This window comes from Tabrizicola sp. YIM 78059, assembly GCF_004959785.1.
GTDB classification, from domain to species: Bacteria; Pseudomonadota; Alphaproteobacteria; order Rhodobacterales; family Rhodobacteraceae; genus Tabrizicola; species Tabrizicola caldifontis.
In genome coordinates, this window is record NZ_SJZH01000002.1 from 334,651 (window position 1) to 390,656 (window position 56,006).

The window sequence follows — 56,006 nt, forward strand, 5'->3', positions numbered from 1 at the left end:
GGTCATGCCGACCAGCGGCAGAAGGAAGTACAGGCACCCCAGAAGGAAGACGCCCCAGGCGATGATGCGGGTCATTTCAGCCACCTTTCGGACCGGACGCGCAGCCAGATGTACAGCGTGTTGGCGATCACGGTGATGACGATCATGCCGAAGGCCAGCGCAAAGCCGAGGTTCGGGTTGCCCAGCACGTCGCCCCTGATCTGCGCGAACAGCTTGATCGGCACGATGTTCAGTTGCGGGCCTGTCAGCGCAAAGGCGGTGGCGACCGCACCGAAGGCGTTGGCGAACAGAAGGGCAAAGGTGCCCAGAAGCGATGGGAACAGGATCGGCAGCGCAACCATGCGCCAGTATTGCGCCCGCGTCGCGCCCAGAACCTCGGCGGCCTCGCGCCATTCGCGCTTGAGCCCGTCCAGCGCCGGGGTGATGATCAGGATCATCAGCGGGATCTGGAAGAAGAGGTAGGTGACCACCAGCCCCCAGAAGGACAGAAGGTTGAACCCCATGGCGCGCAGGTTGATGCCGAACTCGGTGCGCAGCCAGACGGTGATCAGCCCGGCGGGGCCCAGCGTGGCGATGAAGGCAAAGGCCAGCGGCACGCCGGCGAAGTTCGAGGCGACGCCCGAGAAGGTGAGAAGCGGCGAACGCAAGCCGCGGGGAAGCCCGCCGAAGACCACCGCCGCCGACATCGCAAAGCCCACCGCACAGCCCAGCGCCGCGGTGATCAGGCTGAGCCTGATCGAGGTCCAGTAGGCGTTGCGGATCGACGGCGTGTTCAGGTCGATCAGGTTCTGTAGCGTGAAGGTGCCGGACGCATCCTGGAAGGCCCCGGTCACGATGCGCAGGGTGGGCAGGATCAGGAAGAGAACGGCAAAAACCGCAAAGGGCAGAATGCCCAGCCATTCTAGCGGCAGCCTGCGTGCGGCGCGCCGGATCGGTCCCTCAGCCATTGGTCCCCCTGCTGCGTGGCAGCTCTGCCGGCCGCCTGAGTGGCCCGCCCCGGAGTCGTGCCGGGGCGGGCCGGGTCATGTCAGATCACTCGACGTTCGCGCCAACCACGGCATCCCACCCGCCGGTCACCACCGCCTTGTTGGCATCCACTTCCTCCAGCGTCGGGAAGTAGGCGTCCTTGTAGGCGTCCGCCGGGGGCATCGCGTCCAGGACTTCCTGCGGAACCTTGCCGGCCGCGACCAGTTCGTTGAAGCGCGCGGTCTGGCAGCCGCCCTTGATGTAACCAAGCTGGCCTTCGTCCGAGAAGATGTGTTCCATCCACAGCTTCGCGGCATTGGGCTGCGGGGCATAGGCGCTGATCGCCTGGACATAGACGCCGGCCAGCGCGGCCGACTTCGGGATCACCACCTCAACCGGGGGGTTGCCGGCCAGGGTGTTGCCCCAGGAAAGGCCGTTGTAGTCCCAGGCGATGACGATCGGCGTGGTGCCCTGGGCCAGGGTGCCGGCCTTGCCGATGACGGGAACGAAGTTGCCCGCGTCATTCAGCTGCTTGAAAAATTCCAGACCGGCCTTGCCGGCCTCTTCACCCGGCGCGGCACCGGTGGACATGCCGGCCGCCAGAACCGCCAGGATCGCCTGGTTCGAGGCACGCGGGTCACCGGCCAGCGCCACCATCCCGGCATATTCCGGCTTCAGAAGGTCGGCCCAGTCCTGCGGCACGTTCTCGACCAGATCCTTGTTCACGGCAAAGCCCATCACGCCGTAATAGGCGCCATACCAGTAGCCGTCGGCATCCTTGATGCCGTCGGGGATCGAATCCCACACAGCCACCTTGTAGGGTTGGATCAGCCCTTCGGCCTTGGCCGAAGGACCAAAGGCCAGGCCGACGTCGATCACGTCGGGGGCCTGCGGGCCCTTGTTGTCCTTGTTGGCCTTGATCGCCTCGATCTCGTCGGCCGACCCCGCGTCGGGGTTCAGTTCGTTCACCTTGATGTCGGGATACTTGGCCTTGAAGTCGGCGATGATGCCGCCGTAGCCGCACCAGTCATGCGGCAGGGCGATGGTGGTCAGCATGCCCTCCTTCTTGGCGGCCTCTTCGATTTCGGCCAGCGATTGCGCCGTCGCGGCGCCGGCCGATACCATCACGGCAAGGCTGGTTGTCAGGCACAGAAACTTCTTGGTGGTCATTCGGATTTCTCCCAGGTTGGATGACATGCGGCCCGACGCTCGGCGGGCCACGGCGGCCCCTTCACTGGCGGCGGTTTGTAACAGACAGGTAAACGTCTTGTGAAAGTTCTGACAAGGGCAATCGGTGCGAACCCCACTGTTCAAGCCCTGCATGAAGCTCGCGTTCAGACCGGGACGAAGCCGTTGCGAACCGGGTCGTACTGTTCCAGCCCGCCCTCGCCCGTGTCGGTCCACAGGCCGTGCAGCGTCAGCCGGTCGTCCTCGACCGCCGCGCGCACGAAGGGGAAGGTCAGCAGGTTTTCCAGACTGGTCAGCACGGCCTGCTTTTCCAGCGCGCGCAGGATCTCGTCATCGGGCAGGCCGGCGACCTTCTGGAAGCCGGGGCGCAGGATATCCATCCAGCGGCCGACGAAGCTGGATTTCTCCTCCAGTTCGGGCGCGTGGCCCCGGCACATGTCATGACAGCCCTTGACCCCGCCGCAGTTGGAATGGCCCAGCACGACGATATGGGCGACGCCAAGGCCGGTGACGGCATATTCCACCGCCGCCGAGGTGCCGTGATATTCCCCATCCGGGTTGTAGGGCGGCACCAGGTTGGCGATGTTGCGATGGATGAAGAACTCTCCCTCGTCCGCGCCGAAGATCGAGGTGACATGCACCCGGCTGTCGCAACAGGAAATCACCATGGCCCGGGGGTGCTGCCCGTCTGATGCCAGCCGGCGATACCAGGCCCGGTTTTCCTGATAGGTGGTGGCACGCCAGCCATGGAAGCGCTGCACCAGATAGGCGGGCAGGGGGCGGAAATGGGTCATGGGCGTCGTCCTTCTTCGCCTCTCCCTATTCGGCATTTGTGGAAAATTCGAGAGGCAAAAAGCGCCTTCGCGTCATCGGGAGAAACCAATTGTTCAACCTGGCCCCGCAAGCTGACCTTCGGGTGGTGTGCTGGACGAACGGGCATGAACACGGGTGTGATTGCGATGCTCTCGCCGCGCGAGGTCGTGCGTCAGGATATCGCGGCGATCGCGGCGATCTACCGCAACCTTGGCGCGCCGACGGCGGAACAGATGGTGGCCCGGGCGCTGGGGGGGCTGGCGCTGACCATGGCAGGCATCGCCGAGAAGATCCGCGCGCAGGATCTGCATGACGTGGCGCGACAGTTGGGACGGTTGAAGCTGCAGGCCGATGATCTTGGCCTGGTCAGCCTTGGCCTGGTCGCCGGGGATGCCTGCATCTGCCTGGAACGCGGCGACGGAACCGCCTTTGCAGCCGTCTGGGCAAGGCTGCTGCGGATCGCCGACAGATCGCTTCCTGCCGGGCCCGGCATCGCCGGCCAGTCGGGCTAGGAAGCTTGATGTCGCACGCCCCTGTCAAACGAGCGTTGCCACACCTGGGCATCCGGTCATCCGGTCCGGATGGGCCAGGGCCGGGAATCCCGAAACGCCGGGCTTCGGGAAGGTTCTGCCCGAACCCCGAAAAAACCTGCGGTCTGGGCGCGGTCACGCTTGATTTTCCGGGCCTGCTTCATCCACTTGGGGCAATGTCCCCTTGATCTGGCTTGCAGATGCCCAGTGCCATGACCTTTTCCCTTGCCGATCCCGCGGCGCCCTGCCGGACCTTGCATGTGCTGCGGCCCGAAGAACTGCCCTCATTCCTGGACGGTGCCGGACGCCCTTGGGCGCCCTGGCTGACCTCGACCGCGTTCGAGGCAGGACTGGGCGATCTTCGGCTTCTGCCGGGCGAGGACGGGTCCGTCTGCGCCGCCGTGGCAGGGTTTGGCACCGCACAGGCGCGCCGACGTCAGAGGTTCGGCCTGGCGAAGGCGGTATCTGGCCTGCCCTCCGGCAACTGGCGGATCGAAGGCCGGCTCTCGCCGGACGAAAGGACCGAGGCCGCGCTGGCCTGGCTGCTTTCGTCCTACCGGTTCGACCGCTACCGCCCCGGTCGCAAGCCTGCGCCGCAGGCCCTGCTGGTCTGCCCGGAGGGCGTTGATGCCCCCCGCCTGATCGCCATGGCCGAGGGCGAGGCGCTGACCCGCGATCTGATCAACACCCCGGCGCAGGACATGGGCCCGGTCGAGCTCGAGGCCGTCGCCCGCGCGCTGGCCGCCCGTTTCGGCGCCGCTGTCGCCACCACGGTGGGCGAGGACCTGCTGGCCGCGAATTTCCCTATGATCCATGCCGTGGGCCGCGCCAGCCCGCGCGAACCCAGGCTGATCGACCTGCGCTGGGGCGAAGCCGGGCCTGCGCTGACGCTGGTGGGCAAGGGTGTCTGCTTCGACACGGGCGGGCTGAATCTGAAACCGTCCAACGGCATGAACCTGATGAAGAAGGACATGGGCGGCGCGGCCACGGTTCTGGGGCTGGCCCAGATGATCATGGCGCTGGGCCTGCCGCTGCGTCTGCGCGTCCTGATTCCAGCCGTCGAGAATGTGGTGGCAGGTAATGCCCTGAAACCAAAGGACATCCTGACCAGCCGCAAGGGCCTGACGGTCGAAGTGAACGACACCGACGCCGAAGGACGCCTGGTGCTGGCCGATGCGCTGGCCCTCGCCTGCGAGGAGGCGCCGGATGTGCTGGTCAGCATGGCCACGCTGACCGGCGCGGCACGGGTGGCGGTGGGGCCGGACATTGCCCCCTATTACACCGATGACGCATCGCTGGCCGCGGCACTGGAACAGGGCGCCGCACGGGGGTTCGACCCGGTCTGGCGGATGCCGTTCCACGACCCCTATGACGCGGTGATCGAACCCGCTATCGCCGATCTGGACAATGCGCCCGGCTTCGGCTTTGCAGGCTCGATCACGGCGGCCCTGTTCCTGCGCCGCTTCGTCGATGGCCCGCGCTACCTGCATTTCGACATCTACGGCCACACGCCGACCGATCAGCCCGCCCGTCCGAAGGGCGGTGTCGGGCAGGGCGCGCGGGCGATCCTGGGTGCCTTGCCGCAGATCCTGGGTCTGGACGCCACCTGATGGACCGCCGCGTTACGCCCTATTCGGGCCGCGTGGCCCATGTCAGCCTCAAGGGCAGGATCAGCGCCCCCCTGACCGAGGGGAGGTCGGGCCGGATCGTCGTGCCGCTGGCCGACCTGCGCGACAAGCCCGGCGGTGCGCGTGACCGGCAACTGCTGATGGGCGCTGCCGTCACCGTGATCGACCACGAGGAGGGGCATCTGTTCGTGCAGTCACGGCGCGACGGTTATTGCGGCTGGGTCGAAAGCGCGGCAGTCGGCGAAGGGCCGGAACCGACGCATTGGGTGGCTGCCCCGGCCACGCACCTTCATACTGAACCCTTGGTGCAGGCGCCCGAAACGGCCAGCCTGTCTCTGGGCTCGCAGCTGGCCGTTACCGCCTTTTCGGGTGCCTGGGCGCAGACACCACAAGGCTTTGTGCCGCTCTGCCATCTGCGCCCGATCGGGCAATGGGCGCCCGATGCGGTTTCGGTAGCCGAAAGCCTTTTGGGGACGCCCTACCTGTGGGGCGGAAATTCGCGCTTCGGGATCGACTGTTCCGGCCTGGTGCAGGTGGCGCTGCATGCGACCGGGTGCGACTGCCCCGGCGACAGCGACATGCAGATGGAAATGGGCCGGCCACTCGCCCCGCAAGAAGGACTGAGTCGTGGCGATCTCCTCTTCTGGAAGGGCCATGTGGCGTTGGTGGTCAACCCGGACGTGCTGATCCATGCCAATGGCGCCACGATGTCGGTGGCCTGCGAAGGGATCGTCGAGGCGATTCGGCGGATTGCAGAAGCGGGCGGCGGACCGGTTCTGGCCCGCAAGCGGCCGGGGTGACGGCCCCGGGCAGCCGGTCGCCATGACCCTGCCCCCCGGACCGATCAGCCGACCGGACCGATCAGGCGCTTTTCCAGCACCTTCAGCACCTGCTCCAGCTCATGGCCGCGGCGCAACACGCGGCCGTCCTGGGCGACCACGGCATACTGCCCCTGACGGGCGCGCAGGCGCGGGCGCTTCTCGATCCGGTAAAGCGGGGTTTCGGCTGTGCGGCGGAAAATGCTGAACACGGCCAGGTCGCGCAGCGCGGCGATGGCATAGTCGCGCCATTCGCCTGCGGCCACCATGCGGCCATAGACCCGCAGGATCAGGCCCAGCTCCTTCCGGTCGAAACTGACCTGATCGGGGGCCCGGTCGGCCTGCGGAAACGGGATCGGCGCTTCGGCGTTCATCGGAAAAGCTTACGCGGTTCGGCCTCCGAATCAAACGGTGATATCAATCCGGGAAGCCGGGCGCCGCCTGAATCCGGCCGGTCTCGATTCCGCGCCAGTTGGTCTGCCTGCCGCCCAGCCGTTTCAGCGCCGCCGGATGGGCAGGGTCCAAGACCCCCGCGCGGACCAGCAGCGCCGTGATCGCCGCTTCGGCCCCGCGGGTGCCGCCATCGGCGATCTTCAGTGCGATGCCGCGTTTCTGTTCGGGCAGGATCGCCACGAACACCGCCTCGGCCCCGGTCTTGATGGCCACCTTGTGGTCCATGGCGCGCATCAGTTCCGTGCAGGCACGCCCTTCGCCCGCGACAAGTTCCGGATAGGTTGCCATGGCCCTTGCCAGCCGGTGCATGGCGCGGTCGCGCACCCCGCCCGACCCGCTGGCCGCGGCGAAGGCCTGCATCGCACGGGCCAGCCCGGCGACCGACATCGCGAAATTGGGGGCCGAACAGCCATCGACCCCCCAGCCGGCGACCGCCTCTGCCGTAACCTCTTCGGTGGTCTGCCGGATCGCTTGCTGCAGCGGATGGTCGATCTCGACATATTCCGGCCCGGCGCCAAGATGGCGGGTGACGGTCAGAAAGCCGCAATGCTTGCCGGAACAGTTGTTGTGCAACTGGCAGGGGCTTTCATCGGCCTTGATCAGGCGGTTCCGTTCGGTCCGGTCATAGGGTTCATGCACGCCACAGCGCAAGGCAGGCTCGGCCAGGCCCAGCGTCGCAAGCCAGTCGCCCGCCATCTTCACATGCCGCGCCTCGCCCTGATGGCTGGCGCAGGCCAGCGCTAGATGCGCATCGGTCAGCCCGACGGCATCGGCGGCACCGGACTCGACCAGCGGCAGTGCCTGGATCATCTTGCAGGACGACCGCGGAAAGATCACCGTCGCCGGGTCGCCCCAGACATCCTCGATGCCCCCTGGCCCCCAGATCACCGCATGGCCAGCATGTGTGCTTTCCAGCAGGCCCCCGCGCCAGAGTTCAACCATCGGATGCGCGCCGGACATATCCGTTCCCCGTAACATGTGCGCGAATAGCCGCCCATGGGGCTTTCGCGGCGTGGCGGTTTTGATTATGGCTGCAATATCGGGTAGAAGAGCCGCGCGCCAGTCGAAAGGCCGCACCAGACGGTGGCGCGCAGGGGCACGAAGACAGCTTGGAGGCTGCTACACACATGACTTCCCTTCTCGGCCGGGCGCTTGCAGTCGCCGCGTTCTCTTTTTCGGCGCATGCCGCGGTTGCGCAGGAATCGACCAACCGTGTCGCCACGATGACCGACTGGAACGTCTTCACCGAGGACAGCCCGACGAAGGAATGCTGGGGTGTCTCCAAGCCCAAGGAATCGGTCAACACGCGCGATGGTCAGCCGGTCAGCGTGCGGCGGGGTGACATTCTGCTGTTCGTGACCTTCCGTCCGGGCCGCCCGGGCGAGATCAGCTTTACCGGGGGCTACCCCTTTGCCAAAGGCTCGACGGTCGAGGTTGCGATCGACGGCGAGTCCTACAAGATGTTCACTGATGGTGAATGGGCCTGGCCCGGCAGCGCCGAAGATGACGCAAGGTTGCTTGCCGCGATGAAGGCGGGCACGACGGCCGTGCTGACCGCACGCTCGGGCCGCGGCACCCAGACCAAGGACACCTTCAGCCTGCGCGGATTCACCGCCGCGATGACCGACGCCGAACAGCGCTGCAAGTAAGCCGCTATGCACGTCGGAAGGCGCCCCTTCGCGGGGCGCTTTTCTTTTTGTCGAACCTCGCCTATATGCGCCGGACCGCCCAGATCGCCTGTGACAAGGCCCGACCCAAGGATCTGCCACGATGACCGCCCCCATCACGCAAGATGTGCTCACCATTCCGCGCAAGCTGCCCCAGACCGGCAAGACGAACATCGTCGGCCTGACGCGCGAGGCGCTGCGCGCCGCGCTGATCGCCGCCGGCACGCCGGAAAAGCAGGCGAAGATGCGGGTCGGTCAGGTCTGGCAGTGGGTCTATCACTGGGGCGTGCGCGATTTCGCGCTGATGACCAACCTCGCCAAGGATTACCGCGCACTTCTGGCCGAGCATTTCACCATCGAGATTCCCGAGGTGGTGACGCGGAAGATCTCGGCCGACGGCACGCGCAAGTATCTGGTGCGCATTGCCGGCGGGCATGAGGTCGAGGTGGTCTATATCCCGGAAACCGACCGGGGGACGCTGTGCATCTCGTCCCAGGTCGGCTGCACACTGACCTGTTCCTTCTGTCATACCGGCACGCAGAAACTGGTGCGCAACCTGACCGCGGCGGAAATCGTCGGCCAGGTGATGATGGCGCGCGACGATCTGGACGAATGGCCGGTGCCGGGCGCGCCGAAGGAAGAGGTGCGGCTCATCTCGAACATCGTGCTGATGGGGATGGGCGAGCCGCTCTACAATTTCGAGAATGTCCGCGACGCGATGCAGATCGTTATGGACGGCGAAGGGATCGCGCTTGGCCGCCGGCGGATCACGCTGTCCACATCCGGCGTGGTCCCGGAGATCGCCCGCACCGCGACCGAGATCGGCTGCCAGCTGGCGGTCAGCCTGCATGCCACCACTGACGAGGTCCGCGACGTGCTGGTGCCGATCAACAGGCGCTGGAACATCGTGACGCTGCTTGAGGCCTTGAGGGCCTATCCGGGCCTGTCGAACAGCGAACGGATCACCTTCGAATATGTCATGCTGGACGGGGTGAACGATTCGAAGGAAGACGCCCACCGGCTTGTGAAGCTTCTGGAAGGGATCCCGGCCAAGGTGAACCTGATCCCGTTCAACGAATGGCCAGGCGCGCCCTACAGGCGGTCGTCGAACAACCGTATCCACGCCTTCGCCGACATCATCTACAAGGCGGGTTACGCCAGCCCGATCCGCACCCCCCGCGGCGAGGACATCATGGCCGCCTGCGGCCAGCTGAAATCGGCTACGGAACGTGCGCGCAAGTCGAAGGCGCAGATCGAGGCCGAGGCGGGCCTCTGACCGCTCAGTTCTGCGGGGCCGGATCGGGCACCGGCGCCTCGGGCACGACGACCGCCTCGGCCTTGGCCTTGCGCGCCCAGCGCCGGTCCAGCAGGTGGAACAGAAGCGGGTTCGCCAGGATCGACAGCATCGCACCGGCCACCACCAGGTCGCGCGCCTCGGGCGGCACGATGTCCAGCGTCACGCCCATCGTGATCAGGATGAAGGAAAACTCGCCGATCTGGGCCAGGCTTGCCGCGATGGTCAAGCCCTTGTCGTGGTCGTGCCCGAAGGCCCGGACGATGTAATAGGCCGCCAGCGCCTTGATGCCGATGATGATCGCCACTGTTGCCAGCAGGGCCAGCGGCTTGGCCAGAACGATCTCGGGGTTGAACAGCATCCCGACCGAGACGAAGAACAGCACCGCAAAGGCGTCGCGCAGCGGCAGCGTTTCGCGCATTGCCTGTGAAGACAGCGTCGAGGACGACATCACCATCCCGGCGAAGAAGGCGCCCAGCGCGAAGGACACGCCGAAGAAATGCGTCGCGCCATAGGCCACGCCCAGCGCGATGGCCAGGACCGCCAGGCGGAACAGCTCGCGCGATTTCGTGTGCGACACGAAATGCAGCGCCCATGGAATGGCCCGCCGACCGATCACCAGCATCAGCGCCACGAAGGCCGCTGCCTTCACCATGGTGATCAGCACCGTCGCGGCGATGGGGCCGATCCCGATGTTGCTGGTGACTTCGGCCACGATCTCGGCTTCTTCGCCCACGGGGACGGGCGTACCCCCGAGCAGCCCGGCAAGGGGCGGGATCAGCACCAGCGCCAGGACCATCACCAGATCCTCGACGATCAGCCAGCCCACGGCGACCCGGCCCTTCTCGGTCTGCACCAGCTCGCGGTCCTGAAGTGCCCGCAGCAGGACCACGGTCGAGGCGACCGAAAGCGCAAGGCCGAAGATCAGCCCGGCACCAAGGCTCCAGCCAAGGAACCAGCCGACAAGGGTGCCGAACCCCGTGGCCACCGCGATCTGCCCGACGGCCCCCGGCACCGCGATCGCCTTCACCGCCATCAGGTCACGCGGCGAAAAGTGAAGCCCCACCCCGAACATCAGCAGGATCACCCCAAGTTCAGCCAGCTCTGTCGCCAGATCCATGTCGGCGACATAGCCCGGCGTGAACGGCCCGATCAGGACGCCGGCCAGAAGATAGCCGGCGATCAGCGGCAGTTTCAGCCGCTGTGCCAGCAGGCCGAACAGGAAGGCAAGGCCGAAGCCGGCGACAAGGGTGGTGATCAGGGGCGTTTCGTGCGGCAAATCCTTGTGGTCCTTTCCGGCCCGTCCCCTTGGGGGAAGCGGCCATGCGGTGTCACGGGTATTGTCAGGAGACGACCAGATACTAGGCATTCGCCCCGGCATGTCCAACCGGACAGCGGCAAGTTCCAGCGCAAATCCGCCGTTTGCTGAAATCTGCTGCAATGTTACGCCTTCGGGATGCCTGTGCCGATCCCCAACACCCGCGCCCGCCGTCTGTTCCTGGAACGCCATGCCCTGGCCGAGCCGCCGACCGGCCCGGCCAGCGGCCAGGCTCTGCACGACCTGATTGCGCGAATCGGCTTCGTCCAGGTGGACAGCATCAATACGGTTGCCCGGGCGCATGACATGATCCTGTGGTCGCGGCGACAGTCCTATCGCACCCCGGCGCTGAAGCGTCTGCTGGAACAGGACCGCAGCCTGTGGGAACACTGGACGCATGACGCTTCGATCCTGCCGGTCGGGCTGCACGGGATCTGGCAACACCGCTTTGCAAGGGACGAGCAACGCCTGCACCGCAACTGGCGGCGCTGGTTCCGCGAAGGCTATGAGGCGCAATTGGACTGCATCCTCGACCGCATCGCCAGGGACGGGCCGGTGGGTACCGCCGATGTCGGTGAGGGCGAGCCGCGCAGTCGGGGCGGCTGGTGGGACTGGCACCCTTCCAAGACCGCGCTGGAATGGCTGTGGCGGACAGGGAAGATCGCCGTCACCCGGCGGGATGGTTTCGCCAAGATCTATGATCTAGCCGAAAGGGTGATCCCCGAGAGGCATCGGACCCCGGTCCCGGCCGAAATCGTGACCGACTGGGCGTGCCGATCCGCGCTGCGCCAACTGGGTTTCGGCACATCGGGCGAGATCGCGGCCTATTGGAATGCGATCGATCCAGAGCAGGCCAGGGGCTGGTGCCGGGCTGCGCTTGCCCGGGGCGAGATCGTCGAGGCCATGGTCGAGGGCGCCAGCGGCCAGCGCCGAACTGTTCTGGCCTTCCCCGAAATTCTTGACGCAGAGCCACCCGAACCCGGCCGCCGTATTCGTATCCTGTCGCCCTTCGACCCCTGCCTGCGCGACCGCGACCGGGCAGAATTCCTGTTCGGCTTCCGCTATCGGATCGAGGTTTTCATCCCGGAACCGAAGCGGATCTATGGCTATTACGTCTTTCCCGTGCTCGAGGGCGACCGGCTGATCGGGCGGATCGACGCAAAGGCATTCCGTGATGCTGGCGCCCTGAGGGCAAGGGCCTTCTGGCCCGAGGCCGGGGTCAGGCTGACAGGGGGCCGGCGCGAAAGGCTGGCAGCGGAACTCGACCGGCTTGCCCGCTTTGCTAGCTGTTCGCGGGTAGAATTCCTTGACGGCTGGGAACGGGAGCCCCGGGCTCCCCTGCCCGCCTGATGGCCGGATCTGCCCCGGCGTCAGGCCGTGACGGTCAGATGCGGCGACCCGGCCTGCACTTCGCCGATCAGGGCCGCGTCGTGGCCAGCCCTGCGCAGGTCGGCAAGGATCGCCTCGGCCCGGGCAGACGACATGGCAACCAGCAGCCCGCCCGCCGTCTGCGGATCGGTCAGCAGCAGGGTGCGCGGATCGTCGGGCGCGGTCATCCGCCAGCTGACCGCCGCCAGGTTGGCCGGTTGCAGCGACGAGCCGTAGCCTGCCTGCGCCAGATCCAGCGCGCCTGACATCAACGGGACAGCCGAAAGCCGGATGGTGGCACAGGTACCGGAGGTTTCCAGCATCTCCAGCAGGTGGCCAGCCAGTCCGAAGCCGGTGACATCGGTCATCGCATGGGCCTCGGGGGCAAGGATCGCGGCGGCGCTGCCCTGGGCGCGAGACATCTGGTCGATGCAGGCGGCCCAGATCTCGCCCAGCATCCGGCCGTGCAGGCGGGCCAGCGCCATTTCGGCGGCCAGGATCGTGCCAGAGCCCAGCGGCTTGGTCAGGATCAGCGCGTCCCCGGGTCGCGCGCCACCCTTGCCGATGACGCGCCGCGCGGTGCCGGTGACGGTGAAACCGACGGTCAGTTCCGCCCCTTCGGTGGAATGGCCCCCCACCACATCCGCCCCTGCGGCACGGAAGGTGGCAGCGGCTTCGGACATGATCTCGTCCAGCATCCGCTGCTGAAGCGATGGGCCCAGCGGTGGCAACACCACCTGCGCAAGCGCGACCTGAGGGGTTGCACCCATCGCCCAGACATCGCCCAGCGCATGCAGGGCCGTCAGCCGCGCCATCAGCCGGGGGTCAGCGGTGAAGGCACGCAGATGGTCGGTGGTCATCACCTGCACATCCCCGCCCGGCAGGGCCAGCACTGCCGCATCGTCGCCTGGGCCCGACAGCACCTCGGGCCGGGTGGGCGCGGGAAGGCCCGAAAGTGCCGCGCCCAGGATCTCTGACCCCAGCTTGGCACCGCAGCCGCCGCAAAGCGGGCGCTGCGCCAGATGCCGTGCCAGACCTTCCACCGCAGGGGCGGGTGCGGCGGGGCGCGGCATGGCGGGCAGGTCGGCGACCTTTTCGATGAACTGCCTGTCGATCCTGTCCTTCAGCCGCCAGATCCGGCCACCGGCCAGCGAAAGCCCCCACTTGTCGGCCACCGCTTCCTGCGCGCCAAGGGCAACGAGCTTCAGGTAATCCGACTGGGGCCGGAACCGGCGCAGGGTCTTTCCGGCAAGTGCCGCCCGCAGGTTCGCATGCAGGACGGGCGCGGCGCGGACCGCGAATACCCCTGCCTTTGGCCGGGCAGCCCCGCGGATCGTGGCGCAATCCCCGGCGGCGAACACTGAGGGATCGCTGGTCCGCAGCCTGTCGTCGGTCACCAGAAACCCCCGCTCGGTCTCCAGCCCGGTTTCGGCAAGCCAGTCGTGGGGACGCGCGCCCGCGACAGTCAGCGTGAAGTCAGAGCCGATCTCTTCGCCGCCCGCCAGGGTCACCTTTTCCGGCCCGATGGCGGCAACCACGGCGCCTGTGCGCAGGGCAATTCCGTCGGCGGCAAGCCGCGCCAGCACCTTGCGCCGCGCCGATGATCCAAGCCCCGGCAACAGGGCGGTGGCGCGGTCGATCAGCGTGATCTGCGGGCTGGAGCCCAAGGTCCGCAACCGATGCGCCGAGGCCAGCGCCAGTTCCACCCCGCCAAGCCCCGCCCCCAGGATCACCACACGGGGAAAGGTCAGGCCGCGGGCAAGGAAGGCCTCCCAGGCTGCAGCATAGGCAGCCAGGGGTTTTGCGGACACCGCATGATCGGCACCCGGCAGGTCGGGCAGGTCCGAGGTGATGCCGACATCGACCGAGGCAAGGTCGTAGGCCAGCGGTGCCCGCCCCGCCAGCCAGACCTGTCGCGTGCGGGGGTCAAGGCCGATGGCCCGATCAAGGATCAGCCGCGCGCCGGCAAACCGGCAAAGCCGGACCAGGTCAAGCATCAGATCCTCGCGCCGGTAATGGCCGGCAATCATGCCCGGAAGCATGCCGGAATAGGGCGCGACCGGGTCCGGGTTGATGACGGTCAGCCGGGCACCTGCCAAGGGGTCCATGCCCCACATGCGCAGCACCAGCGCGTGGGTGTGGCCGCCGCCGATCAGAACAAGATCCTTGATCTGGGGATAGCTGGGGGTCATTGGCAGTGGCCTCGGTTGGCGCGGGCGGATCACTTCTGGCTTGTGGGCCGTGTGCGGCCTGATCGCAAGGTCTGCGGGCAAGGATGTGCCGACTGCGTGAGAATGCGGCGGATGCCTGCGGCACCCCACCCGGCTACGAAATGCCCGAACCGGTCAGGCTGCGGCGAACTGATCGCGGGAATAGCCTTGCAGATAGAGCAGCGCGGTCAGGTCGCCGTGGTTCACGCGCACCTCGCATTCAGCCTGGACCCTGGGTTTGGCATGCAGCGCGACCCCGATACCCGCCGCCTTCAGCATCGGCAGGTCGTTTGCCCCGTCACCGACGGCCAGAACCTGCTGCGGCGAAATGTCCAGCCGGGCAGAAATCTCATGCAGGGCATGAAGCTTGGCCTCCTTTCCCAGGATCGGCTCGGCGACAGTTCCTGCAAGTCTGCCGTCCTCGATGTTCAGCCGGTTCGCGCGGTTCTCGTCAAAACCCAGACGCTCGGCCACCGCTTGGGTGAAGGCCGTGAACCCGCCCGAGACCAGTGCGGCATAGGCCCCGTTCGCCTTCATCGTGGCCAGAAGCACCCTGCCCCCCGGCATAAGTGTGATCCGGTCGCGCAGAACCCGGGCAATCACCGCTTCCGGCAGGCCTTTCAACAGGCTTACCCTTTCGCGCAGGGCCCCTTCGAAATCGAGTTCACCATTCATCGCCCGCGCGGTGATGTCGGCAACATGCGCGCCCACCCCGGCCTCGTCGGCCAGCTCGTCGATGCATTCCTGGGCGATCATCGTCGAATCCATGTCGGCGATCAGAAGGCGCTTCCTGCGCCCCTCGGCAGGCTGCACCACCATGTCCACCCGCAGCGCCTGAAGATCCTGCCAGACCTGCCAGCGATTTTCCGGCACTTCCGGCAAATCGAACTCTGCCGCCACGCCGGGGTCAAGCCAGCGTGCTTCTCCACCGCCCCAGGCGTTGCGAAGTGATTCCACCGTCACCCGCTCCAGCACCGGGGTTTCGGGGTTGGTCAGCAGGGTGACAACATGCATGGACAGGTTTCCGATAGTGAACAACGGCGTCGCTTTTTCACGAAGATGCGGCGCATTAGCGCGATTTTGTCCCTTGCGCCAGTGTGCCGGGGCCGTTACCCACAGCGGCGGGACACCCTTCCCCAACGAAGGGCATTTAGCTGGAAGGCTACCATGACTGACCTGACCCCGCCGGCCAAGCGCCCGGCCAATCCGCGCTTTTCCTCCGGCCCCTGCGCCAAGATTCCCGGATATTCGCTCGACATGCTGGCCGACGCCCCCCTGGGCCGAAGCCACCGCGCCGCCGTCGGCAAGGCTAAGCTGAAAGAAGCGATCGACCTGACGCGCGAAATCCTCGGCGTCCCCGCCGACTACCGCATCGGCATCGTGCCGGCCTCGGACACCGGCGCGGTCGAGATGGCGATGTGGTCGCTCCTCGGCGCACGCGGGGTCGAGATTCTCGCCTGGGAGTCGTTCGGCGAGGGCTGGGTGACCGATGTGGTCAAGCAGCTGAAACTCGACGCCACGGTCCGCAAGGCGCCCTACGGGCAGATCGTGGACTTCACGCAGGTCGATTTCGACAAGGACGTGGTCTTCACCTGGAACGGCACGACCAGCGGAGTCCGCCTGCCGAACGGCGACGCGATCCCCGCCGACCGCGCGGGCCTTACCATCTGCGACGCGACCAGTGCGGCCTTTGCCATGGACCTGCCCTGGTCGAAGCTCGACGTGACCACCTTCTCCTGGCAGAAGGTCCTGGGCGGCGAGGGCGCGCATGGCGTCCTGATCCTTTCCCCCCGTGCCGTCGAGCGGCTGGAGAGCTACACCCCCGCCTGGCCGCTGCCCAAGATCTTCCGCCTGACCGCCAAGGGCAAGCTGATCGAAGGCATCTTCCAGGGCGAGACGATCAACACGCCGTCCATGCTGGCGAACGAGGATTACCTGGTCGCGTTGAAATGGGCGAAGTCGATCGGCGGCCTGCCGGCGCTGATCGCCAGGGCCAATGCCAATGCGCAGGTCGTCTGGGACTTCTGCGCCGCAAACCCCTGGATCGCCAACCTGGCCGAGGATCCGGCGACGGCCTCGACCACCTCGGTCTGCCTCAAGTTTACCGATCCCCGCATCACCGATGGCGAGGCCTTTGCCAAGGCTGTCGCCAAGCGGATCGAGAAGGCCGGCGCGGGCTTCGACCTCGGTGCCTACCGCGACGCGCCGCCTGGCCTGCGGATCTGGTGCGGCTCCACGGTCGAGACGGCGGATGTCCAGGCGCTGATGCCCTGGATCGCCTACGCCTTCGAGGCCGAGATCGCGGCGCTGGCTCAGGCTGCCTGACATCATCGGTGCGCGTGAACGCGCACCCTACCCCGCATCGTAGGGTGCGCATTCATGCGCACCTTCCGCACACACAGGATTGACCCATGCCCAAAGTCCTCGTTTCCGACGAACTTTCCGAAACCGCCGTCCAGATCTTCCGTGACCGGGGGGTCGAGGTGGACTACATGCCGAAGCTTGGCAAGGACAAGGAAAAGCTGGCCGAGATCATCGGCCAGTATGACGGCCTCGCCATCCGCTCGGCCACCAAGGTCACCGAGAAGCTTCTAGAACGCGCCACCAACCTGAAGGTCGTCGGCCGCGCCGGGATCGGCGTCGATAACGTGGACATCCCCGCCGCCTCGAAGAAGGGCGTGATCGTGATGAACACGCCCTTCGGCAACTCGATCACCACGGCGGAACACGCTATCGCCATGATGTTCGCCATTGCCCGGCAGATCCCCGAGGCCAATGCCTCTACCCATGCCGGAAAATGGGAAAAGTCCAGGTTCATGGGGGTCGAACTGTTCAACAAGACCCTCGGCGTGATCGGGGCGGGCAACATCGGCGGCATCGTCTGCGACCGCGCGGTGGGCCTGCACATGAAGGTCGTGGCCTACGACCCCTTCCTGTCGGAGGAACGTGCCAGGACGCTGGGCGTGACCAAGGTCGAGCTGGACGAGCTTCTGGCCCGGGCCGACTTCATCACGCTGCATGTGCCGCTCACCGACAAGACCCGCAATATCCTCAGCCGCGAGAACCTTGCGAAGACGAAGCGGGGCGTCCGCATCATCAACTGTGCGCGCGGCGGCCTGATCGACGAGGCCGCGCTGAAGGAGATGCTTGACAGTGGCCACGTCGCAGGGGCCGCGCTGGACGTGTTCGAGGTCGAACCCGCGACCGATAACGTGCTTTTCGGCCATCCCAACGTGGTCTGCACCCCGCACCTCGGCGCCTCGACCACCGAGGCGCAGGAAAACGTGGCGCTCCAGGTGGCCGAGCAGATGGCGGACTACCTTCTGACCGGCGCGGTGCAGAACGCGCTGAACATGCCGAACGTCACGGCGGAAGAGGCGGCGATCATGGGCCCCTGGATCAAGCTGGCCGGTCATCTGGGCAGCTTCATCGGCCAGATGACCGAGGAACCGATCCGCGCCATCAACATCCTCTACGACGGCCGCGTCGCCGAGATGAACCTCGCCGCGCTGAACCAGGCGGTGATCGCGGGGGTGCTCAAGGCGCAGAACCCGGACGTCAACCTTGTCTCCGCCCCCGTCGTGGCGAAGGAGAAGGGCATCCAGATCTCGACCACCCGGCAGGAAAAGACCGGCGTGTTCGATGCCTACATCAAGGTGACTATGGTGACGGACAAGCGCGAACGCTCGGTCGCGGGGACCTGCTTCAGTGACGGCAAGCCGCGCTTCATCCAGATCAAGGGCATCAACATCGATGCCGAGATCGGCCGCCACATGCTCTACACCACCAACGAGGACGTGCCGGGCATCATCGGCCTTCTGGGGATGACGATGGGCAAGAACAACGTCAACATCGCCAACTTCACCCTCGGCCGGTCGGGCGTGGGGCAGGATGCCATCGCCATCCTCTACCTCGACCAGCCGATCGACCCGAAGGTGATCGAGACGCTGGAAGGCACCGGCATGTTCCAGCAGGTCAAGGCGCTGCAGTTCGAGGTCGCCTGACCGGGCCATTCCGGCCTGGCATGCCTGCGGGGGCTCGGCAGAGCTTCGGCTTCACGTTGCCGCAAGCCGGGCCCGTGCCCGGCTTGCGGCAACACCGATGAGACGGTCGGCAATGATGGCGATGGCCGCAACGGCAAGGCCGGCCACCAGTCCGCGCCCGACATCGGCCGTCGCAAGCGCGGCATAGACCTCTTGCCCAAGGTCGCGCGTGCCGACCAGCGCGGTGATCACCAGCATCGACAGCGCCAGGAGGATCGTCTGGTTCAGCCCCAGCAGGATCATCGGCACCGCCATCGGCAGGCGGACCTTGCTCAGGATCTGGCCCCGCGTGCAGCCGCAGACCACCCCCGCCTCGATCAGTTCGGCCGGAACCGAACGCAACCCGTGCGCGGTGTATTTTACCGCCGGCACCAGCGCGAACAGGACAACCGCGATCATCGCACTGAAATCGCCGACGCGGAACAGCATGACAACCGGGATCAGATAGACGAACGAAGGCAGAGTCTGCAGCGTATCGACCACCGTGCCGATGATCCTGCCGGCCGTCTGGTTCGACGCGGCCAGGATTCCCAGAGGCACCCCGATGACCATGGCGAGGACAACCGAAAGTCCGCAAAGGTATACCGTGATCATCGCCTGTTCCCACAGGCCCGACGCGGCGATGAAAAGACCCAGCGCCAGCACCAGGGCCGCAAGGCGCAGGCCGCCCAGTCGCCAGCCGGCAAGGGTCAGGACAGCAAGCAGGAAGGGCCAGGGCAAGGCCAGGAAGAAGCGTTTCACCGGCAGAAGCAGCGTTTCCAGGAACCAGACCCGCACCGCCTCGAGCTGATCGAAGTAGTTGACGTTGATATGCGCAATCAGGTCTGACCAGAAGGGTTTCGTGGTGATCTGCCAGGCCTTGGGCCAGTCCTGCAAGGCAGGGATCAGGTAACCCAGCGCCCCGGTCGCCAGTGTTACAGCCAGCACAATGGTCGTGCGGGGATGGCGACGCCACCAGTTGCCCTTGCGCGGCTCGCTGCGCGCCACGCGTTCCGACATCGCCTGGCTCAGCCGGTCCAGCACCACGGCCAGCGCCGTGATGGCAAGCCCCGCCTCGACTCCCCCACCGATGTTCAGCCGCCGCAGGGATTCGAGCACATCCGCGCCAAGACCCCCGGCACCGATCATCGAGGCGATGATGACCATGTTCAGGCTGAGCATGATCACCTGGTTGACCCCGACCATCAGGTCGGGCAGCGCGACCGGCAGCATCACCTTGCGCATCCGCTGCCACGGCGTGCAGCCGGCCATGTTGGCGAAATCCACGATCTCGGAGGGAACCGCGCGCAGGGCCACGACCGTCACCCGGACCATCGGCGGCATGGCATAGATGATCGTGGCCAGCAGGGCCGCCACGGGGCCGAAACCGAAGAGCACCAGGATCGGAACAAGGAAGGCAAAGGTCGGGATCGTCTGCATGAGGTCGAGGATCGGGGTCAGCACCCTTTCCACCCAGCGCCAGCGCCAGGCTGCGATCCCCTGCACCACCCCACCCACGACACCCAAGGGCACGGCAATCGCAATCGAGGCCAGCGTGACCATGGCGCTGTCCCACTGGCCGAAGATCGCCAGATAGGCCATCAGTGCCCCCGCCAGAAGGCCCAGCCAGATGCTGCGGGCATAGTGCCCCAGCGCAACCGCGGCCACCGTCACCGCCACCCAGGACAGCGGTGGGATGATCGTGGTCGCGCGACGGCCCTTGCCCTCGGTGATGCCGTCCACCAGCAGAACCTTCACCACCTCGTAGGGTGCCTCGATCAGGGTGGCGAAGGCGCGCGTCAGGCCCTTGACCGTCACCGGGCCGATGGCGGCGCTGTCGGTGAGCCATTTCATGCCGGCCGACAGCCAGGCGGCAAAGGGAAGATGCATGGCCTGCGGCGGCCACAGCCAACCGGCGGGCACCGTGGCGAAGATCGTCAACCCCAGTGCGATCAGCGCGATCCCCGCCCAGATCCCGCGCCAGAGCGTCATGCCGACCTGCCTATCAGGACCGAGATCACTGCCGCCGGGGTGACATGGCCGATCACCTGGCCATCGCGTTCCACAGCAAAGGGCGCGTCTGCCGAGACGATCCTTTCGGCCACTTCCTCGATTCGCGCTGCGCCAGGCAGGGTTCCGGCGACGCTGTCCGGCAGACCTGCGACCGCAAGCCGCCCCAGGGTCACTACCTTGGAGCGCGTCACATGCGCGGTGAAGGCGGCGACGTAATCGTTTGCAGGGGCAAGCACCAGGTCTTCGGGGGTGGCCACCTGCACGACGGCCCCGTCCTTCATGATGGCGATCCGGTCGGCAAGGCGGATCGCCTCGTCGAAGTCGTGGGTGATGAAGATGATGGTCTTCTTCAACTGCCGCTGGATGCGCAGGAATTCTTCCTGCATCTCGCGCCGGATCAGCGGGTCAAGCGCGCTGAAGGGTTCGTCAAGGAACCACAGGTCAGGCTCGGCGGCAAGGCTGCGGGCAATGCCCACGCGCTGCTGCTGCCCGCCGGACAGTTGGCGCGGATAGTTGCCCTCACGCCCCTGAAGGCCCACCAGCTGAACGACCTCGCGCGCCCTGGCTTCCCGTGCGGCACGGTCCATCCCCTGGATTTCCAGCGGAAAGGCCACGTTTTCCAGCACCGTCAGATGCGGCAGCAGCGCGAAGTGCTGGAAGACCATGCCCATCCGGTGCCGGCGGATTTCGATCATCCGGGCGGGCGATGCCTTCAAGAGATCCTCTCCGTCATAGAGGATCTCGCCGCCCGTGGGTTCGATCAGCCGGGACAGGCATCGCACGAGGGTGCTCTTGCCCGACCCCGACAGGCCCATGATGACGAAGATCTCGCCTTCCGCCACTTCGAGGGTGACATCGCGCACCGCCCCCACATGGTCGGATTGTCGGATCTCTTCCATGGTCGGCACCGCGCCGCCTGCCAGAAGCCGTTCCGGGTGCGGGCCATAGATCTTCCAGACATGCCGGCAGGCAAGCTTGACGGGGCGTTCGGTCATCCGTGTGTCCAAGGGCAGTAGGCTGTCGGCCGGTCACGATTGCGGCGGAATGGCCCCGGGGCCATTCCGCCGGTCGGGATCACTCGATCCAGCTGGTCCAGAGGGCCTCGTTCGCGGTCATCCATTCGTCGACCACATCCTCGACCGACTGGCCCTCAAGATCGACCTTGGCAATCATGCCGCCCATCGTGTCATTGTCGATCCTGAAGGCTTCTACTGCCTTTGCCGCGCCTGGCCATTTCTCGGCCAGGCCCTTGTAGGCAACCTTCCAGATCGGGCCGAAAGGCTTGCCGCAGTCATGTGTGGCCTGCGGGTTCGGACCCCAGGCCGGATCGGTGTAGCAGGCCGGCTCGTAAGGCGGAAATTCCACCCATTCGCCCTTGAACTTCTGTGGGGCCCAATGCGGCGCATAGACCCACAGCAGGATCGGCGCCTGGCGCTGATAGGCGGATTCCAGTTCGGCGAACATGGCGGCATCGGTGCCTGCGTGGATCACCTCGTAGTTCAAGCCCAGCGCCGCGACGCGTTCTTCATCGAAACCGCCCCAGGTGACCGGCCCCCCCAGATAGCGGCCCTTCGGAGCGGTTTCGGGGGTGGCGAACTGCTCTGCGCAGTCATTCAGCGCCTGCCAGTCAGGCAGGCCCGGGCACTTTTCCTTCATGTATTCCGGGTACCACCATTCCTCTTTCGCCAGCATCCCGGTTTCGCCCATCACGACGACATTGCCCGTGGCGGTTGCCGCATCCATCGCTTCCCGCCCGGTGGTTTCCCAGATTTCCATGGCGACATGCAGATCACCCGTCTCCAGGCCGGCGAACTGGGCGAGGTAATCCGCCTGCACCAGCTCGACATTGTAACCCGCTTCTTCCAGCACGGCAGCCATGATGTTGGTGGTGATGAGCTGCCCGGTCCAGTCATGCAGCGTCAGCTTGATCGGATCGGTGCTTTCCACTTCCGCAAATGCCGCACCGGCGCTGACGGCCAGCGCCGCGAACGCCATTGGGTAACCCATCTTCATTGCTGTCTCCCGTCACTGTTGGTTGTTGTTTCGCCTTCCGTTGCCCGGAAGTGCCTTCCGGGTGCCAGATTTGGGCGAACGCCGTGCCCTGTCAAAGCATTTGTTCCCCCGACGGAAGGCGATCGGCGACAGGTGCAACCCGTGATGGAATTCAGCGATCCGGTTTGCCCTTCGCGGGCGGCCGGGTCCGTGAAAGGCCACAGCGATGCAAGGCCGGACACTGCCGAGCCGGCGGCGTGTGTTCCAGAAACTTTCAGGGATGAAATGGTGGCGAGGGAGGGACTCGAACCCTCGACCTTGCGATTATGAGTCGCACGCTCTAACCAGCTGAGCTACCTAGCCACTGGCGGGCGGATTAAGCGCGCGGCTTCCCGAGGTCAAGGGTGAATCCGCGCGCGGGCCCTGCGCCCTGCAGTCGCCGACCCTTTGTAGCCCCGGCGGGATGATGGCCCATGCTGCCGCGGTTTGAATGCCCGGCGTTCTGTCGTAGGCTTGCTGCGTGACGCCGGACCAATCCCCCAGCCCTGCCAGCAACGCCAGCATCATGCTGCCGCCGAAGCGGTGCCCAGGCCCCAGGGTGCAGCGATGAACGCGCTGGCCGAGGATCGCGCGCTTGCTGCGCTGACCGGCATTGCGCTGGGTGATGCCCTGGGAATGCCGTCGCAGACGCTGGACCGCGCGGCGATCCGGGCGATCTATGGCAGGATCGAAGGGTTCAGGGTGCCGATCGAGGGGCACCCCATATCCCACGGGCTGCGGGCCGCGCAGGTGACGGATGACACCGAACAGACGCTTCTTCTTGCGCGGCGGCTGTTGGCCGATGCCCCGGACTTCGATGAATCCGCCTGGGCCTGCGATCTTCTGGCGTGGGAACGCGACATCCTGGCGCGGGGGCTGCGCGACCTTCTGGGGCCGTCCAGCAAGGCGGCGCTTCTGGCCTTGCAGGCGGGGGTTTCGCCGGCCGAGGCGGGACGGAACGGTGCGACGAACGGCGCTGCGATGCGGATCGCGCCGGTGGGCATCGCAACGCCGCCTGATCCGGCGCGGATGGTGGCGCGCGTGACGCGGGTCTCGCGCCTGACGCATGGCCGGGGCGAGGCGCTGGCCGGTGCGGCAGCCGTGGCAATGGTGGTCAGTCAGGGCATCGCCGGGTCGGGTTTCGAGGCGGCGCTGCCACTGGCCCTGTCCACGGCAAGGCGTCCCCCGGTAGGGGGCAATGCAGCGGCCCATCAGGCGATGGCCGACAGGATCGCGCTGGCGCTCGAGGTGGCGACAGAGGGCGAGGCGGCACTGGCACAGCGGATCGGAACCTCGGTGCAGAGCATGGAGTCGGTCGCCTGCGCCTTCGGCGTGGTCCGACTGGCGGGGGGTGATCCCTGGGAGGCGGCGCTGATCGCGGCGAACATCGGCGACGATACCGATACGATCGGGGCGATGGCCTGCGGCATGGCCGCGGCATGCTGCGGCATGGTGTGCCTGCCTGCCGACCGGGTGGCAGAGCTGCAGCGGGCCAATGATCTGGATTTCGGTCCGCTGGTGTGCGGGCTTCTGGCCCTGCGGCAGGGGGCTGTGTGACGCGGGCCCTTTACGACCGCAGCGGCATCCTGCGTCACGGGCATCCCGCCGTTCATGGCAGGCTGCTGAAGGCCCTTGCCATGCGCGCCCCGGACAAGGCGAACCTCCTGGCTGGCACATGCGAACCGGGGGGCCGCCGCTGTGCACAGCGCGAATCGACTGCAGCCGTGCCGGCCGGGCTTGCCCTGTCGGGCGGAACCGGCAGCCTGATCCTGCACCTGCGATGTCGTCTGCTGAAACCGACCATGTCCGGGCACGCTTTCCCGGCTTCCAGGGGTGTGCTCCCGGCGTTCCGGCTGACATGTGGGCCAGCCGCTGCCCGGCCGCCCTGTCGCTGACGGGGACGTTTTGCCTCTTGCCATGGGGGCAGGGTTTGCGCTTTCTCGGCCGGTCATGAGAAGGAACGAAGATGCCGACCCAACGCCTGCGCCTGAACGACGGACACTACATTCCCCGCCTTGGCCTTGGCATCTGGCAGGTTCCCGCCGCCGCGACTGCCGAAACCGTCGCGACCGCGCTGCGCCTGGGCTATCGTCTGGTGGACGGCGCGGCGATCTACGGCAACGAGGAAGGTCTGGGCGAAGGCGTGCGGCAAAGCGGTTTGCCGCGTGACGAGGTTTTCGTCACCACGAAGGTCTGGAACGACGATCAGGGGTATGATTCCACCCTTTGCGCGGTCGAGGCGAGCCTTGCGAGGCTGGGGATGGAGCGGGTGGAGCTTTGCCTGATTCACTGGCCCTGCCCGGCACGCGACCGCTATCTTGACACCTGGCGCGCCCTGATCCGCCTGCGCGACGAAGGGCGGGTGCGGTCGATCGGCGTTTCGAACTTCATGGGCGAGCATCTGGAACGGCTGGTAGGCGAAACCGGCGTTGTTCCGGTGCTGAACCAGATCGAGCTGAACCCCCGCCTGCAACAGGCGGACCTGCGCGCGCTGCACGACCGGATGGGCATCGTCACGCAAAGCTGGACGCCTTTGGGACAGGGCCGCAGTTTTGACGCCCCGCCCGTGCGCGATGCCGCAGCCCGCACCGGCAAGACGCCGGCCCAGGTCATCCTGCGCTGGCACCTGCAGCTTGGAGTATCGGTGATCCCCCGCTCCACCCGTGCGGTGGGGCTGGCCGAAAATCTTGCGCTGGACGATTTCGAACTGGCGCCCGGGGAAATGGCCGCCATGGCGACGCTGGACGAAGGCGTCCGCTGCGGCCCCGACCCCATGACCTTTGCCTGAGGGGGGCTGCGATGCTGGTGCCCGAACTGACCGTTGCCGACACCACCCGAGCCGCAAATGTGCTTGCCGACTTCGGCTTTGTGCAAGATGGCGGCTTGTGGCATCTGCGAAGCCAGGCGCTGCGGCTGGTCGAAGGTCGGGCCACCGGTCACGGCCGCATCGACCATGTCGCCCTGACCGTCCCCGACATGGACGCGACCCTGTCCCGCTTGACCGGCCGGGGCATCGCGCTGGCCGATGTCACCCCGAACGGGCCCGAGATGATTGCTGAATTCTGGGAAGCGGGCCTGCGATTCGTCTATCTCTCGGGCCCGGAAGGTGCGCGGATCGAACTGTGCCAACGCCTCGCCGGGGCGCCTGCCGAAACGGGGCAGGACCATGTCGGCATCCCCTGCGCCGATCTTGCCGCGATGCAGGAATTCCTTGAAGGCCATGGCGCACGTCTGATCGCCGCGGTCGATCTTTCACGCCCCGAAGGCACGATTCCCGTGCGGTTCCTTGCCTTTCATGGCGGGGTGATGGAACTGTTCCAGCCCCCGCTCGCCGACCGCGTGCGTGAGGGTCACTGGTCCCGCCTGCTGGTCCGCGGCCTTCCGGGGCCGATCCATGGTCCCGAGGGGTTGACCCTCGCCCCGCTCTGATGCGCCGGACGCTGACAGAAATCTACGAGGCCCGCGTGGCCGCAGGCACCCTGCGCGCCGACCCCGCGCAACATGCCGTTCTGCCCCTGCTGGAAGAGCTGCGCCTCTGGCTGGAAACCAATGCAAACCGCCGCGTGGGGCTTTTCGCCGGCCTTTTCGCCAAGCCGATCACCCCGCCCAAGGGCCTGTATCTGTGGGGCGGGGTCGGGCGCGGCAAGTCGATGCTGATGGATCTGTTCACCGAGGCGACCGACATCCGCCAGAAGCGGCGCGTGCATTTCCATGCCTTCATGCAGGAAATCCACAAGGGCATGCACGAGGCCCGCAAGCGCGGGGTCGAGGACGCGCTGGCCCCCGTGGCCGAGGCGGTGATCCGCGACACGCGGCTTCTGGCCTTTGACGAGATGCAGATCACCGACATCACCGATGCGATGATTGTCGGCCGGCTGTTCGAGAAGCTGTTCGCCGCCGGGGTGGTGATCGTGACCACCTCGAACCGTCCGCCGCAGGATCTGTACAGGAACGGGCTGAACCGCGCTCTCTTCCTGCCCTTCATCGCCATGCTGGAAACCCGTCTGCATGTCGTGGAACTGGAAAGCCCGACGGATTACCGCCGGCACCGGCTGGAAGGCGCACAGGTCTATTTCCACCCTGCCAGCAAGGCGACAGCGCAGATCGCCGCGATCTGGACCGACCTGACCGGCGGGGCGCCGGACGAGCCGCTGGTGCTGACCGTGAATGGCCGAAGCCTGACCCTGCCGCGCTTTGCCAATGGTGTGGGCCGGGCGACGTTCTGGGACCTCTGCGCCAAGCCGCTCGGCCCGGCAGACTATCTTGCCATCGCCCAGGCCGTTCGGGTGCTGATCCTTGAGGACATTCCCCAGCTTTCGGCCGAGAACTACAACGAAGCCAAGCGCTTCGTTACCCTGATCGATGCGCTCTATGAGGCGAAGGTACGCCTGATTGCCTCGGCTGCCGATGTGCCCGAACGGCTCTATCTGGAGGGCACCGGCGCCTTCGAGTTCGAACGCACCGCCAGCCGCCTGCGCGAGATGCAGGCTGCCGACTGGGGCAGGGATCTTTGACCCTGATGGGCGGGAAGCCCAGGAATTTCCGGCGAAAATTCTTGGGCGTGCCAGATCATTCCGCCGCGTGGGGCGCGGTCGAGGGCTTCGCACGGCCCGCCAGCGCATCGGCAAAGCCGTGGTTCACATCGCGGTGTCTGGCCTCGTCGGCACGGACGGCGATGATCACATCGCGCAGCCGCGCCGTTTCCGGCAGGTGCCAGTAGTCGATCGCGATCTGCGGCGCAGGGACATTCTCGACCCGACCGGCATCCACCTCGGCCAGATAGGCGGTGTAGCTGACCACCGCCTCCTCCTCCAGATAGCCCACCACGCGATGCGCGGTCTTGGGGAAGAAGAGGTAAAGGAAGAAATAGGCGTTGAAGAAGATCGCCTGGCCGACCATGATCAGCCCCCGCTCGAAGAGCGACGGTTGCGCGATGTGGATGAAGGTCATCAGGTGCATCCGCTCGTTCTCGGCCTCGTCCAGAAGTTCGCGGATCCAGCCCTGATCCTCGCGGATGTGGCGCAGCGCCTTCAGGTGCTGCAAGAGCCCACCGACCATGCCCGGGACGGCGGCGACGGTTTCCAGCACCACGGCGCGGTGGCCGTAGCGTCTGGAAAAGAAGGCGTCGGCGAAGACGCGCATGAATTTCACGACTCCCAGGGCGACGCGGTCGGACAGGCCCTGGGGGGTCTTGTGGCGATCAAGCGGGCGATGGGGGGTGTCGGTCATGGGCCTTGCTCCTTTCCCGACAGAGATAGTCAGGCAAGGGGGGCGCACAATGCAGGTGCGGCGATTTGCGCCCGTCAACCGACCAGTGCCTGCCACAACAGCCGCAGCGCCATGGCGGTGGAGACGACGACCAGAAGTGGCTTGATCAGCCCCGCACCGATGCGCATGGCCAGCCGCGCGCCAAGCGTGGCGCCTGCGACCTGCGCGGCGGCCATCGCCAGGCCCACCGCCCACCAGGTGGCCCCCGTGGGGATGAAGACGAGAAGGCTGCCCACGTTCGAGGCGAAGTTCAGCATCTTCGTATGCGCCGTGGCCTTCAGGATGCCGTAGCCCGCCAGCATCACGAACCCCAGCATGAAGAACGACCCCGTGCCGGGCCCGAAGAAGCCGTCATAGGCGGCAACCAGCGGCACCAGCGTCACCGCAAAGACCGGCGGCGGGATGCGCGCGGCGCGGGCATCGTCAGACAGGCCCGGCTTCACCGCGAAGAAGCCCGCGACGCCGATCAGGACGATGGGCATGATGATCCGCAGGACCTCGGCCGGGATCAGATGCGCCACCAGCGCGCCCCCCGCCCCTGCGATGGCGCTGATCGCCGCCATCCCCAACTGGTCCTGTGGGCGGACGTGCCCTGCGCGCGCATAGGCCAGCATCGCCGTGCCCGCCCCGAAGGTGCCCTGCAACTTGTTCGTGGCCAAGGCCTCGACCGGCGAAGCCCCGGCCAGAAGAAGGGCCGGCACCGTGACCAGCCCGCCGCCGCCCGCGATGCTGTCGATCACCCCGGCGACAAAGGCCGCGAGGATCAGGAAAAGGGCAAGCGACAGGGCAACCTCGAACATGCGCAGGCTTGTCGCCCGCCCGCGCGGCAGGGGCAAGGGGCGACGTGGTGCCGGTTCTGCCTACCAGCCCCCCGCCCTCATCCTCTCGCCCTTGTGGGGAGGGGAGAAGGGTGGGCGGGCATCCCGCTCAGGCCGCGTCCAGCACGGGACGCAAGAGCGCCATCGGGTGCGCCCGAAGCGTCAGGCGCATGGCCAGGTAATCCTCGACCACCGCCTCGCCCAGCGTCATCTCGCGGAACTGCACGGCAGGCTCGACGATCGCTTCGCCCTCGATATCGCCGGAAAACAGCGGCAAGGCCGGCCCCGGCGCCAGCGCCTCGGCGGCCCAGAGCGCCTCGCGGCGGCTCAGGCCCAGAACCGCAAATGCATCGGCCTCGGCCAGACGCGCCAGCACCGCAGGCCCCACCCCGGCGCGGCGCCAGACATCCTGAACCGCCTGATAGCCATTCCCCCGCGCCGCCACGATCCAGCGCGCCTCTTCCTCGGCGATGCCCTTGATCTGGCGAAACCCCAGCCGCAGCGCGAGGTCCGGCGGCTGGCCGGGGCGGGTCAGCCATTCCATCACATTGTCCCAGTGGCTGGCGTTGATGCAGGGCGGGAGCACCACTACCCCATGTTCCCGCGCATCGCGCACGATCTGGGCCGGGGCGTAAAAGCCCATCGGCTGGCTGTTCAGAAGCGCGCAGGCGAAGATGCCGGGATGGTGCCGCTTGATCCAGGCCGAGGCATAGACCAGAAGCGCGAAGCTTGCCGCATGGCTTTCGGGGAAGCCGTAACTGCCGAAGCCCTCGATCTGGGCAAAGCAGCGGCGGGCGAAATCCTCGTCATAGCCGCGCGCCAGCATGCCGCCGATGAAGCGGTCGTGAAACTCGCTGACCGACCCGTGTTTCTTGAAGGTCGCCAGCGACCGGCGCAACCGGTCGGCCTCTTCCGGCGTAAAGCCCGCGCCGACGATGGCGATCTGCATCGCCTGTTCCTGAAACAGCGGCACCCCCAGCGTCTTGCCCAGAACCCGGCCCAGATCGTCGGACGGGAAGCTGCCCGGTTCCTGCCCGTTCCGCCGACGCAGGAAGGGATGCACCATGTCGCCCTGGATCGGGCCGGGACGGATGATCGCCACCTGGATCACCAGGTCATAGAAGCAGCGTGGCCGCATCCGGGGCAGGAAGTTCATCTGGGCGCGGCTTTCCACCTGAAAGACGCCCAGCGAATCCGCCCGGCACAGCATGGCATAGGTCGCCGGATCCTCGGGCGGCAGGGTGGCCAGCGTCAGGCGCTGCTGGTGATGCCGTTCGATCAGGTCGAAGGCCTTGCGGATGCAGCTCAGCATCCCCAGCGCCAGGATATCCACTTTCAGGATCTTCAGGCTGTCGATGTCGTCCTTGTCCCAGGGGATGATCGTCCGGTCCTCCATGGTGGCGTTTTCCACCGGACAAAGCTCGTCCAGCCGGCCTTCGGTGATGACGAAGCCGCCGACATGCTGGGAAAGATGCCGGGGAAAGCCCTGGATTTCGTCGATGAGCCGCATGGTCTGGCGCAGGCGGCGGTCCTTCGGGTCCAGCCCGATTTCCGTCAGTCGCTGGTCGGTGATCGCCCCCGGACCCCCCCAGCCCCAGATCTGGCTGGACATGGCGGCCACCGTGTCCTGCGAAAGCCCCATCGCGCGGCCCACCTCGCGCACCGCGCGCTTGCCGCGATAGTGGATCACCGTCGCGCACAGCCCCGCGCGGTGGCGGCCATAACGGTCGTAGATGTGCTGGATCACCTCTTCCCGCCGCTCATGCTCGAAATCCACGTCGATGTCGGGCGGCTCGTTGCGCGCCTCGGAGATGAAGCGTTCGAACACCATGGTGCCGATTTCCGGGGAAACCGAGGTCACGCCCAGCGCATAGCAGACAACGGAATTGGCTGCCGAACCGCGACCCTGGCACAGGATGCCGCGTGATCGCGCAAAGGCCACGATGTCATGGACCGTCAGGAAATAGGGCTCGTAGGCCAGCTTTGCGATCAGCGCCAGTTCATGTGCCATCTGCGCCCGCACCCTGCTGGGCGCGCCTTCCGGGTAGCGCCATCGCAGGCCTTCCTCGGCCAGCCGGGCCAGACGCTGGCTGGCCGTCTCGCCGGGCGCATTCTCCGAAGGGTATTCGTAACGCAACTCGTCCAGCGAAAAGGCGGCCCGCGCGGCGACATCGGAGCTGCGATGCACCGTCGCCTCATGGCCCCGGAAGATGCGCAGCATCTCGGCCTCGGACCTGAGCCGCCCCTCGTTGTTGGGCAGGGCCCGGCGGCCCAGCCGATCCACCGGCACGCCCAGGCGGATCGCAGTCAGCACATCGGCCAGACGGCGGCGCGACCCGTGATGCAGGAAGGGCAGCGCGGTCGCGACCGGGGGCACACCCAGCCGTGCGGCCAGATCGGAAAGCTGCCGGAACCGGTCTGCATCCTGCCCGTCATAGCGCGGTGCCAGGGCCAGGCTGACCTGCCCTGCAAACCGCTCTGCCAGCGCCCGGACATGCCCCCGCCAGCGCGAACTGTCGCCCATCGGCGCAGGCGGCGCCTCGGCCAGCGTCAGGCGCTGGTCGGGCGGCAGGACCAGCATCTCCATGCCTTCGCCCCAGTCCAGAAGATCAGCCAGTTCCAGCCGGCACTGCCCCTTTGGCGCGCGCAACTGGCCCAGGCTGAGCAGTCGGCAAAGCCGCCCCCAGGCGGCCCGGTCGCGCGGCAGGCAGGTGGCCTGGAACCCGTCGGTCAGCACGATGCGCGCTGCGGGGATCAGCCGCACCGTCGGCCCGCCATCCCGCGCGATCTCGCGCGCCTTCGTGTGGGCCCGGACGATACCCGCGACCGAATTCACATCGGCCACAGCCAGCGCGGGCATTCCCAACTCGGCCGCACGGACAATGACCTCTTCGGGGTGCGAGGCCCCGGTGAGGAAGGTGAAATTCGTGAGCGTCGAAAGCTCGACGAAGGGCATGGCGACTCAGGGATCTGGAACAAACAAAGAACATACTGCCATGATCGCGCCCGGCAGACCAGCCGCCGCGCGGGTCGAGACGCCTGTCGGATCGAGCGCCTTGGCAGGCGCAAGCCCTTGTCTCGCCTCTGCGCGCGACAGTCGCGCGCAACCGGCTCGGGCGTGCCTCCTGCGGGAGCATTCGGGCAAGGAGCAAATGCAAGTTGCTCCTTCGGATATACCCTCGGGGGGTTCGGGGGCAGACTGCCCCGGCGGCCTGCGCGAAGGGATCAGCGCAGCAGTTCCAGCACCTCGAGGCTGGGATAACCGTCCGGCACCAGGCCGCGCGCCTTCTGAAAGGCTTTCACGGCCGCCACGGTCTTGGGGCCCATGCGGCCGTCCACGCCTCCCGGATCGAACCCGGCCTTTCCCAGCAGCTCCTGCAATTCCATCCGTTCTGCCAGGGTCAGCGCCCGAAGCTCGCGTGGCCAGCCGTGCCGGATCGGCGGCCCGCCCTTCAGCCGGTCCGACAGGCTGCCGATAGCGATGACATAGGCATCTGCGGTGTTGTATTTCTCGATCACCTGGAAGTTCGGCCAGATCAGGAAGGCCGCGCCCCGGTGCCCGCCCGGCAGAAGGATCGACCCCGGCCCGTGATCCGGCAGATCGCCACCGTCCACCAGCCGCACCCCCATCGCCTGCCATTCGGCCACCGGCTTTACAACCCGTTCGGTGGTCTGGTCATGGTCGAACCCTTCGGGCAGGCGCACCTCAACCCCCCAGGGCATGCCCTTCGTCCAGCCCCAGTGCCGCAGGTAGTTGGCCGCGGATGCCAGCGCATCCGCCGGATCGTCCCCCCAGAGGTTCCGCTTGCCGTCGCCGTCGAAATCGACGGCAAACTTTTCCCACGACGAGGGCATGAATTGCGTATGCCCCGACGCCCCGGCCCACGAGCCGACGAACCGTTCGACATGCCCGCCCTCGACGATCCGCAGCGCCGCGATCAGCTCGGCCTCGAAAAAGGCCCCCCGCCGCCCTTCGTAGGCCAGCGTCGCCAGCGACCCCAGCACCGGCAGATCGCCGCGATAGGTGCCATAGGCGCTTTCCAGCCCCCATACGGCGGCGACGACTTCCTTCTCCACCCCGTAGTCCGCCTCGATCCGCTCAAGAAGGTCGCGGTGGCGGGCAATGGCCTTCAGCCCCAGTGCGACCCGGTCTTCGGATACGGCGGTGTCCAGGTAATCCCAGATGGTCTTGCTGAATTCGTTCTGCTTGCGGTCACGTTCGACCACCTTCGGATCGAAGGTCACCCCCCGCAGCGCGGCGTCGAACACCTCAGCGGAAACCCCTGCCGCCAGTGCGCGGGACCGGAATTCCGCAACCCAGGCCTCAAGCCCCGCCTGATTCCCCATCTGCATGTCCACCCCCGCCACGGGATCGGGCAGGATGGTCTGCGCCCTGGTCATCCCCAGCGCCACCACTACGACACCGATCGCACCTGCAAGCCCGCGCATCCTGCCCCATCAGTCAGCCGCAATTCGCACGGAATCGTGCTTCCTCTCTGCAAAAATATCCCGCAGGGGTGCCGGGGAACGCGAAGTCCCCCGGACACGTCACCTCCGCCTGCGCACCAGGCGCCGTTTTGCCGCCGCCTGAGCGGGCTTCCGCGGCTGATACTTGCCACCCTTCCGCCGTGGCGGCCGCATCGTCGCCCCCTCGACCGACAGAAGCTCCAGGATCAGCCCGCCGGTCACCGGTGCCGCCTCGACCAGCCGCACCACGACCTTCTGCCCGATCCCGAGCGTCAGCCCCGTCTCTGCCCCCATCAGGGTCTGGCTACCCTCGTCATAGTGGAAATACTCGCGCCCAAGCGCGCGCACCGGAATCAGGCCGTCCGCCCCGGTCTCGTCCAGGCGCACGAAGACCCCGAACCGCTGCACGCCAGAGATCCGGCCCGAGAACTCGGCCCCCACCCGGTCGGCCAGATAGGCCGCGAGGTAACGGTCGGTCGTGTCCCGTTCGGCTGCCATGCTGCGCCGCTCGGCTTCTGAAATCAGCTTCCCTGTCTCTTCCAGGTTCTCCATGTCCCACTGGCTCAGCCCGTCCTTGCCCCAGCCATGGGCCGAGATCAGCGCGCGATGCACGATCAGGTCGGAATAGCGCCGGATCGGGCTGGTGAAATGGGCGTAGTTCCGCAAGGCAAGGCCGAAATGGCCGAAATTCTCGGGGTGGTAATAGGCCTGGGTCATCGACCGCAGGGTGGACAGGTTGATCAGCTCGTCGAACTCTGTCCCCTCTGCCTGCTGCAAGAGCCGGTTCAGGTGCCTTGTCTGCAACACCTGCCCCTTGGCCAGCGTCAGACCGGCGCTTTCGGCCACCTCGCGCAGGCCCTCCAGCTTCAGCGGCGAAGGTTCCTCGTGCACCCGGAACAACAGTGGGTGCTTCCGTCGGATCAGCTCTTCGGCGGCGGCGACATTGGCGAGGATCATCATCTCCTCGATCAGCCTGTGCGCTTCCAGCCGTTCCTTGAATGCGACCGAGATGACGCGGCCCTCCTCGTCGAGCTCGATCTTGCGTTCCGGCAGTTCCAGGTCCAGGGGCTGCCGCGCTTCGCGCGCCCGTGCCAGCGCGGCATAGGCGGCGTAAAGCGGCCGCAGGATCGGGTCCAGCAAGGGCGCGGTCTTTTCGTCCGGCGCCCCGTCCACCGCCGCCTGCACCTGCGCATAATGCAACGAGGCGACCGAGCGCATCATGCCGCGCACGAAGCGATGGCTACGCTTGTGGCCGTCCTTGTCGATCACCATCCGCACCGCGATGCAGGCGCGATCCACCCCTTCATGCAGCGAACACAGGTCGCCCGAAAGGATGTCGGGCAGCATCGGCACCACGCGGTCGGGGAAATAGGTGGAATTGCCCCGCCGACGTGCCTCGCGGTCCAGCGCCGATCCGGGTGTGACGAAATGCGCCACGTCGGCGATGGCAACCCAGATCACGAAGCCGCCGATATTCGCAAGGTCGGTGTCGGCTTCGGCATAGACCGCATCATCCCGGTCGCGCGCATCGATCGGGTCGATGGTCACCAGCGGCAGGTCGCGCAGATCCTCGCGGCCTGCCATCCCCACGGGCTCCGCCCGGTCGGCCTCGGCGATCACCTCATCGGGAAAGGTATCGGGAATCCCGTGCTGGTGGATGGCGATCAGGCTTGCCGCGCGCGGTCCTGCCGGATCGCCCAGTCGCGCGATCACCCGCGCCGCCGGCAGGCCGAGGCGGCGACCGCCAAGTGCCTCGGCCTCGACCAGTTCGCCGTCCTTTGCGCCCATGGTCATGTCTGCCGCGACGCGCCATTCCTTGTCCGCCCCCTTTTCGATCGGCAGGATGCGGCCACCCTCGGCGTTCCAACGGAACACCCCAAGCACCTTGGCTGGGTTCGACCCCAGCTTGCGGATCAGCCGCGCCTCGTAGGCGTGATCGTCCAGATCCACCTTCGTCAGCCGCGCAAGGATCCGGTCGCCCGCCCCCAGCGCCGGATCGCCCTTCTTCGGCACGATCAGGATGCGCGGTCCTTCGTCCACGCCCTCCTCCAGGGGTTTTGCGTAAAGATCGCCCGCCCGGTCCGGTGCCAGAACCTGCAACACCGCCACCGGCGGCAATACCCCTGTCTCGCGGAAGCGGCGGGCCGACTTCTCGACCACGCCCTCGCCCTCCAGCTCGCGCAGCAGCCGCTTCAGCTCGATCCGCGCGTCACCCTTGATCCCGAAGGCCCTGGCAATGTCGCGCTTGGCCGAAAGGCCGGGGTTTTCGGCGATCCACTGCCGGATCTGGTCTTTTGAGGGCAAGGGTTTCATGCCCAATCGCCTATCATGAGACGGCGGCAAAGACTATCCCGGCATGACGCTGCCGACAGACAGATGCCCGCGCAGGGGCCGGGGGCAGAATGTCCCCGCAGGCTGGGCTGGCCAGGTCAAGGGCCCCGGGAAAGGAAAGGGGGCCGCACCCGTCAGGGAACGCGCTGCGGCAAGGGCCGGTCAGAGGGCGCGGCGCATGTGGCGGTGCGGAATGCCCGCGTCCAGGAATTCGTCGCCTTCCACGGCAAAGCCCAGCTTCTGGTAGAACCCCGTCGCATGGGATTGCGACCCGAGACAGGCCTCTGTCACCCCCGGCTGGCTGCGCAGCACGTCCAGCGCGGCCCGGATCAGTGCCGCGCCAAGGCCCGTCCCCCGTGCCTCGGGCAGCACGCAGACCCGGCCGATCTTGCCGGCCGCGCCCTTTATCAGAAGCCGCGCGGTCCCGACCGGCCGATCATCCTGAAGGGCGAGCAGGTGGATGGCGCCCTCGTCCAGCCCATCCAGTTCGTCGGCCTCGCTGACGCCCTGCTCCTCGATGAACACCAGCCGCCGCAGGCGCTGGCAGGTGGCGATATCGCGCGTCTTCTCGATGCGGATCATGCGAAATACTCCCGCAGGATGCGGCCATAGATCGCCTTCAGCTGGTGAATCTGCGCGATTGCGACACGTTCGTCCACCTGATGCATCGTCTGTCCCACCAGCCCGAATTCCACCACCGGGCAATGATCCTTGATGAAACGCGCATCGGACGTGCCCCCGCTGGTCGAGGCGACCGGCTTTCGCCCCGTTTCGGCCTGCACGGCGCGCGCCACCAGCGCTGAAAGCTCGCCCGGCGGCGTCAGGAATGCCTCGCCCGAGACCGAGATCTTCAAGCCGATTTCCACGCCCGCAGCCTCGGCCACTGCTGCTGCCTCGGACCGAAGCCAGGACGACAGCGTATCGCCCGAATGCGTGTCGTTGAAGCGGATGTTGACCGTGGCCGTCGCCTGCGCCGGGATCACGTTCGAGGCCGGGTTACCGCAGTCGATCGTGGTGATCGCCAGGGTGGAGGGGTCGAAATGCTGCGTGCCCCGGTCCAGCGGCTCGGCGTCGAGCTTCGCCAAGAGTTTCACCAGCGCCGACAGCGGGTTCTTCGCCCGGTGCGGATAGGCGGAATGGCCCTGCACCCCGGTGACGGTGATCTTCGCCGTCAGACTGCCGCGGCGGCCGATCTTCATCATCTCGCCCATCTCGTGCGGGCAGGTGGGCTCGCCCACCAGGCAATGCGTCATCCGCTCGCCGTTGAAGGCCATCCAGTCCAGAATCGCCAGTGTGCCGTCCCTGCCCTCGCCTTCCTCGTCGCCGGTGATCGCTAGGATCACCGCGCCGTCAGGCGGCGTCTCGCGCACGAAATCCACCGCCGCCGCGACGAAGGCCGCGACGCCCGATTTCATGTCGCAGGCACCGCGACCATACATGAAGCCGTCTTTCACCACGGCCCCGAACGGATCGAACCGCCAGGCCGCCCGGTCGCCGACCGGCACCACATCCGTGTGCCCGTTGAAGCCGAAGGCCCGGTTCGACCCCGCCTTGCCCCAGCGCGCATAAAGGTTGGCGATCCCGCCCCGGTCCACCCGAAAACAGGCAAAACCTGCCGCTTGCAGCACCTCGGCCAGCAGCGTGATGGCGCCGCCTTCTGCCGGGGTGACCGAGGGGCAGCGGATCAGCCGCGCGGTCAGGTCAACGGGGTCAAGCGGTTCGATGGACATGCAGGGGGCTCTTCTGGTGACGGAACCGACTGACTACCCACTCGCAACCGCAACCTCAAGGTGTGCCGTCTGCGCGCCGCTGTTCGTTCGACGGCATCTCTCTGCCGCCACCATGCCCCGCGAGTGGTGGTCGAACACCATCGAGGTGCGGTTCCGGCTGTCCGGTCAATCGAAGAACGGGGTCATCTGCGCCACGATCACCGAATTCTCGTCCAGCGCCCGTTGCATCAGCGCTTGTTCCTCGGCGTCGATCTCTTCGCCGGCCTTCAGCCGGTCTTCCAGCGTGCCATGGCCGGTGACCTCCAGCGGCGCAAGATCCGCCTCCTTGAGGATGGCCACCGTCTCGCGCACCGCCTCGGCCTCGTCGACGCCGCTGGCATAGATCACCAGCCCCGCCCCCGTGGCCTTGTCCGGCAAGCCGTCGCCCGCCTTGCGGCCGACCTCGACCACCAGGGTATATACCTTCTGCGGCCGCTTCGGCCTTTCGGGCGCCTCGGCCATCCTCAATCCCGCAAGAGCTCGTTGATGCTGGTCTTGGCCCGGGTCTGCGCATCGACCTTCTTCACGATCACCGCGCAGTAAAGGTTGACCCCGCCCTTCGACGGCATCGAGCCCGCCACGACCACCGACCCCGCCGGCACCTCGCCGTACATCACCTCGCCGGTCTCGCGGTCCACGATCTTGGTGGATTTGCCGATGAAGACGCCCATCCCCAGGACGCTGCCCTCGCGGACGATGCAGCCCTCCACCACTTCCGAGCGCGCGCCGATGAAGCAGTTGTCCTCGATGATCGTGGGGTTGGCCTGCATCGGCTCCAGCACCCCGCCGATGCCGACGCCGCCGGAAAGATGCACATTCTTGCCGATCTGCGCGCAGCTGCCGACCGTGGCCCAGGTATCGACCATGGTGCCCTCATCGACATAGGCGCCCAGGTTCACGAAGCAGGGCATCAGCACCGCGCCCTTGCCGATGAAGGCCGACCGGCGCACCACGCAGTTCGGTACCGCGCGGAACCCCGCCGCGCGCCATTCCGTATCGCCCCAGCCGGCGAACTTCGAATCCACCTTGTCCCACCAGGATCCCCCCTGCGGCCCGCCCGACTGCTGCGCCATGTCGCGCAGGCGGAAGCCCAGCAGCACCGCCTTCTTCGCCCACTGGTTCACATGCCAGTCATTGCCGCGCTTTTCCGCAACCCGCAGCGCCCCCGCATCCAGCGCGGCCAGCGTCGCCTCGATGGCGTTGCGCATCTCGCCCTTCGTGGCCGGGGTAATCGTGTCCCGCGCCTCCCAGGCGGCTTCGATGGCGGCTTCCAGCGCGGCATGGGTCATGCGGAATTTCCTTTTCGGTTGGTCATGAGACTGCCGACCCTATAAGCCTTGGGGCAGTTTCACGCAATCCGAGCCAGTTGATGACCGAAGACCACCGCAGTCACACGTTCCGCGACAGCATTGAGGACGCCGCCGCCGTCCGTCGTATCCCCGACACGCCCCAGACCCGGGCGCCGGCCTATCGGCTGGCCTTTGTGGACCGCGACTTCATGCTGCGCGACGAACTCCGCCCCGTGCGGCTGCAGCTGGAACTGCTGAAGCCGCAGATGATCATGGACGAACGCGGCATCGAATCGACCGTGGTCATGTTCGGCGGCGCGCGCATTCCCGCGCCGGAACACCGCGATACCGCAGCGACCCGGACGCTGGCGGACCTGTCGCACTACTACGACGAGGCCCGCCGCTTTGCCCGGCTGATCACGGAACGCAGCGTGGCAAGCTACGGGAAGGAATGGGTCATCGCCACCGGCGGCGGCCCCGGCGTGATGGAGGCCGGCAACCGCGGCGCGGACGAGGCCGGGGGCCAGTCGATCGGCCTGAACATCGTGCTTCCGCACGAACAGGCCCCGAACGCCTATGTCACACCTGATCTGTCGTTCAACTTCCACTACTTCGCCATCCGCAAGATGCATTTCCTGATGCGTGCGCGGGCGATCGTGGTCTTTCCGGGCGGTTTCGGGACGATGGATGAACTGTTCGAAAGCCTGACCCTGATCCAGACCCGGCGCATGAAGCGTGTCCCCTTCATCCTGTTCGGCCGCGACTGGTGGGAAAAGGTGGTGAACTGGCACCACCTGTCCGAGGCGGGGGTCATCAGCCCCGAGGACCTGTCGCTTTTCGCCATGGTCGAGACCGCGGAAGAGGCGATCTCGCTGATCGATGGGTGGCAGCACGTCTAGTGCGGCCATCGGGCGCGCGATCACGCGGGAAGGGGCAGCGCGACGGCGGCGGAACCGGCTGCCGCAGGCCACCGCGGAAGGCCGGGGTCAGAACCTTTCGGCGCGCAGAACCTCGGCGTCCGTGACCCCGATCACGCCGATGTGCCGGTCGACCACGCCGAAGGCGGCCTCCAGCAGGATGTCCAGCCGCTCGGGCCGGATCAGGCAGACGACGGCCACCATCCCGCTGCGGCCGACCTGGCCCTCGCGCGTCCAGCGCCCCGACCGGCCCGAACCGCCCAGCACCGGCAGCACCGTGAATCCGGTGACCCCCGCCTTTTCCAAAGCCGAGGTCAGCCGCCCCTCCATCGGTGCCTCGATGATGATCTCGACCCGCTTTGCCTTGTGCGTCTGCATGTCACCCCCCCACAGCCTGCGCCACGGCCACCCAGGCCGGAATCCCGATCACGAGGTTGAACGGAAATGTCACCCCCAGCGAAAGCGTCAGATAGATCGATGGCTTGGCATCCGGCAGCGCCACCCGCATCGCCGCCGGCACCGCGATATAGCTGGCCGAACCGGCCAGAACCATCATCAGCGCGACGCCGCCCTGGGACAGCCCCAGCAGCAGCCCTGCCGCCAGTCCGAACCCGGCGCCGACCACCGGCATCACCATGCCGAAGGCCAGCACGCCACCGGTCAGAACCCCCCTTGCGCTGCGCATCCCCCGGCCCGCCACCAGCCCCATGTCGAGGAGAAACAGGCACAGCACCCCCTGGAAGGGCGCGACGATGAAGGCCTCGATCCGCGCCATGCCGGGCTCGCCGGTCACCAGACCAATCAGGAAGGATCCGACCAGAAGGACGATCGACCCGTTCAGCAGGATCTCGCGCCAGAGGTCGGCATCCATCTTCTCGGCCCGCCCTCCCGACCGGCTGGCAAGAAAGAGGGCCGAGATGATCGCCGGCGCCTCCATCGCCGCAGCGACCGCGACCATGTAGCCTTCGGCGGTCAGGCCCGCACCTTGCACCACTGACGCGGCCGTGACGAAGGTGACGATCGAGATCGACCCGTAATGCGCGGCAACCGCGGCGGCATCCGTGGCCGAAAGCCGGGTCATCACCTTCAACAACGCGAAGGCCGCGAAGGGAATGACGAAGGACAGCACGCTGCCGGCGACCAGCGCCGCAAGCAGCCGTCCGTCCAGCCCGTGATCCGCCACCGAGACCCCGCCCTTGAAGCCGATCGAGAACAGCAGGTAGATCGACATCCCCTTGGCCACCGCCTCGGGGATGGTCAGCTCGCTGCGCGCCAGGGCCGCGAAAAGCCCCAGCGCAAAGCACAGGATCATCGGTGTCAGAAGGTTGGCGCTTCCCAGCGCCAGCATGTCCTGCATCGGTCGTCCCCCGTTTTTGCCCGGTATGACGCAAGCCCGCAAAAGCGCAAGACCTGCCATCCGGGAATCCGGTTTCGTTCTTCCCCGACTCGGGTCCGCCTGCTACAGATGGGGGCATGACGCTTCACACCCCCAAGATAACGGGCGCTTCCGGTCGTCCGCTGATCCGGCAACTGGACGAGGCAGCAATCAACCGCATCGCGGCGGGCGAGGTGGTGGAACGCCCCGCCTCGGCCGTGAAGGAACTGGTGGAAAACGCGCTGGACGCAGGCGCCAGCCGCATCCAGGTGGACATAGCGGACGGCGGCAAGACGCTGATCCGGGTCACGGACGACGGCTGCGGCATGACGGCGGATGACCTGCCGCTGGCGCTGTCGCGTCATGCGACCTCGAAGATCGACGGATCGGACCTGCTGGACATCCGCAGCTTCGGCTTCCGGGGCGAGGCGCTGCCCAGCCTGGGCGCGGTGGGTCGGCTGACCATCACCTCCCGCGCCGAGGGCCACCCCGCAGCACAGATCGCCTGCGAGGGTAGCCGCCTGTCGCCTGTCCGCCCAGCCGCGCTGTCCCGCGGCACGGTGGTCGAACTGCGCGACCTGTTCTTCGCCACCCCGGCGCGGCTGAAGTTCCTGCGCTCCGACCGGGCCGAGATGCAGGCGGTGGCCGAGGTCGTCCGCCGCCTGGCCATGGCCGAACCCCAGGTGGGCTTCACGCTGCGCGACGTGACCGGGGGCGAGGCGAGGACCCTGTTCCGCGCCGATCCGCAATCGGGCGATCTGTTCGACGCGCTGGAAGGCCGGCTTGCCGGGATCCTCGGGCGCGAATTCACGGAAAACGCCCTGCGCATCGACGCGGAGCGCGAGGGGCTGCGCCTGCGGGGCTTTGCCGCGCTGCCGACCTATTCGCGCGGCTCCTCGGCGCAGCAATACCTGTTCGTGAACGGCCGCCCGGTGCTGGACCGGATGCTGTTCGGGGCGCTGCGGGCCGCCTATTTCGACGTGTTGTCGCGCGACCGGCACCCGGCGGCGGTGCTGAACCTGATCGCCGACCCGCAGCGCGTGGACGTGAACGTCCACCCCGCCAAGGCCGAGGTCCGCTTCCGCGAACCCGACGCCGCGCGCAGCCTGATCATCACCGCGCTGAAATCGGCGCTGGCTGGGGCAGGCCACCGCGCCTCCTCCACAGTGGGCGCGGCCACGCTGGCCGCCTTCCGCCCCGAGCCGCGCGTCTGGCAGATGGACCGGCCCGGCCAGCCGGCCATTGCCCGCGCCTTCGCCTTCCAGTCCCCCGACGGATTTGCCGAGGCACCCCAGGCCACCGCCTTGGTACCCGCTCTTCGCGAGGCAGAACCGCAGGCGCAGGACGTGGCGCCAGAGGCCCACCCCCTTGGCACCGCCCGCGCCCAGCTGCACGAAAACTACATCGTCGCCCAGACGGCGGCCGGCATCGTCATCGTCGATCAGCATGCCGCCCACGAACGGCTGGTCTATGAACGGCTGAAGCGCCAGCTGGCCGAAACCGGGATCCGCAGCCAGCCGCTGCTGATCCCCGAGATCGTCGAGCTTTCGCCCACCGATGCCGCCCGCCTTCTGGACGCCGCACCGGCGCTGGCCGAGGTCGGGCTTGTGATCGAACCCTTCGGTGGTGCGGCAGTGGCGATCCGCGAAACCCCGGCGATCCTTGGCCAGGTGAACGGCACGGCGCTGGTCCGCGACATCCTGGACGAACTCGCCGATCAGGGCGACAGCGGGCTGGTCCGGGCCAGGATCGACGCGATCCTCAGCCGGATGGCCTGCCATGGCTCGGTCCGTTCCGGCCGGCAGATGCGGCTTGAGGAGATGAACGCCCTTCTGCGCGAGATGGAGGCGACGCCGCTTTCGGGCCAGTGCAACCACGGCCGGCCGACCCATGTGGAACTGTCGCTGGCCGACATCGAACGGCTGTTCGGCCGCCGATGATCACGCTGTTCGGCCAGAGCTATCAATGGAACGACCCCGAGGTGCTGATCCTCGGGGGGCTTGCCGCGCTGCTGCTCGGTCTTCTCGTCCTGATCCTGCGCGCGACGGCCCGGGCCTCGTCGGCCACCGAACCGCTGCTGCGCGAGATCTCCTGGCTGGCCGCGCGGGTGCAAAGCCTGGGAGACGGGCAGGAACGGCTGGCGGGCGGGCTACACCATGTCTCGGAGGCGCAGGCCGTCAGCCAGAGCGCGATGCTTCAGGTCATGGAACAGCGGCTGGCCGAGGTGCAGCGCCAGATGACCGAGGCGCTGCACGGCACCTCGACCCGCACCGCCCGCAGCCTGGGCGAATTGCAGCAACGGTTGGAGACCATCGACAAGGCGCAGGCGAACATCGAGAAGCTGTCGGGCAACGTCCTGAGCTTGCAGGACATCCTGTCGAACAAGCAGACCCGCGGCGCCTTCGGGGAAATCCAGCTGCACGACATCGTGCAGAAGGCCCTGCCGAAGGACGCCTACACGATGCAGGCGACGCTTTCCAACGGCCGCCGCGCCGACTGCCTGATCCACCTGCCGAACCCGCCCGGCCCCATCGTGATCGACGCCAAGTTCCCGCTGGAAGCCTACGAGGCGCTGCGCCGTGCCGACACGCCTCGCATGGCGCAAGAGGCCCAGCAGCTGATGCGCCAGGCCGTCCGCGCCCATATCCGCGCCATCGCCGAGAAATACATCCTGGAGGGCGAAACCGCCGACGGGGCGCTGATGTTCCTGCCCTCGGAAGCCGTCTATGCCGAGCTTCACGCCAATTTCGCCGACCTGGTGCGCGAAGGCTTTGCGGCAAAGGTCTGGATCGTCTCGCCCACCACCTGCATGGCGACGCTGAACACGATGCGGGCGGTGCTGAAGGACGCACGGATGCGCGAACAGGCTGGCGCGATCCGGCGGGAATTGTCGCTCCTCTACGCCGATGTCGAACGGCTGGGCGCGCGGGTGGAAAACCTCGACCGCCATTTCGGCCAGGCGGCGAAGGACATCGAGGAAATCAAGATCTCCTCCGACAAGGCCACGAAACGCGCGCGACGGCTGGACAATTTCGACTTCGAGGAACTGGCCCCGGACATCCCCGCCCGGGTGGCCGGCCCGAGGGCGGCGGAATGATCCACCTGCGCCCCACCGACTATGTCCGCCAGCCCTGGAAGAACGGGCGGGGCACGACCGTCGAACTTTGGCGGCTGGAACGCGACGGTCAGCTTCTGGTGCGGCTGTCGCGTGCAGCGGTGGTCGAGGACGGGCCTTTCTCGGTCTTTCCGGGCATCGAACGGAATCTGACCGTACTTTCGGGCCCCGGCTTCCGGCTGAAGGGTGGGGGGCTTGATTTCCGCTGCGAGCCGCTGGTGCCGGTGGCGTTCCCGGGCGACGTGCCCTTGCAGGCGACCGAAACCATGGGCCAGCAGTCCGACGATTTCAACGTCATGACCTTGCGCCTTCTGCCCAGGCCCGAGGTTCTGCCCGCACAGAACGATCTTCTGCCTGCGGGCGGGCTGCTGGCGCTTTATGCTCTTGGCCCGGTCCGGGTGAATGGCGAAGCGATTGCCCGCGATGACCTTGTCCTAACCGACGGCGCGGCGCGGTTGCAGGGTGATTGGCCGGTCATCGCGGTCCGCCTGACCGGCATCTAAATGCGAAACAACGGCTGAGCCAGGCGCGGAACCAGCCCGCGGAACCGCAACGGCGCATCGGTCGCAGCCAGGCAGATGCAATCCTCACCGGCCAGAGCGACCGGAGTGTGTTCCACCTCTTCGTCGGCGATCTCTATGTCGCCACGGTCGAAGCGGTCGTTCTCGTCGGCGAATGCGCCCTGCAGGACCAGCGTCAGTTCCATACCCCTGTGGCCGTGGTCCGGCACGGCGACCCCGGCGGGGATGTAAAGCAGCCGGGCGGTCGCGCTTCGCCCTGTAGGCAGGATCGCCTGTTTCACCCCGCCGCCGATCCGCCGCCACCGCACCGCCGAAAGATCGCCGCCTACATAATCCGCCAGGGGGGCCGGGAAGATTCCGGCCGTCTTCAGCGGCTCGGTGCGTGTCGCCTGCGGCAGGCCGTCGATCCGCGCCAGTGCCGCCTCCAGCGCGGCCTCGCCCATGGCGATCTCATCGATTTCCTCGATCAGCGCGCCGCCGACCGCGTCGAACGAGGCAAGCCTCGCCCTGCATTCGTCGCACATCGAGACATGGGTGGCGACGACCAGGTTGAAGGCCTCGGGCAGTTGCCCGGCCGAATAGGCCATGAGCAGCTGGTCCGAGAGATGGTGGCGTATCTTCATTCGCTTCGGTCCTTCACGTCATCTGCTGGCGCAACTTTTCCAGCGCCAGCCGGATGCGCGATTTGATCGTGCCCAGGGGCAGCCCCGTCTCGGCGGCGATCTCGCTGTGCGAAAGCTCGCCGAAGAAGGCGCGTTCGATCAGCGCGCGCTGTTTTTCGGGCAGTGCCGCAAGCGCGCGACCCAGCCGTTCCGTCTCTTGCTGGGCTTCCATCACCTCGGCCTGGTCAGGCTCGGGCTCCGGTCCCCAGTCCAGTTCCTCCGGCTCGGCGCGGCGATCCTTGCGCAGCGCGTCGATCCGCTTGTTCCGCGCGATGGTGAAGACCCAGGTCGCCACCGACGCCCGCGCGGGGTCGAAAAGATGCGCCTTCTGCCACAGCACCGCCATGACATCCTGCGCGCATTCCTCGGCAAGCGCCGCACCGGCGCCCGACTTCATCAGGAACGCCTTCACCTTGGGGGCGAAGTGCCGAAACAGCGCCGCAAAGGCCGCCCGGTCCTGACAGTCGCGCACCCGAAGCATCAGGCCCGCCCAATCCGTTCCATCCTCTGCCTGCGCCAAGACCCTTTCCTTCCTGCGGGGCAATCCCTGCCCGCCAGCCGCCCCCGAAGGCTGCGGCTGACCGGCTTGCTCCGTCATAACGGGTCTTGAAGCGTCAAGCATCATGGTTCTCTTACGCACCACGCTGCCGGACGGATCACTTGTCAGGCCGATCTGGAGCGCGGCCGAAATCTGTCAAGGGTTTCATGTCAACTCTGTTTGACAATCTGCTTTCCGCGCTGTCAGGGTGATCCGACAGGGGGCCTGCCGCGTAAGCCAACAAAACCACTGAAGGAAGTCCCCTGAATGCCGTTCGAGACCCTGGGCCAGGCCCCCCGCCGCATCGCTGTCATCGGGGGGGGCATTGCGGGGATGGCTGCTGCACACATGCTGGCCGATACCCATTCCGTCGTGCTTTACGAAGCCGAACCCCGCCTTGGCGGCCATGCGCGAACGGTGATTGCGGGCAAACGCAGGGATCAGCCAGTGGATACCGGCTTCATCGTGTTCAACAAGGTGAACTATCCCCACCTGGTGCGGCTGTTCCAGCAGCTGAGCGTGCCCGTCACTGAAAGCAACATGTCCTTCGGTGCCTCGTTCAGAGGAGGGCGGCTGGAATACGGTCTTGCATCGCTTGACACGATCTTTGCGCAGCGCCGGAACGCCTTCGACCCGCGTTTCCTGCGCATGCTGGCCGACATCCTGCATTTCAACCGCAACGCCGAAGCGGTCGCCAGCGATCCCACCATGACCATAGGGGAACTGCTTGGGCGCCTCGGCACCGGGGCCTGGTTCCGCGACCACTACATCACCCCCTTTTCGGGCGCGATCTGGTCCACCCCGACCTCGGGCATCCTGAACTTCCCGGCGCAGGCGCTGGTGCGGTTCTTCCGCAATCATGCGCTGATGGACTATACCGGGCAGCACCAGTGGTATACGGTCAGGGGTGGGTCGATCGAATATGTCCGCCGCCTGCAGGCCGCCATGACTGCCCAGGGCGTTGACATCCGCACCGGCGCGCCCGTTGCCGGTATCCGGCGCGAGGCGGGATCGGTCCTTGTCCGCGCGTCGGGGGCCGATTGGGAGCTGTTCGATGACGTGGTGCTTGCCTGCCATTCCGACCAGGCCCTGCGGCTTCTGTCCGACGCCACCCCGCACGAGACGCAGGCACTGGCCGCGATCCGCTATCAGCCGAACGAGGCGGTGCTGCATTCCGACCCGTCGCTGATGCCGAAATCGCAAAAGGTCTGGGCTTCCTGGTCGTATGTCGAACCCGCGACCGGGCCCGGCGACCGCATCGACCTGACCTACTGGATGAACTCTCTGCAACCGATCCCGCAGGATGATCCGCTGTTCGTGACGCTGAACACCGCCCGGCCGATCCGGGATGATCTGATCCACGATGTAACCACCTTCCATCACCCGGTGTTCGACGTGGCCGCCTTCGCCGCGCAGGAACGGATCCGGGTGATGAACGGCGCGCGCAACACCTGGTTCTGTGGTGCGTGGATGCGTAACGGCTTTCACGAGGATGGCTTTGCCTCGGCTGTCGATGTCGTCAACGCGATGGCCGAACGCCACAGCCTGAGGTTGGCGGCATGATGCGGGTGCAGCGGATCCGGGCGGAAACCTTCCACGGCCGCAAGGGCCCGGTGAAGAACGCCTTCCGCTATTCGGTGGACTACCTCCTGCTCGACCCTGAAAGGTACGAAGGGCCGGCGTTGTTTTCCCGTAACCGCGGCAACCTGATGTCGCTTCATGATGCCGACCACGGCGGCGCACCGGGCGAGGGGCGCGGAGTCGCCTGGGCGCGCGAGGTGCTGGCCGGGCACGGCCTTGCCCACGACCGCGTCCTCCTCCTCGCGCAGCCGCGCCTCTTGGGCCACGTGTTCAACCCGGTTTCCTTCTGGCTGGCATACGATCACCTCGGCCACCTGCGCGCGGTGATTGCCGAGGTAACGAACACCTACGGCGACCGTCATTCCTACCTCTGCCACCGCGAGGACCGCGCCCCCATCACCCGTGAGGACACGATCCTTGCGCGGAAGATCTTTCACGTCTCGCCCTTCCAGCCCGTGGCCGGAACCTATTCCTTCCGTTTCGATATCCGGCCGGATCGGATCGGAATCTGGATCGACTATACCGCCCCTGACGGCGGTGGCTTGTTCACAAACCTGGTCGGCCCCCGCCTGCCGCTGACCACCGCAGGCATCCTGGCTTCTGCGCTGCGTCGTCCCTTTGGTTCGCGCCGGGTGCTTGCGCTGATCCATTGGCAGGCGCTGAAGCTCTGGTGGAAGAAGGTCCACTTCAACCATCGCCCCGCGCCCCCCACCGAAGACGTGTCACGATGATCGGGCAGCCCCGCCCCGACCCCAGAGCCGGCGCAGCCCCCGCATGCCGACAGGGACGCAAGAGATCCCGGGTCAAGCCCGGCGCGGGATTGCGCGAGATGGCTGACCCCTGCGCGAATGCCTCGCGATGACAGACCGCCTTCCCGCGTGGTCGCTGTTCGCGGCGCTGATCGCCATGGCAGGCCTGCCGATCTACATTCACGCGCCGAAATACTATGTCGACAGCTACGGTGTTTCGCTGGCATCGCTCGGGTTCACACTCGCCGCGTTGCGCCTGATCGACGTCGTGCAGGATCCTGCCCTTGGCTGGCTGGCGCAGGCCACCCGGCCCCGTCGCCGTGCAGGCGTGGCACTTGCCACAGCCGTCATGGCCGCCGGGATAATCGCCCTTTTCGCCGTTCCCCCGCCCATCGCGCCGCTCATCTGGTTCGCCCTGTGCCTGACCGCACTGTTCAGCGCCTTTTCCTTCCTGACGATCTGCTTCTACGCCGAAGGCGTGGCAAAGGCCGAAACGCTTGGCCCGCAAGGCCATGTCCGTCTTGCCGCATGGCGCGAGGGCGGCTCGCTTCTGGGTGTCTGTCTTGCTGCGGTGGCCCCCGTGGCCCTGATGCCGCTGACCGGCGCCCCCTTTACCCTTTTCGCCATCCTTTTCGCCATCCTGGCCCTTGTCGCAACCCTTGCCATGCGCCCCGAATGGCAGGGGGCGCCACCTGCGCCCACGCCCGGCCCGTTCGCGCTTTTCCGGCCAGTGCTTGCCGACCCCCTTGCACGCCGTCTGCTGCTGGTCGCGCTTCTGAACGCCTCGCCCGTCGCCGTTACCTCCACTCTGTTCCTGTTCTTCGTCGAAAGCCGCCTTGTCCTGCCCGGCTGGGAAGGCCCGCTGCTTCTGCTCTTCTTTCTCGCGGCCGCCCTGTCCACCCCGGCATGGAGCCTGCTTGCCCGCCGCCATTCCACCCGGCCAGTCCTCCTTTCCGCCATGGCGCTGGCCGTGCTTTCCTTCCTCTGGGCCATCGCCCTCGGCCCCGGTGACCTGATCCCCTTCGCGCTGATCTGTGCCGCGTCTGGCGCGGCGCTCGGCGCCGACCTGACGCTTCTGCCTGCGATCTTCGCCCAACGCCTTGCCCGCACCGGCAGGCCCGCAGCCGCTGCCTTCGGCCTGTGGTCCTTCGTTTCGAAACTGTCCCTTGCCCTGGCTGCCCTGACGATCCTGCCCGCGCTCGACGCCGCCGGCTTTCGCCCCGGAACCGACAATCCGCCCCAGGCGATCTGGACACTGACACTGATCTACGCAGGCCTGCCTTGCGTATTGAAGATGACAGCCATCGCGCTGCTCGCCCTTACACCCCTGCCGCCCACCAAGGACGCCCCGTGACCGAGATCTTTGCCGCCCTGCTCGGAGCCCTGATCGTCATCCTCGTGATCGGGATCCGCAGCCGCTATGCCAGCTTCCACGCGCAGTCGCCGTCGGACTATGCCGGTCTTGGGCCCCGCTTCGACCTGCGCCAGCACCTTTCGGGCCCGATACAGTGCGAAGGCGTGATCTTCGGCCCCTCCGGCCGCGTAGCCTCGCGCTTTGTTGCGGACATGGAAGGGACATGGCAGGGCAACACTGGCACATTGTCCGAGGTTTTCCGCTATGACAGCGGCACCATCCAGCGCCGGGCCTGGACCCTGGCGCTGGGCAATTCCGGCGAGATCACCGCAACCGCCGCCGATGTGGTGGGCCTTGGCCGTGGCCGGGCCGAGGGGCCGGGCGTCATGCTGCGCTACCGCATCCGCCTCACGCCCGAGGCGGGCGGACATGTGCTGGACGTGACCGACTGGATGTACCTGATGGAGAACGGCACCATCATCAACCGTTCGCAGTTTCGCAAGTTCGGGATCAAGGTGGCCGAGCTGGTCGCCACCATGCGCCGTGTGCCCGCAGCCAGCCAGCGTGTCGACCTGGCCGCAGCGGAATGAGATCCTTCCTTGGGAAACGCTACTGGCTGGTGGGGGCCTCGGAAGGGCTGGGCCTTGCGCTGGCCCGGAAGCTTTCCGCCGCCGGGGCAGATCTGATCCTGTCGGCCCGCAATGCCGAGGCGCTGGCAGAAGCCGTGGCCAGCTTGCCGGGCAAGGCGACCGCGCTGCCGGTCGATGTTGGATCTTCGGCCAGCGTGACTGCCGCCGCCGCGCAGTTGGGCGCCGTGGATGGCATGGTCTTCCTGGCTGGGGTCTACTGGCCGATGCGCGCACAGGACTGGGACGCCACGGCCGCCGAGGCGATGGCCGACATCAATTTCACTGGCTGCGTCCGTGCCGTCGGGGCGGTTCTGCCGGGAATGGTGGCGAAGGGTCGCGGCCATATCGTCATCACAGGGTCGCTTTCGGGTTTTCGCGGCCTGCCCGGCGCCATTGGCTACGCCGCGTCAAAGGCCGGGACAATGGTCCTGGCGGAATCGCTTTATGCCGATCTGCGCAAGACCGGCGTCAAGGTGCAGCTGGCGAACCCCGGCTTCATCCGCACCCGGCTGACGGCAAAGAACGACTTCGCCATGCCCTTCATCATGGAACCCGACGAGGCGGCCGAAATCATGTTCCGCCACATGCAATCGGACCGTTTCAAGGTCAGTTTCCCCACGCTGTTCAGCTGGGTCTTCCGCGGCGGCCAGTTCCTGCCCGACTGGCTTTACTATCGCATGTTCCCGCCGAAAGGCTGAACCGGGCAGCTCTCCCGGATCAGTCCCACCTCTCTGCAAGAATATCCAAGGGCCCCGGGGTGTGCCCCCCCGGTGCCTGCCCCGGGCGGTCGCGTTGCGGGGGCTTAGCCCCGGCGCAACCGCGCCATGAAGAATCCGTCCATCCCGCCGCGCTCGGCCCAGTAATCGGGCCGCAGGCGCAGGCCGCCCTCTGCTGTCCACCACCGGGTTTCGACCCCGGAAAGCTCCACGCGTTCCACCGCCAGCTCCGGGTGCCGTGCCAGGGCCGCGGAAAGCTGTCGCTCGCCCTCCTCCGGCAGAAGCGAGCAGGTGGCGAAGACCAGCCGGCCGCCAGGCTTCAGCCAGCCCAGCGCCCGGTCCAGAAGCTGCGCCTGCAAGGCCACCAGTCCCGCCACCTCTGACCCGTCCTTGACGAAGGGCAGGTCGGGGTGCCGCCGGATCGTGCCCGTCGCCGAACAGGGTGCATCCAGCAGGATCGCGTCGAATATCCCATCCGGCTGCCAGTGCAGCGCATCGGCCACAACCACGCGTGCCGAAAGCCCGGTCCGCGCCAGGTTCGCCCGCAGCCTGGCCATGCGCGGCTCGGAAATGTCCAGCGCCGTCACCTCGGCCCCTGCCGCCGCCAGTTGCAGCGTCTTTCCCCCGGGTGCGGCGCAAAGATCCAGCACCCGCTCGCCGGGGCGTGCCGCCAGCAGCCGGGCAGGAAGGGCGGCGGCGGCATCCTGTACCCACCAGCCGCCGGCTGCATAGCCCGGCAGGGCCGAAACCTGTCCGGCCGAGGTCAGCCGCAGGCTGCCGGTCGGCAGAACCTCGCCCGCGGGCGCGGGGAAGCCGGGCCGCAGCGTCAGATCCAGCGGGGGTTCCCCGGCCTGCACCGCCTCGATCGCACCTACCGCCTCACGACCCCAGGCATGGACCAGGGGCTGGCGCAGCCAGCGCGGCAGTCGCTGCGGCGGCAGGCCGTCGAACATCCCGTCCTCGGGCAGGGCGCGCAGCACGGCATTCACCAGCCCGGCAAGGTGCCGGGTCCGCCTGCCCTTGCGCACGATCTCGACCGCCGAGTTGACCACGCCATGCGCCGGCGCGCCCATCGCGCGTTCTACCACTGCCAGCCGCAGGACGTTGCGCACCGGCAGGGGAGGCGACTTGCGCAGATGCCGGTCCAGCACGCGGTCGGCAGGCTCCAGGTGGCGCAGCACTGTTTCTGCCAGCCGCAGCGCCCGGGCCCGGTCGGAGGGCATCAGGTCGACGCCGGCGAACTCTGCCAGCATCCGGCCCTCGCCAAGGACGCCGCCCAGGATGTCCACCGCTGCCGCCCGTGCCGCCACGCCTTCGGCCATGATCCGCCCCTTGCTGCCTAAGGCTTGCGCCGTATATCAACGCGCAGGACAAGGAAACCCGCCATGGCCGAACCCGAAGTGCTTCCCCCCGCCGCCCGCCGCGCCCTTGCCGAGGCGGAAGAGCGCCGCAAGGCGGCCGAAGCCAGAGCGCCCCTCCCCCCGGAGTTCGGTGGACGCGACGGGCCAGAGCCCGTGCGCTATGGCGACTGGGAAAGAAAGGGCCTCGCCATCGACTTCTGACCCGACGGACACGGGCGCCCCGGGGCCTGCCTTGGCGCTAGCTTTCACGCAGCGCGCGGCGGAAATAGGCGCTGAATGGCTCGATCAGATAGGTCAGCGGCGTTCGGGCGCGGGTGGCAAGGAAGACGTCCACCGGCATCCCCGGAACCAGCCTGCGATCGCCCAGCCGCGCCAGTTCCTGCGGCGCAATCTCGACCCGGACAAGGAAACGGGCTGCCCCGGTCGACTGGTCGGTCACCGCATCGGGTGAGACCAGTATGACCCTTCCGGCAAGCCGGGGCGAATCGCGCCCCGCCAGGCCCGGAAAGGCAAGATCGGCGCGTTGGCCCGGTGCGATATCGTCAATGTCGGTCGCGGCGATTCCTGCCGTGACCACCAGAGGGCGGCCTTCCGGAACGATCACAAGCGCCGTCTCTGCCGCGCGGAGCACCTCGCCGGGGGCTGACAGGACAAGGCCCATGACCCTGCCAGACACCGGCGCCCGGATGTCCAGCCGGGCGATACGTTCTGCAAGGGCCGCCCGACGGGCCTGCAGTTCTAGGATCAGGGGCTCGATCTCGCGCAGCTCGGTTGCGGCGGCCTCCTTGCGACGGAGGGCAAGGGCAGTGTCCTCGATGCCGATTTCGGTGATCTGCCCTTCCGCGACAGCCTGGGCTGCCTGCAATTCCCCTGCCTGACCCGACAGTCGCGCCTTCTCCCTTTGCAGAGCCAGGACAGACGCCTGCGGGACAAGCCCGCGCTTGAACAGGCCTTGTTGCGCGGCCAGGTCCTTTTCGATCAGGCGCAACTGCAGGTCAACTGCCTGCCGCTGGGCGGTCAGCCCCGCGATCTGGGCACGGATCTGCACGATCCGCTGGGCAAGCTGTGCCTGCATTTCGCGCTGCGTGTCACGGCGCGCTGCGAACAGCTTCTGCTGTCCTTCGATCCGGGCGGCAAGGTCAGGGTCGTTTGCGGCACGCGCCTTCACCTCGGCCGGAAATTCCACGGCGTCCAGCCCGTCGCGTTCGGCGCGTAGCCGGGCACTGTGGGCAAGAAGCTCGTTCAGTCGCAGGTCTGTCACGGCAAGTTCATGGCGCAGCGCAGCACCGTCCAGCACCAGAAGCACCTCGCCTGCCGATACCTGCGCACCTTCCGCCACCCGAATCTCGGCCACCACGCCGCCATCGGGATGCTGGACGGGCAGGCGACCCTGATCCGGTTCGACCCGGCCGCGGGTGACTACGGCACCAGACAGCGTGGCCGTCGCCGCCCACAGGCCAAGGCCCAGAACCAGCATGGCCGTCGCAAGAAGGCCAAACACTGCCGGGCCGCGGACGGAAAGGTTGGCCGTCGTCATCCCGCGATTCCCAGGCCCAGGCTGCGGCTGATGACCCCCGCATTGCCGACCTGATCGCGCAGGACGCTGTCGCGGGGGCCAAAGGCGGCGACGGCCCCCTGTTTCAGCACCATCAGAAGATCGCATTCCTGCAGGACCGCTGGCCGATGCGCCATGATGGCGACCGCCGCCCCTGCTGCCTTGGCCACGCCCACCGCCCGGTTCAGGGCCAGCGCGCCGTCACTGTCCAGATGGGCATTGGGCTCGTCCAGCACCAGAAGGACCGGATCGCCATAAAGCGCACGGGCCAGGCCGATCCTCTGGATCTGCCCGCCCGACAGGGGCGTTCCGGGCGCGCTGACGCGGGTGTCGTAACCTTCGGGCAGCGACAGGATCATCTCGTGCGCGGCAGCGGCGCGGGCGGCGGCAACGATGCGTTCGGCCGGGGCATCGGGATCCAGGCGGGCAATGTTCGTCGCGATGGTGCCGTCGAACAGGCTGACGCGCTGCGGCAGATAGCCGACGAGCGGCCCAGGACCATCTGGCCCGAACTGGTCGAATCCCGCACCATCCAGCCGGATCTCGCCTGTATCCGGGACAAGGGCCCCGACCAGTGCCCGCGCCAGCACCGTCTTGCCCGCACCCGAGGGGCCGATCACACCCAGCGCCTGACCAGGCTTAAGCGTGAAACTCACCCCATGCAGGACGGGACGCGCGGCTGCGGACGGGCGGACGCCAAGCCCGCGCACCTCGACCACGGCTCTTGGGCGGGGCAGGGCGGTGCGCAAGGCGCGCGCCGGTTCGGCGGTCAGCAGCTGGCCCAGCCTGGCCCGTGCCTGTCGTGCACGGGTGAGGGCAGGCCAGTGGGCGATGGCCTGCTCGAGCGGAAGCAGGGCCCGCCCCATCAGAAGCGGCGCCGCAAGCATGGCCCCGGCTGTCACCTTGTCATGCAGGACAAGCCAGGCTGCCAGCCCCAGCATCGCCGATTGCAGGAACAGCCGGAAGGTCCGCGTCACGACGGACCACCGCCCCCCGATGTCCGCAGCGGCAAGCCCTTCGATCAGCGCCCTGTCGCGCAGGGTTCGCCATCGGGTCTGCGCCGCCCGCAGCATGCCCAGGGCGCGCAGCAACCCGGCCTCGGCCGCCTGGGTCTGCACCTCGCGTTCGGCGGCAAGGGCCGCCGCGCCGGCCCTGTGCAACGTGGCTTCGGTCGTGCGCTGGTTGATCCATGCGATCAGAACCAGCGCAGCGCCCCCGGCCAGGGCCAGCCAGCCGAGCAGCGGGTGCAGGATGAAGATCGCCACCAGAAACAGTGGGGTCCATGGCGCATCGAACAGAGCCGGCAGTATGGGTGATGTCCAGAGCCGCAGCACCGAGTCGAGATCGCGCGTCGCAGCCGGCGCGGCCATGTCGCCCGGCACCCGCACGGCACGGTCAATCCCGGCCTGATGCACGCGCCCATCCAGCACCGTCTGCATCCGCGCGCCGATCCGCGCGAGGATCCTTGACCTGGCATGGTCAAGCAGCCCCATGACCAGAAACAGCACCGCCGCCAGCAGTGACAGCGTGACAAGCGTCTCTTCCGACCGCGAGGTCAACACACGGTCATAGACCTGCAGCATGTACAGCGGCGCGGTGAGAAGCAGCAGGTTGACGAGGCCCGAAAAGACGAAGGCCAGCACAAGGGCCGCGCGCAGCGGCGAGCGGGCGGCGGCAATTTCCGCCAGTCCGGTGCGGGCATCGGTCGCGGCGTCGCGGGGTGGCGGCATTGTCGCATTCCTTGGCATCATCCCGCCATGCGCTGCACAGGGATCATGCTTCCGCGTTGTGTTCGGCAATCCGTGGGCTTATCCCTTGCCAACCGCGGCATGACGCTATGCTAAGCACTTCAGGTGGCCGAACGGTAAGGGTATGGGTCTGAACAATTCGTTGATATCAGGGCGCTCCGCCCGGATCTTGCTTGCCAGCATTGCGTTTGGTCTGCTGGCGGCCTGCGGCGCTCCCCCGCCGGCAGAGGGGATCAATGACCCCTACGAGGCCACGAACCGCAAGGTGCACGATTTCAACCGCAGACTTGACGAGGCGCTGGTCGGGCCTGCCTCCAGGGGCTATGGCAGCGTGGTGCCCGAACCGGCTCAGCGCGTGGTGGGCAATGTCGCACGCACGCTGGATCTGCCGGGCGACATAATGAACAATCTGCTGCAAGGCCGCATTGCCAATGCGGCCACCAACACGCTGCGGCTTGCGACCAACCTGACGATGGGGGTCGGGGGGCTTTTTGATGCGGCCACTGCTCTTGGCCTGCCGCAGAAGCCTACCGACTTCGGCGAGACGCTGCATGTCTGGGGCATGGGCGAGGGGGCCTATCTGGAACTGCCCTTTACCGGGCCTTCGACCACGCGAGACACGGTCGGCACCCTGGTCGATCTTGCGCTGAACCCGGTCCGCCTGGCCGTCCCCCCGCGCGAGGCGAATGCCGCGACGCTTCTGAAGCTTTTCTCACGCCTTGGTGACCGCAACCGCTTCTCGAACACGGTCGAATCGATCCTATATGAAAGCGCAGACAGTTACGCCCAGGCACGGCTGCTGTATCTGCAGAACCGCCGATTCCAGCTTGGCCGGGGGGCAGGCGCTGTGGGCGGTGATGACGACTTCATCGACCCTTACGAGGATCCATATGCCGAATGACCTGCTTCTGAACCGCCGCACCC

General features: G+C 67.1%; 52 protein-coding genes and 1 tRNA gene (2 of these 53 only partly in view). 24 read left to right on the forward strand and 29 right to left on the reverse strand.

Features of this window, described 5'->3' with window-relative positions:
- The 4 genes from EZM81_RS04270 to EZM81_RS04285 form a co-directional block, all read right to left on the reverse strand.
- Positions 1-75 carry the start of an ABC transporter permease gene (locus tag EZM81_RS04270; RefSeq protein WP_135447635.1) on the reverse strand. It extends 708 nt beyond the left edge of the window, so only the first 75 of its 783 coding nucleotides appear in the window; its start codon is at positions 73-75; its stop codon lies beyond the left edge, outside the window.
- Entirely contained in the window at positions 72-947 is an 876-nt protein-coding gene (locus tag EZM81_RS04275) for an ABC transporter permease subunit (protein ID WP_135447633.1), read from the reverse strand. The genes EZM81_RS04270 and EZM81_RS04275 overlap by 4 nt, the downstream gene beginning before the upstream one ends.
- A gap of 85 nt (positions 948-1,032) precedes the next feature.
- Complete coding sequence (locus EZM81_RS04280; RefSeq protein ID WP_135447631.1) at positions 1,033-2,136, reverse strand: ABC transporter substrate-binding protein; 1,104 nt, start codon at positions 2,134-2,136, stop codon at positions 1,033-1,035.
- Positions 2,137-2,300: 164 nt separating this feature from the next.
- Complete coding sequence (locus EZM81_RS04285; RefSeq protein ID WP_135447629.1) at positions 2,301-2,948, reverse strand: carbonic anhydrase; 648 nt, start codon at positions 2,946-2,948, stop codon at positions 2,301-2,303.
- 144 nt (positions 2,949-3,092) lie between these two features.
- On the opposite strand from EZM81_RS04285, the gene EZM81_RS04290 reads away from it, so the two are divergent.
- The 3 genes from EZM81_RS04290 to EZM81_RS04300 all read left to right on the forward strand — a co-directional run bounded on the left by EZM81_RS04290 (position 3,093) and on the right by EZM81_RS04300 (position 5,925).
- Positions 3,093-3,479, forward strand: coding sequence for a hypothetical protein (locus EZM81_RS04290; protein WP_136644895.1), 387 nt, complete (start codon positions 3,093-3,095; stop codon positions 3,477-3,479).
- 230 nt (positions 3,480-3,709) lie between these two features.
- Positions 3,710-5,107, forward strand: a complete 1,398-nt coding sequence (locus EZM81_RS04295; protein WP_136644896.1) for a M17 family metallopeptidase — start codon at positions 3,710-3,712, stop codon at positions 5,105-5,107.
- The gene (locus tag EZM81_RS04300) at positions 5,107-5,925 is read left to right on the forward strand and encodes an NlpC/P60 family protein (protein WP_136644897.1); all 819 of its coding nucleotides are present in this window, start codon (positions 5,107-5,109) and stop codon (positions 5,923-5,925) included. The genes EZM81_RS04295 and EZM81_RS04300 overlap by 1 nt, the downstream gene beginning before the upstream one ends.
- A gap of 44 nt (positions 5,926-5,969) precedes the next feature.
- Here EZM81_RS04300 and EZM81_RS04305 read toward each other — a convergent pair whose 3' ends face one another.
- Entirely contained in the window at positions 5,970-6,317 is a 348-nt protein-coding gene (locus tag EZM81_RS04305; RefSeq protein WP_135447619.1) for a DUF2794 domain-containing protein, read from the reverse strand.
- A 43-nt stretch (positions 6,318-6,360) separates the two neighbouring features.
- On the reverse strand, positions 6,361-7,356 hold the full coding sequence (locus EZM81_RS04310) for an asparaginase (RefSeq protein ID WP_135447617.1): 996 nt from the start codon (positions 7,354-7,356) through the stop codon (positions 6,361-6,363).
- A gap of 167 nt (positions 7,357-7,523) precedes the next feature.
- Here EZM81_RS04310 and EZM81_RS04315 point away from each other — a divergent pair, with 167 nt between their 5' ends.
- A complete protein-coding gene (locus tag EZM81_RS04315) occupies positions 7,524-8,045 on the forward strand; it encodes an invasion associated locus B family protein (protein WP_136644898.1) in 522 nt (173 codons plus the stop codon).
- Between the two features lie 121 nt (positions 8,046-8,166).
- Positions 8,167-9,339: a 23S rRNA (adenine(2503)-C(2))-methyltransferase RlmN gene (rlmN, locus tag EZM81_RS04320; protein WP_136644899.1), complete on the forward strand. Its 1,173-nt coding sequence runs from the start codon at positions 8,167-8,169 to the stop codon at positions 9,337-9,339.
- 4 nt (positions 9,340-9,343) lie between these two features.
- Here the strand turns inward: rlmN and EZM81_RS04325 are convergent, their stop codons facing one another.
- Positions 9,344-10,636 carry a cation:proton antiporter gene (locus tag EZM81_RS04325; protein WP_135447610.1) on the reverse strand — a complete coding sequence of 431 codons (1,293 nt, stop codon included), beginning with the start codon at positions 10,634-10,636 and terminating at the stop codon, positions 9,344-9,346.
- Between the two features lie 183 nt (positions 10,637-10,819).
- Between EZM81_RS04325 and EZM81_RS04330 the strand changes: the two genes are divergently transcribed.
- Positions 10,820-12,025, forward strand: coding sequence for a winged helix-turn-helix domain-containing protein (locus EZM81_RS04330; protein ID WP_371685720.1), 1,206 nt, complete (start codon positions 10,820-10,822; stop codon positions 12,023-12,025).
- Between the two features lie 20 nt (positions 12,026-12,045).
- Here the strand turns inward: EZM81_RS04330 and selD are convergent, their stop codons facing one another.
- Together selD and serB are read right to left on the reverse strand one after the other, a co-directional pair.
- On the reverse strand, positions 12,046-14,235 hold the full coding sequence (gene selD / locus EZM81_RS04335; RefSeq protein ID WP_136644901.1) for a selenide, water dikinase SelD: 2,190 nt from the start codon (positions 14,233-14,235) through the stop codon (positions 12,046-12,048).
- Positions 14,236-14,388: 153 nt separating this feature from the next.
- Positions 14,389-15,267: a phosphoserine phosphatase SerB gene (gene serB, locus EZM81_RS04340; protein WP_135447603.1), complete on the reverse strand. Its 879-nt coding sequence runs from the start codon at positions 15,265-15,267 to the stop codon at positions 14,389-14,391.
- A 153-nt stretch (positions 15,268-15,420) separates the two neighbouring features.
- Between serB and EZM81_RS04345 the strand changes: the two genes are divergently transcribed.
- Together EZM81_RS04345 and serA are read left to right on the forward strand one after the other, a co-directional pair.
- Positions 15,421-16,578 (forward strand): phosphoserine transaminase, encoded by a 1,158-nt coding sequence (locus EZM81_RS04345; protein WP_136644902.1) that lies wholly within the window; start codon positions 15,421-15,423, stop codon positions 16,576-16,578.
- Between the two features lie 86 nt (positions 16,579-16,664).
- Complete coding sequence (serA, locus tag EZM81_RS04350; protein WP_135447598.1) at positions 16,665-18,257, forward strand: phosphoglycerate dehydrogenase; 1,593 nt, start codon at positions 16,665-16,667, stop codon at positions 18,255-18,257.
- A 51-nt stretch (positions 18,258-18,308) separates the two neighbouring features.
- Here the strand turns inward: serA and EZM81_RS04355 are convergent, their stop codons facing one another.
- From EZM81_RS04355 to EZM81_RS04370, 4 genes are all read right to left on the reverse strand, one after another.
- Entirely contained in the window at positions 18,309-20,267 is a 1,959-nt protein-coding gene (locus tag EZM81_RS04355; RefSeq protein WP_136644903.1) for a proline/glycine betaine ABC transporter permease, read from the reverse strand.
- Positions 20,264-21,283 carry a glycine betaine/L-proline ABC transporter ATP-binding protein gene (locus EZM81_RS04360; RefSeq protein ID WP_136644904.1) on the reverse strand — a complete coding sequence of 340 codons (1,020 nt, stop codon included), beginning with the start codon at positions 21,281-21,283 and terminating at the stop codon, positions 20,264-20,266. The genes EZM81_RS04355 and EZM81_RS04360 overlap by 4 nt, the downstream gene beginning before the upstream one ends.
- Before the next feature lie 79 nt (positions 21,284-21,362).
- Positions 21,363-22,301 carry an ABC transporter substrate-binding protein gene (locus EZM81_RS04365; protein ID WP_135447592.1) on the reverse strand — a complete coding sequence of 313 codons (939 nt, stop codon included), beginning with the start codon at positions 22,299-22,301 and terminating at the stop codon, positions 21,363-21,365.
- Positions 22,302-22,566: 265 nt separating this feature from the next.
- Positions 22,567-22,643, reverse strand: a tRNA-Met gene (locus EZM81_RS04370).
- 219 nt (positions 22,644-22,862) lie between these two features.
- Here EZM81_RS04370 and EZM81_RS04375 point away from each other — a divergent pair.
- The 4 genes from EZM81_RS04375 (at position 22,863) to zapE (ending at position 26,833) form a co-directional block, all read left to right on the forward strand.
- Entirely contained in the window at positions 22,863-23,876 is a 1,014-nt protein-coding gene (locus EZM81_RS04375; RefSeq protein ID WP_248298134.1) for an ADP-ribosylglycohydrolase family protein, read from the forward strand.
- Between the two features lie 409 nt (positions 23,877-24,285).
- Positions 24,286-25,107: an aldo/keto reductase gene (locus EZM81_RS04380; protein ID WP_136644905.1), complete on the forward strand. Its 822-nt coding sequence runs from the start codon at positions 24,286-24,288 to the stop codon at positions 25,105-25,107.
- An 11-nt stretch (positions 25,108-25,118) separates the two neighbouring features.
- A complete protein-coding gene (locus tag EZM81_RS04385) occupies positions 25,119-25,748 on the forward strand; it encodes a VOC family protein (protein ID WP_136644906.1) in 630 nt (209 codons plus the stop codon).
- Positions 25,748-26,833 (forward strand): cell division protein ZapE, encoded by a 1,086-nt coding sequence (zapE, locus tag EZM81_RS04390; protein WP_136644907.1) that lies wholly within the window; start codon positions 25,748-25,750, stop codon positions 26,831-26,833. Before EZM81_RS04385 ends, zapE begins: the two co-directional genes overlap by 1 nt.
- Positions 26,834-26,888: 55 nt before the next feature.
- On the opposite strand, the gene EZM81_RS04395 is transcribed toward zapE, so the two are convergent.
- The 9 genes from EZM81_RS04395 to dapD all read right to left on the reverse strand — a co-directional run bounded on the left by EZM81_RS04395 (position 26,889) and on the right by dapD (position 38,261).
- Positions 26,889-27,548 (reverse strand): alternative oxidase, encoded by a 660-nt coding sequence (locus EZM81_RS04395; RefSeq protein WP_136644908.1) that lies wholly within the window; start codon positions 27,546-27,548, stop codon positions 26,889-26,891.
- Between the two features lie 74 nt (positions 27,549-27,622).
- Entirely contained in the window at positions 27,623-28,387 is a 765-nt protein-coding gene (locus tag EZM81_RS04400; protein ID WP_136644909.1) for a TSUP family transporter, read from the reverse strand.
- A gap of 127 nt (positions 28,388-28,514) precedes the next feature.
- Positions 28,515-31,361, reverse strand: a complete 2,847-nt coding sequence (locus EZM81_RS04405) for an error-prone DNA polymerase (RefSeq protein WP_136644910.1) — start codon at positions 31,359-31,361, stop codon at positions 28,515-28,517.
- Positions 31,362-31,630: 269 nt separating this feature from the next.
- Positions 31,631-32,854 (reverse strand): lytic murein transglycosylase, encoded by a 1,224-nt coding sequence (locus tag EZM81_RS04410; RefSeq protein ID WP_136644911.1) that lies wholly within the window; start codon positions 32,852-32,854, stop codon positions 31,631-31,633.
- Positions 32,855-32,953: 99 nt separating this feature from the next.
- The gene (rnr, locus tag EZM81_RS04415) at positions 32,954-35,185 is read right to left on the reverse strand and encodes a ribonuclease R (protein ID WP_136644912.1); all 2,232 of its coding nucleotides are present in this window, start codon (positions 35,183-35,185) and stop codon (positions 32,954-32,956) included.
- A 180-nt stretch (positions 35,186-35,365) separates the two neighbouring features.
- Positions 35,366-35,782 (reverse strand): GNAT family N-acetyltransferase, encoded by a 417-nt coding sequence (locus tag EZM81_RS04420; protein WP_169052306.1) that lies wholly within the window; start codon positions 35,780-35,782, stop codon positions 35,366-35,368.
- Entirely contained in the window at positions 35,782-36,933 is a 1,152-nt protein-coding gene (gene dapE / locus EZM81_RS04425) for a succinyl-diaminopimelate desuccinylase (protein WP_136644914.1), read from the reverse strand. The genes EZM81_RS04420 and dapE overlap by 1 nt, the downstream gene beginning before the upstream one ends.
- Before the next feature lie 165 nt (positions 36,934-37,098).
- A complete protein-coding gene (locus tag EZM81_RS04430; protein WP_135447569.1) occupies positions 37,099-37,434 on the reverse strand; it encodes a hypothetical protein in 336 nt (111 codons plus the stop codon).
- A 2-nt stretch (positions 37,435-37,436) separates the two neighbouring features.
- Positions 37,437-38,261, reverse strand: coding sequence for a 2,3,4,5-tetrahydropyridine-2,6-dicarboxylate N-succinyltransferase (dapD, locus tag EZM81_RS04435; RefSeq protein WP_136644915.1), 825 nt, complete (start codon positions 38,259-38,261; stop codon positions 37,437-37,439).
- An 80-nt stretch (positions 38,262-38,341) separates the two neighbouring features.
- On the opposite strand from dapD, the gene EZM81_RS04440 reads away from it, so the two are divergent.
- Positions 38,342-39,160 carry a TIGR00730 family Rossman fold protein gene (locus EZM81_RS04440; protein WP_135447564.1) on the forward strand — a complete coding sequence of 273 codons (819 nt, stop codon included), beginning with the start codon at positions 38,342-38,344 and terminating at the stop codon, positions 39,158-39,160.
- A gap of 87 nt (positions 39,161-39,247) precedes the next feature.
- Here the strand turns inward: EZM81_RS04440 and EZM81_RS04445 are convergent, their stop codons facing one another.
- Together EZM81_RS04445 and EZM81_RS04450 are read right to left on the reverse strand one after the other, a co-directional pair.
- Positions 39,248-39,556 (reverse strand): P-II family nitrogen regulator, encoded by a 309-nt coding sequence (locus EZM81_RS04445; RefSeq protein WP_135447562.1) that lies wholly within the window; start codon positions 39,554-39,556, stop codon positions 39,248-39,250.
- 1 nt (position 39,557) lies between these two features.
- Entirely contained in the window at positions 39,558-40,535 is a 978-nt protein-coding gene (locus tag EZM81_RS04450; protein ID WP_136644916.1) for a sodium-dependent bicarbonate transport family permease, read from the reverse strand.
- 116 nt (positions 40,536-40,651) lie between these two features.
- On the opposite strand from EZM81_RS04450, the gene mutL reads away from it, so the two are divergent.
- The 3 genes from mutL to EZM81_RS04465 are packed head-to-tail and all read left to right on the forward strand — an operon-like array spanning position 40,652 to position 44,171.
- Positions 40,652-42,493, forward strand: a complete 1,842-nt coding sequence (gene mutL, locus EZM81_RS04455) for a DNA mismatch repair endonuclease MutL (protein WP_136644917.1) — start codon at positions 40,652-40,654, stop codon at positions 42,491-42,493.
- Entirely contained in the window at positions 42,490-43,650 is a 1,161-nt protein-coding gene (locus EZM81_RS04460; RefSeq protein WP_136644918.1) for a DNA recombination protein RmuC, read from the forward strand. Before mutL ends, EZM81_RS04460 begins: the two co-directional genes overlap by 4 nt.
- Positions 43,647-44,171 (forward strand): HutD family protein, encoded by a 525-nt coding sequence (locus tag EZM81_RS04465; RefSeq protein WP_135447552.1) that lies wholly within the window; start codon positions 43,647-43,649, stop codon positions 44,169-44,171. Before EZM81_RS04460 ends, EZM81_RS04465 begins: the two co-directional genes overlap by 4 nt.
- Here EZM81_RS04465 and EZM81_RS04470 read toward each other — a convergent pair.
- Positions 44,168-44,812 carry a ChrR family anti-sigma-E factor gene (locus EZM81_RS04470; RefSeq protein WP_136644919.1) on the reverse strand — a complete coding sequence of 215 codons (645 nt, stop codon included), beginning with the start codon at positions 44,810-44,812 and terminating at the stop codon, positions 44,168-44,170. The genes EZM81_RS04465 and EZM81_RS04470 overlap by 4 nt on opposite strands.
- A gap of 13 nt (positions 44,813-44,825) precedes the next feature.
- Entirely contained in the window at positions 44,826-45,332 is a 507-nt protein-coding gene (locus EZM81_RS04475; protein ID WP_248298135.1) for a sigma-70 family RNA polymerase sigma factor, read from the reverse strand.
- A gap of 324 nt (positions 45,333-45,656) precedes the next feature.
- On the opposite strand from EZM81_RS04475, the gene EZM81_RS04480 reads away from it, so the two are divergent.
- The 5 genes from EZM81_RS04480 to EZM81_RS04500 all read left to right on the forward strand — a co-directional run bounded on the left by EZM81_RS04480 (position 45,657) and on the right by EZM81_RS04500 (position 50,400).
- Positions 45,657-46,952, forward strand: a complete 1,296-nt coding sequence (locus tag EZM81_RS04480) for an NAD(P)/FAD-dependent oxidoreductase (protein ID WP_136644921.1) — start codon at positions 45,657-45,659, stop codon at positions 46,950-46,952.
- Positions 46,952-47,701 (forward strand): DUF1365 domain-containing protein, encoded by a 750-nt coding sequence (locus EZM81_RS04485; protein WP_135447975.1) that lies wholly within the window; start codon positions 46,952-46,954, stop codon positions 47,699-47,701. Before EZM81_RS04480 ends, EZM81_RS04485 begins: the two co-directional genes overlap by 1 nt.
- Before the next feature lie 127 nt (positions 47,702-47,828).
- Complete coding sequence (locus tag EZM81_RS04490; protein ID WP_136644922.1) at positions 47,829-49,073, forward strand: MFS transporter; 1,245 nt, start codon at positions 47,829-47,831, stop codon at positions 49,071-49,073.
- Complete coding sequence (locus EZM81_RS04495) at positions 49,070-49,663, forward strand: DUF3833 domain-containing protein (RefSeq protein WP_135447543.1); 594 nt, start codon at positions 49,070-49,072, stop codon at positions 49,661-49,663. The genes EZM81_RS04490 and EZM81_RS04495 overlap by 4 nt, the downstream gene beginning before the upstream one ends.
- The gene (locus tag EZM81_RS04500) at positions 49,660-50,400 is read left to right on the forward strand and encodes an SDR family oxidoreductase (protein WP_136644923.1); all 741 of its coding nucleotides are present in this window, start codon (positions 49,660-49,662) and stop codon (positions 50,398-50,400) included. Before EZM81_RS04495 ends, EZM81_RS04500 begins: the two co-directional genes overlap by 4 nt.
- Positions 50,401-50,504: 104 nt before the next feature.
- Here EZM81_RS04500 and EZM81_RS04505 read toward each other — a convergent pair whose 3' ends face one another.
- Entirely contained in the window at positions 50,505-51,740 is a 1,236-nt protein-coding gene (locus tag EZM81_RS04505; RefSeq protein WP_136644924.1) for an RsmB/NOP family class I SAM-dependent RNA methyltransferase, read from the reverse strand.
- A gap of 63 nt (positions 51,741-51,803) precedes the next feature.
- On the opposite strand from EZM81_RS04505, the gene EZM81_RS04510 reads away from it, so the two are divergent.
- Positions 51,804-51,980 carry a DUF1674 domain-containing protein gene (locus EZM81_RS04510; RefSeq protein ID WP_135447537.1) on the forward strand — a complete coding sequence of 59 codons (177 nt, stop codon included), beginning with the start codon at positions 51,804-51,806 and terminating at the stop codon, positions 51,978-51,980.
- A 37-nt stretch (positions 51,981-52,017) separates the two neighbouring features.
- Here EZM81_RS04510 and EZM81_RS04515 read toward each other — a convergent pair whose 3' ends face one another.
- Entirely contained in the window at positions 52,018-53,316 is a 1,299-nt protein-coding gene (locus tag EZM81_RS04515) for an HlyD family type I secretion periplasmic adaptor subunit (RefSeq protein WP_169052302.1), read from the reverse strand.
- Entirely contained in the window at positions 53,313-55,064 is a 1,752-nt protein-coding gene (locus EZM81_RS04520; RefSeq protein WP_136644926.1) for a type I secretion system permease/ATPase, read from the reverse strand. Before EZM81_RS04520 ends, EZM81_RS04515 begins: the two co-directional genes overlap by 4 nt.
- 187 nt (positions 55,065-55,251) lie before the next feature.
- On the opposite strand from EZM81_RS04520, the gene EZM81_RS04525 reads away from it, so the two are divergent.
- Both EZM81_RS04525 and EZM81_RS04530 read left to right on the forward strand, forming a co-directional pair.
- The gene (locus tag EZM81_RS04525) at positions 55,252-55,983 is read left to right on the forward strand and encodes a VacJ family lipoprotein (protein ID WP_240783930.1); all 732 of its coding nucleotides are present in this window, start codon (positions 55,252-55,254) and stop codon (positions 55,981-55,983) included.
- Positions 55,973-56,006: the beginning of a phospholipid-binding protein MlaC gene (locus tag EZM81_RS04530; RefSeq protein WP_136644927.1), read on the forward strand. It continues 575 nt past the right edge of the window; 34 of the gene's 609 nt are visible here — the first part of the coding sequence; it begins with the start codon at positions 55,973-55,975; its stop codon lies beyond the right edge, outside the window. Before EZM81_RS04525 ends, EZM81_RS04530 begins: the two co-directional genes overlap by 11 nt.

What these genes read in the sequence shown, in the direction of transcription:
- EZM81_RS04275 (WP_135447633.1), bottom strand. Translation starts at nt 947, where the DNA reads ATGGCTGAGGGACCGATCCGGCGCGCCGCACGCAGGCTGCCGCTAGAA.
- EZM81_RS04280 (WP_135447631.1), bottom strand. Translation starts at nt 2,136, where the DNA reads ATGACCACCAAGAAGTTTCTGTGCCTGACAACCAGCCTTGCCGTGATG.
- EZM81_RS04285 (WP_135447629.1), bottom strand. Translation starts at nt 2,948, where the DNA reads ATGACCCATTTCCGCCCCCTGCCCGCCTATCTGGTGCAGCGCTTCCAT.
- EZM81_RS04290 (WP_136644895.1), top strand. Translation starts at nt 3,093, where the DNA reads ATGAACACGGGTGTGATTGCGATGCTCTCGCCGCGCGAGGTCGTGCGT.
- EZM81_RS04295 (WP_136644896.1), top strand. Translation starts at nt 3,710, where the DNA reads ATGACCTTTTCCCTTGCCGATCCCGCGGCGCCCTGCCGGACCTTGCAT.
- EZM81_RS04300 (WP_136644897.1), top strand. Translation starts at nt 5,107, where the DNA reads ATGGACCGCCGCGTTACGCCCTATTCGGGCCGCGTGGCCCATGTCAGC.
- EZM81_RS04305 (WP_135447619.1), bottom strand. Translation starts at nt 6,317, where the DNA reads ATGAACGCCGAAGCGCCGATCCCGTTTCCGCAGGCCGACCGGGCCCCC.
- EZM81_RS04310 (WP_135447617.1), bottom strand. Translation starts at nt 7,356, where the DNA reads ATGTCCGGCGCGCATCCGATGGTTGAACTCTGGCGCGGGGGCCTGCTG.
- EZM81_RS04315 (WP_136644898.1), top strand. Translation starts at nt 7,524, where the DNA reads ATGACTTCCCTTCTCGGCCGGGCGCTTGCAGTCGCCGCGTTCTCTTTT.
- rlmN (WP_136644899.1), top strand. Translation starts at nt 8,167, where the DNA reads ATGACCGCCCCCATCACGCAAGATGTGCTCACCATTCCGCGCAAGCTG.
- selD (WP_136644901.1), bottom strand. Translation starts at nt 14,235, where the DNA reads ATGACCCCCAGCTATCCCCAGATCAAGGATCTTGTTCTGATCGGCGGC.
- serB (WP_135447603.1), bottom strand. Translation starts at nt 15,267, where the DNA reads ATGCATGTTGTCACCCTGCTGACCAACCCCGAAACCCCGGTGCTGGAG.
- EZM81_RS04345 (WP_136644902.1), top strand. Translation starts at nt 15,421, where the DNA reads ATGACTGACCTGACCCCGCCGGCCAAGCGCCCGGCCAATCCGCGCTTT.
- serA (WP_135447598.1), top strand. Translation starts at nt 16,665, where the DNA reads ATGCCCAAAGTCCTCGTTTCCGACGAACTTTCCGAAACCGCCGTCCAG.
- EZM81_RS04355 (WP_136644903.1), bottom strand. Translation starts at nt 20,267, where the DNA reads ATGACGCTCTGGCGCGGGATCTGGGCGGGGATCGCGCTGATCGCACTG.
- EZM81_RS04360 (WP_136644904.1), bottom strand. Translation starts at nt 21,283, where the DNA reads ATGACCGAACGCCCCGTCAAGCTTGCCTGCCGGCATGTCTGGAAGATC.
- EZM81_RS04365 (WP_135447592.1), bottom strand. Translation starts at nt 22,301, where the DNA reads ATGAAGATGGGTTACCCAATGGCGTTCGCGGCGCTGGCCGTCAGCGCC.
- EZM81_RS04380 (WP_136644905.1), top strand. Translation starts at nt 24,286, where the DNA reads ATGCCGACCCAACGCCTGCGCCTGAACGACGGACACTACATTCCCCGC.
- EZM81_RS04385 (WP_136644906.1), top strand. Translation starts at nt 25,119, where the DNA reads ATGCTGGTGCCCGAACTGACCGTTGCCGACACCACCCGAGCCGCAAAT.
- zapE (WP_136644907.1), top strand. Translation starts at nt 25,748, where the DNA reads ATGCGCCGGACGCTGACAGAAATCTACGAGGCCCGCGTGGCCGCAGGC.
- EZM81_RS04395 (WP_136644908.1), bottom strand. Translation starts at nt 27,548, where the DNA reads ATGACCGACACCCCCCATCGCCCGCTTGATCGCCACAAGACCCCCCAG.
- EZM81_RS04400 (WP_136644909.1), bottom strand. Translation starts at nt 28,387, where the DNA reads ATGTTCGAGGTTGCCCTGTCGCTTGCCCTTTTCCTGATCCTCGCGGCC.
- EZM81_RS04405 (WP_136644910.1), bottom strand. Translation starts at nt 31,361, where the DNA reads ATGCCCTTCGTCGAGCTTTCGACGCTCACGAATTTCACCTTCCTCACC.
- EZM81_RS04410 (WP_136644911.1), bottom strand. Translation starts at nt 32,854, where the DNA reads ATGCGCGGGCTTGCAGGTGCGATCGGTGTCGTAGTGGTGGCGCTGGGG.
- rnr (WP_136644912.1), bottom strand. Translation starts at nt 35,185, where the DNA reads ATGAAACCCTTGCCCTCAAAAGACCAGATCCGGCAGTGGATCGCCGAA.
- dapE (WP_136644914.1), bottom strand. Translation starts at nt 36,933, where the DNA reads ATGTCCATCGAACCGCTTGACCCCGTTGACCTGACCGCGCGGCTGATC.
- EZM81_RS04430 (WP_135447569.1), bottom strand. Translation starts at nt 37,434, where the DNA reads ATGGCCGAGGCGCCCGAAAGGCCGAAGCGGCCGCAGAAGGTATATACC.
- dapD (WP_136644915.1), bottom strand. Translation starts at nt 38,261, where the DNA reads ATGACCCATGCCGCGCTGGAAGCCGCCATCGAAGCCGCCTGGGAGGCG.
- EZM81_RS04440 (WP_135447564.1), top strand. Translation starts at nt 38,342, where the DNA reads ATGACCGAAGACCACCGCAGTCACACGTTCCGCGACAGCATTGAGGAC.
- EZM81_RS04445 (WP_135447562.1), bottom strand. Translation starts at nt 39,556, where the DNA reads ATGCAGACGCACAAGGCAAAGCGGGTCGAGATCATCATCGAGGCACCG.
- EZM81_RS04450 (WP_136644916.1), bottom strand. Translation starts at nt 40,535, where the DNA reads ATGCAGGACATGCTGGCGCTGGGAAGCGCCAACCTTCTGACACCGATG.
- mutL (WP_136644917.1), top strand. Translation starts at nt 40,652, where the DNA reads ATGACGCTTCACACCCCCAAGATAACGGGCGCTTCCGGTCGTCCGCTG.
- EZM81_RS04460 (WP_136644918.1), top strand. Translation starts at nt 42,490, where the DNA reads ATGATCACGCTGTTCGGCCAGAGCTATCAATGGAACGACCCCGAGGTG.
- EZM81_RS04465 (WP_135447552.1), top strand. Translation starts at nt 43,647, where the DNA reads ATGATCCACCTGCGCCCCACCGACTATGTCCGCCAGCCCTGGAAGAAC.
- EZM81_RS04470 (WP_136644919.1), bottom strand. Translation starts at nt 44,812, where the DNA reads ATGAAGATACGCCACCATCTCTCGGACCAGCTGCTCATGGCCTATTCG.
- EZM81_RS04475 (WP_248298135.1), bottom strand. Translation starts at nt 45,332, where the DNA reads ATGCTTCGGGTGCGCGACTGTCAGGACCGGGCGGCCTTTGCGGCGCTG.
- EZM81_RS04480 (WP_136644921.1), top strand. Translation starts at nt 45,657, where the DNA reads ATGCCGTTCGAGACCCTGGGCCAGGCCCCCCGCCGCATCGCTGTCATC.
- EZM81_RS04485 (WP_135447975.1), top strand. Translation starts at nt 46,952, where the DNA reads ATGCGGGTGCAGCGGATCCGGGCGGAAACCTTCCACGGCCGCAAGGGC.
- EZM81_RS04490 (WP_136644922.1), top strand. Translation starts at nt 47,829, where the DNA reads ATGACAGACCGCCTTCCCGCGTGGTCGCTGTTCGCGGCGCTGATCGCC.
- EZM81_RS04500 (WP_136644923.1), top strand. Translation starts at nt 49,660, where the DNA reads ATGAGATCCTTCCTTGGGAAACGCTACTGGCTGGTGGGGGCCTCGGAA.
- EZM81_RS04505 (WP_136644924.1), bottom strand. Translation starts at nt 51,740, where the DNA reads ATGGCCGAAGGCGTGGCGGCACGGGCGGCAGCGGTGGACATCCTGGGC.
- EZM81_RS04510 (WP_135447537.1), top strand. Translation starts at nt 51,804, where the DNA reads ATGGCCGAACCCGAAGTGCTTCCCCCCGCCGCCCGCCGCGCCCTTGCC.
- EZM81_RS04515 (WP_169052302.1), bottom strand. Translation starts at nt 53,316, where the DNA reads ATGACGACGGCCAACCTTTCCGTCCGCGGCCCGGCAGTGTTTGGCCTT.
- EZM81_RS04520 (WP_136644926.1), bottom strand. Translation starts at nt 55,064, where the DNA reads ATGCCGCCACCCCGCGACGCCGCGACCGATGCCCGCACCGGACTGGCG.